Below are 57671 nucleotides of genomic sequence, written 5' to 3' on the forward strand. Positions count from 1 at the left end.
ATTACCAGGTTCGCGGCCTCACGCCGGTACTCCGGCGTGTACTTCTTGCGCTGTTGACTCACAATGAACATCCTCTCTTACGGACACAAGATCCGTACAAATAGGGTGTCCACTAAACGAGGGTAACCTCATCTGCGCCATGGCGGTTCCAATCCTTATTTTTGAAGATCTGTCCTTCAGCTCCGGATGGCAGGGATTGGCCGCGGCATTCTTCGCTGTCTTGTTCGTGGTTACAGCAGCTAGAAATCTTTGGTCAATACGCAGCTCGACATGGGGTGCGCGCCGGATACGTACCGCCGCAGAAAATGGATGGATAGAGTATTATCCCGCATTGCTCAGCGAGATCTGGCAGACCGGCGAATACGTCCCAGAATATGAACCCACCCAGTACTATTACAAAGCGAAAGTGCGCCTTTTCCTTCCCGATGGCACTATTCACGACATCATCAGCGATGAGTTTGCGTCTCTCACTTCTCCACGTGCCTTCCGCGAACAGGGCATCGGCGTGGTGCGTTTTCAAAGCAAGGCCATCTTTGAGCGCACCACGGGGTGGTACATTGCCGCTCACTTATCCACAAAGCCACTACGCTTTGCAAGCCTGCGTCATGGACTCAGCCGCGAGCAAGTAATAGCCGGTCTTAACGCCGCCGCATCCTCTGCTTCCTAGATGTCCTTAACGCTGCCTTCACCATCGATGAATTCCAGAGGCGAGGCCGGGAAGCTATCGCGGCGAGCCACCTCAGCGACAACCTCGGCCACAAGCTCCCGGGAAGTCGTCATATCGCTCGTGCGCTCAGCATCGCTATCGAGCACGGTGATGCCCTGAGAAGGCTCTTCCGTGAGTGCCGCGGGACCCAGAATAAGGTAATTGAGATCGGTCGAATTCAGCTTATTATCTACGGCCTTCTTGGACTCCACGTAGGCATACCACTTCTCGTCCGCGGGATCGGTGGTATTGGTCGTGGCACCCATGTAGGAAATCATGATGTAGGCCGGAGCGTTCTTACCGTCAACAGCTAGCTTCTCCAGACCCGCAATCGATGCGAGCGCGGCATCGCGGTCCACCGCCCAGGTTACGTCAGCGCCAGCGCGGCCACCGTTTCCGGCACCCCACACGACGACGTCATAGTCAGCCAAAAGCTCTACCCAGTCTTCAACAGAAAGCTCGGTGAGATCGCGCACCACTGCAGTGGCGCCGAGGGCTTCAACATCAGCGACCTGGTCGGGGTTACGGATAAGGGAATGGACGGTAAGATTGGCGTCGACAAGCTTGGGCGCCGCTAAAAGCCCAACCTTGCCATGGCCGCCGATGTACAGAACCTTCTTGCGTGCAGTTGTTGTCGTATCAGTCATGAGCGCCACCGTACGCGCTGTCTGATATCTCTGCAGGACCCCAGGACAGCTGGAAAAACCTACAGGCTACAATCTAGTCATGATCGCCATCATGACTGTTACCGGTGTCGATAACACCGGCATTATCTCCGCCGTGTCCACCGCCCTCGCAGAGCTTAACGTCAATATCGTTGATGTCTCCCAGACCCTCATGTCTGAGTACTTCACCATGATCTTGCGCGTCGAATTCGATGAGAACGAGGTCAGCATCCAGCAGCTCCAGGAACGGATGAACACCGTCGGTGAGTCCATCAAACAATCCATCCGCGTGCAGTCGGAAGCGCTGTTCACCGCAATGAACGAAATTTAGGGGCGATAACCAGTCATGCTTAACCGCTTCAATACCGCCAGCATTCTCGACACCATCGAGATGATCGAGAAATACCGTCTCGATATCCGCACCGTCACCATGGGCATTTCGCTGCTCGGCTGCACGCGCTCCACCATGGAAGCCACCGCTGAGGCTGTCTACGACCTCGTGACCACCCGCGCCGCACAGCTGGTTGAGGTGTGCGAGGGAATCGAGGCCGAGCTCGGCATCCCGATCGTCAACAAGCGCATCTCCGTCACCCCAATCGCGCTCATCGTGGCCGGCGTCGAAGGAAACCCCGTAGACGTCGCCCGCGCGCTCGACCGTGCGGCAGCCGCGACCGGCGTCGACTTCGTTGGCGGCTACTCCGCGCTCGTTGAAAAGGGCGCTACCACTGCTGAAAAGGCCCTGATCCGATCCATCCCGGAAGCCCTCGCAGAGACGAACCTCGTCTGCTCCTCGGTGAACATCGCCTCCTCCCGCGCCGGCATCAACATGAATGCCGCGGCCCAGATGGGACGCATCATCAAGGAAGCAGCCGAGCTGACCAAGGACCGCAGCGCTATCGGTTGCGCCAAGCTCGTGATCTTCTCCAACTCCGTGGGCGATAACCCCTTCATGGCCGGCGCTTTCCACGGTATTGAGGAGCCGGACTGCGTGGTTTCTGTTGGCGTATCCGGACCCGGTGTCGTCGATCGCGCGCTCGGCTCCCTTGAGGGAGCCACCCTCAATGAGGTCGCCGAGGAAGTCAAGAAGGCAGCCTTCAAGGTAACTCGCGCCGGCCAGCTCGTGGGTTCCATGGCTTCTCAGCGCCTCGGTGTCCCCTTTGGCATCATTGACCTCTCGCTTGCTCCCACCGCGGAACTGGGTGACTCCGTCGCACACATCCTGGAGCATATGGGGCTGGATCAGGTGGGCACGCACGGCACCACGGCAGCACTCGCGTTGCTTAACGACGCCGTCAAGAAGGGCGGCATGATGGCCTGCTCCCGCGTGGGTGGTCTGTCCGGTTCCTTCATCCCGGTTTCTGAGGACAAGGGGATGATCGATGCGGTGCGCTCTGGCGCTATCTCCATTGACAAGCTGGAGGCCATGACCTCGATCTGCTCTGTGGGCTTGGACATGATCGCCATTCCGGGCGATACCTCTGCGGAGACCATCGCCGGTATGATCGCGGACGAAGCCGCCATTGGCGTGATGAACCATAAGACAACCGCCGTGCGCGTCGTCCCTGCTCCAGGTACCAAGGCTGGCGACGAGGTCAACTTCGGCGGCCTTCTGGGCTACGCCCCGGTCATCCCGGTTAATGAAGTGGGCAACTCCACCTTCATCAAACGCGGTGGCTTCATCCCGGCGCCGGTGCACGGTTTCCGCAACTAAGGAGAACACCACACGGAGCAATGCGCACCGAGCACTTGACCCTCACACAATGTGAGGGTTTAGCTTTATCCTATGAAGATATCGGACGTCGCCGCGGTCGCTGGTTGCTCAGTGCGCTCCGTGCGCCATTTGCACGAAACGGGCGCGGTTCCTGAACCCGCACGCACCAGCGGAAACTATCGCGACTATTCTGTCTCTGACCTGGCTTCGGTGCTGCGAGCGCGTGCACTTATCGACGCCGGCGTTCCCGTCGCTGATGTCTCATCTCCTGATGCGGTCGAGCGCTCGTTTAACATGCTGGATGAGCGCATTGCTCGGCTGCAACAGCAGCGAGAACGTTTGCGTGCCCTTTCTCAAGCCCCCAAAGGGACACCAGAGGATATCCGTGACTCCCTCAGCCAGGTCATCGAGGATCCGGCAATGCTTCAACTCGAACTGGATTCCTGGGATCTCATTGCACTTACCGGAGTCGCTACATCAGCCACCTGGAAACAGCTACGACAGAACCTCGCCGACGACTATTGCCTTGCAGCTCTCCGCGAGGCTGAAATGTTGTGGCGAGAGCTTGGCTCGCTGTCTCCGCATGATTGTGAGGTCGCGCGTATCATCGAGAAGATGCGCTACCTGGGGGAACACGGGTTGATGCGAGGAATCTATCCCACCTTGCGACCTGGTAACGCTCCGCTGACCGTGGCTGATGCTCCGACTACTGGTGCGCAAGGTGTAGCGCTCAAAGCTCTGGTAGGTGGCTCAGGTGGCTAGTATCTGGCGATTTGTGGAGAAACATCCTGGATTTCGCCTAGCCAAATATGAATTGGGCCTCTACCACGATCTGTGGCGCTGGATGCGGGGCCAGACGTTGGTCCCCGCCGGAGCGGTGGCACTTCCCCACCCTCCGGGCAGGCTACAGATGCTCGGCTTCGTCACTGCGGTGCTGGTGGTTGAAATGGTGGCCGTTCACTTTCTACTCCCTGTGGGCGTTCTACGAATTCTGGCGTTGCTGCTGTCGCTGTGGGCCATCATCTTTGTGTGGGGCTTGATCGCTGCTGAACGTATTCGACCTAGCTATGTCACCAACGAACTCACGGTTTTGCGGCGCGGAAAAACTGTCTTCGTTAAGGTACCGATGGTTCTTGTCCGTAGCAGGCGGGCAGACCGTACATTCGAATCAGCGGTTGTTATAAACAAAGGTGAACTCACGGTCGGTGGCCCAGCTGGAACCGATACCATCCTTGACCTCAGTGAACCCGTCCAGGCATCACCGGACCGCTACCCATGGCAGCGCGCTCACCCAAAGGAGGTAACGAAGGTGCGCTTTTATGGTGCTATTTCTTGCTAATTACTGGCGTTGCGAAGTTCTTCTTCAATCTCCGCAATCATCGGCAACACGAGATCCGCACGTTCAGCGTCAATTCCCCACTTCTCCGGTTCACTGCGGACCATGTCAGCTGTGGCCGTAAGAAAGTGGGCGAAATTTTCGACTACGGCACGGTTATTGTTGCGAATACCTTCGGTGAGCACGGTAGTGCTCAGCCGTTCGGTCCAAATTTCGAGGATATGCGGCGAGGTACTCTTGGCAATCGTGGTGCAGGCCGCACGCGCTAAGCGGATGCTCTCATCGTCATGCCACACTCCTCCGGGCGCGCGAAGGCGGCACGAGATGATCGCCGCACCTTCGACAGCCGGGATCATTCCTATGCGAACACAGGTTTCTACGTAGTCAGCGCCGTAGCCGACGGCCATGATAGGACCAATGTCTTTGACGATGCCGCGTGTGTCCTCCTCTGTGACATACCACGCGCGGAAGGTGAGGTAGTCCTCGTAGTGGAAGTGGCCTGCTTCCGCGAGCACATTCAGCAACTGAGCGGACAAAGCCTTGGTCCACACCTTGCCTGTACGCAGGTAACCGGTGAGGCGCTCCCGAATCTGGCCGAGATGGCTGTCCCACTGGCCTGACTCAATGCCTTCTTTCAATTCGGTATAGGCCCAGTCCACTCGTACTTCAGGGCGCTTGCTCACCAATCCGGTGAGCAAAGGTTCGATGACGGAATCTAGGGTCGCGGCGGTGCTCATGGTCTCTTCCTCTCCAGCGGCGGCGCGAAGGGGTCTTACCACTTCTAGACCCTGTGCGTGGGAAGCGGAAGGACCCAAGAGAAGAGTCTTGAGCGGTGTGGTTGTGAGCCCGAGTCTAGCGCAGGAAGCAGAATCAGGACAGAGCTATATTTGGGAAATAGTCTTTAGGCTAGCTCCACGATTTCCATGTACTCGTCGTTCCACAAATCCTCATCGCCGTCCGGCATGATGATGACGCGTTCCGGGTTGAGCGCCTTGACCGCACCCGGGTCGTGGGTAACCAAGACCACGGCGCCGGTGTAGGTGCCTAGGGCATCGAGCACCTGCTCGCGGGACTGTGGGTCGAGGTTGTTTGTAGGCTCGTCGAGAAGCAGCACGTTGGCACGCGAGGACACCAGCGTTGCCAGCGACAGTCGGGTTTTCTCACCACCGGAGAGCGTTCCGGCGGGTTGCTCCAACTTGTCACCGGAGAACATGAAGGCACCCAGCAGTCCACGCAAATCCTGTTGGCCAGCATCAGGACAGGCCTCGATGGTATTTTCCCACACGGTCTTGTCTGGGTCGATGTTGTCATGCTCCTGCGCAAAGTAGCCGATGCGCAGGCCGTGGCCGGAGACGATGCCGCCCTCGCCATCGGTGCGCTCCACGCCCGCCAGAAGCTTAAGCAGAGTCGTCTTGCCGGCACCGTTATAGCCCAGCACAACCACGCGGGAGCCCTTGTCGATGGCCAAATCGACGCCGGCAAAAACCTCCAGCGAACCGTACATCTTGGTCAGGCCCTTGGCGTTCATCGGAGTCTTGCCGCAGGGAGCTGGTTCCGGGAACTTAATGTGGGCTACCTTATCGGCCACGCGAACATCATCCAGCTCGTTCATCATGCGCTCAGCACGGTGCAGCATCTGCTTGGCGGCGGCGGCCTTCGTGGCCTTCGCTCCCAACTTGGCGGCTTGCTTGTGTAGTGCTGCGGCTTTCTTCTCCGCGTTGGCGCGCTCGCGGCGGCGGCGTGCCTCATCGGTGGCGCGGGCATCAAGGTACTTCTTAAAGCCCATGTTGTAGACGTCTGCTTCGGCGCGCACGGCATCAAGGAACCAGACCTTGTTACAGACGGCTTCCAGCAGGTCTACGTCGTGGGAAATCATCACGAGGCCACCTTCGTGCTTGGACAGGAAGCCGCGCAACCACGTAATCGAATCCGCGTCGAGGTGGTTCGTGGGCTCGTCGAGAAGCAGCGTGGTCTGGGACTTGCCTGACCCAGCCGAAGCTGCGAAGAGAATCTGCGCCAGCTCCACGCGGCGGCGCTGACCGCCGGACAGCGTCTTAAGCTGCTGGTCGAGCACGCGCTGCGGCAGGCCCAAGTTGTCGCAGATCTGGGCGCATTCGGAGTCCGCCTCGTAGCCACCTAAGGTGTGGTATTCTTCCTCCAGGCGGGAAAACTTACGAATAGCCTTGTCGCGAAACTTATCATCCGTGGCCGTTTCCATCAGCTCTTGCTGCTTGGCCATGCGGCGCTTGATCTCATCTAAGCCGCGAGCGGAGAGCACGCGCTCACGAGCGGTCTGCTCGATATTGCCCTCACGGGAATCCTGCGGCAGGTAACCAATAGGACCTGAGCGCGTCACCGAGCCGCCATAGGGCTCGGTCTCCCCCGCCAGGATGCGCATCGTCGTCGTCTTGCCCGCACCATTGCGGCCGACCAAGCCGATACGATCCCCCGGTTGCACTCGAAGGTGCTGGCCGGGGGCGTCGAGAAGCGTGCGTGCGCCCACGCGCACCTCGAAATCATTGGTCACAATCACGTCGAAACAGTCTAGCAACCAGGGCAGTTAAACCCGAACTGCACGGCGCCCAGGCACAGCATCGCTTGCGAACCACCACTGACGAATAGATCCCCAGACCTCGATCCCGCAACCTCCTGTTCGCCTCTACTGAGTGAGCCAGTGCTTGGCGACGCCCACCTGCGTCTTTCGGGATCGAGGTCTGGGGCTTTGCTTTTGGTTGAGGAGACCGCGTTGACAGTGGCGAGGGATGCTCACATATACGCAGAACACCGCCGGTTCGTGTGGACACAAGAACAATGCGCACTCTCGAACCGGCGGTGATATTAACTAAGGCGATTCGCGGAACCTAGACCGCGAAGCCGAGGGCCTGGAGCATCTCGCGGCCCTCCTCAGTAATCATGTTCGGGCCCCACGGTGGCATCCAGATCCAGTTGAGCTGGACTGCCTCGGCGAGCTTGTTGCCCACGATGACATCCTCGATCTGCTCGCCGATGACATCAGTGAGCGGACAAGCCGGGGAGGTCAGAGTCATGTTAATGACGCAGGTGTTCTTGCCGTCGATCTCGTCGAGCCAGACGTCATAAACCAAACCCAGATCAACGATGTTGATGCCAAGCTCCGGGTCGATGACATCGCGAAGATACTCGGTGATATCGAAGACCTTGGAAATCTGCTCTTCGGTTTGTTCAGGCTTGACAGCAGCGCCATCAAAGGAAGCATTCTGATCCTGGTAAGGATCAGTGCTGCCACCAGTGGTTTCAGTGTTATCAGCCATCTACTTCTCCAATTCATTCAGCGCTTCGACGGTGGCGGCTTGGAAAGCTTTCCAACCGAGGAGAGCGCACTTTACACGGGCGGGGAACTTGGCTACGCCGGCGAAGGCGATGCCGTCCCCAATAATCTCGTCATCACCCTCAACCTCCCCGCGGGAGGTCACCATCTTCTCGAACTCGGCCAGCTTGGCGTTCGCCTCCTCGAGGGGGATGCCGACGATTTCCTCCGCCATGACAGAGGTCGAGGCCTGCGAGATGGAGCATCCCTCGGCGTCATAGGACACGTCCTCGACGGTGGAACCATCAGGAGACAGCTTCACGCGGAGGGTGAGCTCATCGCCGCAGGAAGGGTTGACATGGTGAACCTCTGCCTGGCCTTCGCGCAGGCCAGAGAATTTCGGGTTCTTGTAGTGGTCCAGGATGACGTCCTGGTACATGGAATCTAGGTTCATGCGCTCACTCCAAAGAAGGCACGGGCCGCCCGTACCGCCTCTATGAGGGCGTCGACCTCGTCCTCAGTGTTGTACAGGTAAAAGCTAGCGCGTGCGGTCGAATTAGCCTGGCACGCGCGGTGCAGCGGCCACGCACAATGGTGGCCGGTGCGGATGGACACACCATGAGCATCAAGAACTTGGCCCAAGTCATGCGGATGGATCCCATCGACAATGAAGGAGACCGCTCCCCCACGATCCTCGGTGTTCTCAGGCCCGATGATGCGCACGCCGGGGATCTCAGCAAGCTTCTCCAAGGCCAATGCAGTGAGTTTTTGCTCATGAGCGTGGATGGCGTCCATGCCCACCTCGCTCAAGAACTTCACTGCTGCACCAAGGCCCACAACCTGGCTGGTCATCTGGGTACCAGCCTCAAAGCGGGTGGGTGGCTCGGCGAACGTCGAACCCTCCATCTTGACTACCTCGATCATGGAGCCGCCAGTGAGGAAAGGCGGCAGCTGCGCCAACAGCTGTTGCTTGCCGTAGAGAACGCCCACGCCGGTCGGCCCACACATCTTGTGCCCAGAGAACGCGGCGAAATCGACGTCGAGTTCGTGGAAATCCACGGGCATGTGGGGCACCGACTGGCAGGCGTCGAGGACGACCATGGCGCCCACGGCACGAGCACGACGCACCAACTCTGCGACGGGCGCCACGGCCCCGGTCACGTTGGATTGGTGGGTAAAAGCCACGACCTTGACAGAGTCATCGAGCTCGAGCGAATCGAGATCAATGCGGCCGTCCTCAGTCATGGAGTACCACTTCAGCGTCGCGCCGGTGCGCTGGCACAGCTCTTGCCACGGCACCAAGTTCGCGTGGTGCTCCAGTTCCGTGACCACGACGGTATCGCCCTCACCAATATAAAGCTCGCCCGCGCGCTCGTCACTGAGCACATAGGCAACTTCATTCAACGCCTCCGTGGCGTTCTTGGTGAAGGAAATCTCATCGCGATCAGCTCCAACGAAGGCGGCAATGGCCTGGCGAGCGGACTCATGGGCGTCATCGGCCTCCTCCGCCAGCTGGTAAGAGCCACGGTGTACCGGCGCGTTGGTGCCGAGCACGAACTCCTCCTCGGCCTTCCATACCGGCAGGGGACGTTGCGAGGTCGCTCCCGAATCCAGGTACACCAGTGGTTTACCGTCGCGCACGGTGCGCGAGAGGATAGGGAATTGTTCCCGAATCGCAGTAACGTCTAGTTCAGGCATAGGTCCTTGTGCTCGGTTCTTCTTCTCTAGCGTGTCATGGTGTGGTCGTGATCGGCGCTACTGCCTACTTGAGGAACTGCTCGTAGCCGTCTGCCTCAAGCTGGTCAGCCAGTTCAGCGCCGCCGGTCTTGATGATCTGTCCGTCGGCGAAGACGTGGACAAAGTCCGGGACAACGTAGTTGAGGATGCGCTTGTAGTGCGTGATGAGGAGGATGCCACCCTTGGTCTCCTCCTGGTAGCTGTTGATGCCATCGGAAACGACGCGCAGGGCGTCGACGTCCAGGCCGGAGTCGGTCTCATCCATGACGGCGAACTTCGGCTTGAGGATATCCAGCTGCATAACCTCGTGGCGCTTCTTCTCACCACCGGAGAAGCCCTCGTTGACGGAGCGGTGTGCAAAGGACTTATCGATGGCCAGCTTCTCACGAGCCTCAGTGAGCTCCTTGTTCCACTCACGCAGCTTCGGAGCCTCACCGCGGATAGCGGTCACGGCGGAACGCATGAACTGCGACATCTTCACGCCCGGCACCTCAGTCGGGTACTGCATAGCCAGGAAGAGACCAGCGCGGGCGCGCTCATCGACTTCCATCTCGAGGATATTCTCGCCGTCGAGGAGCACCTCACCCTCGGTCACCTCGTACTTGGGGTGACCAGCGATAACGTAGGACAGAGTGGACTTGCCGGAGCCGTTCGGACCCATGACAGCGTGGGTCTCACCGGAATTGATGGTGAGGTTTACGCCCTTGAGGATCGGCGTGGGCTCACCGTCCTCCTCGTGTGGGAGCACCTGCGCGTGGAGATTCTTGATTTCCAGGGTAGACATTGAGTTGGTACCTGCTTTCGGAAAGATTTAAGCGTTGATCTTGGCGAGCTCGTCGACGACGCGGGATTCCAGATCCTCGCGCAGGGACTCGACCGGGATGCGGGAAATGACTTCAGAGAAGAAGCCGCGGATGATGAGGCGACGTGCCTCGGCGGCAGGGATACCGCGGGACATGAGGTAGAACAGCTCGAGGTCGTCGAAGCGGCCCACCGTTGCGGCGTGGCCAGCACCGACGATCTCACCGGTCTGGATCTCCAGGTTCGGGATGGCATCAGCGCGCGCACCCTCGGTGAGGATCAGGTTGTTGTTCGTCTCATAGGTGTCCGTGTTGTTCGCATTCTTGCGGATGAGCACGTCACCGACCCAGCAGGTGCGGGCCTCCGGGGTACGGGAAGCAGAGCCGGCTTCGGCCTTCTGCGCAGCCGTAGCTCCCTGTAGAGCGCCCTTGTAGAAGACGCGGGAGCGGCAGTTTGGCACGTCGTGGTCCACCAGCAGGCGGTTCTCAAAGTACTGGCCGGCATCAGCAAAGTAGACACCGAGCAGCTCGGCATCGCCACCGGGGCCATCGAAAATTACGCGTGGAACGAGGCGCACGATCTCGCCGCCAAAGATAGCGGTGTTGTGGCGCAGTACGGCGTCGCGGCCCACCTTCGCAATCTGGTGGGACAGGTGCACTGCGTCGTCCTCCCAGTCAGCGTCGACGACGACGGTGACCTGGGAGCCGTCGCCCAGCACGAACTCCACGTTGTCTGCGTGAGTGCCGGAACCGACGTACTTAAGAACGATGGTGACCTCCGCGTGGTTGCCCACGTGAATGGAGGTCGCGCCAAAGGACGTCACGCCCTCACCTGCGCCGGTGATGGTGATCTCCACCGGCTTATCGGGACGTGCATCAGCGGCAACACTGACAATCTGGGCCTCCGGCATGGAGCACCACGCCTGAGCTGCAACGCGGTCAGCAGGTGCGCCAGCGGTTCCCAGGCGGTCGTCGTCAGGCGCAACCGTCTCAGAGGTCACGCCTTCCGGAGCCACGACGTCGATCCTTTGAGCAGTTGCTGGCGCGAACTCACCATTATGTAGCCCGCGCAGGTTGCGCAAGGAAATAAAGCGCCAAACCTCGTCGCGGCCATGCGGGACCGGGAAATCCTCCACGTTGAAGGAGGTGAACTGGTCGCCCTTGGTGACGTCAGCAGGATTAAATTCATTGGAAGCTACCACTTAGCCCACCGATCCTTCCATCTGCAGCTCGATAAGACGGTTGAGCTCCAGCGCATATTCCATCGGGAGCTCCTTAGCAATCGGCTCGACGAAGCCGCGCACAATCATCGCCATGGCCTCTTCCTCAGCGATACCGCGGGACATGAGGTAGAACAGCTGCTCCTCAGAAACCTGGGAGACCGTTGCCTCGTGGCCAAGGGTGACGTGATCATTGCGGATGTCGTTGTACGGATACGTATCCGACCTCGAGTCATTGTCCACAAGCAAGGCATCACACTCAACGTTGGCAGCGGAGTTCGTAGCGTTAGCGTTGACCTGCACCAAGCCGCGGTAAGCCGCGCGGCCGCCGTTGCGGGCCACGGACTTCGAGACGATGTTGGAGGACGTGTTCGGCGCCATGTGGATCATCTTGGAGCCGGTGTCCTGGACCTGGTTATCGCCAGCAAAGGCCAGGGAGAGGACCTCGCCCTTGGCGTGCTCGCCGGTCAGCCAGCAGGACGGGTACTTCATGGTGACCTTGGAGCCGATGTTGCCATCGACCCATTCCATGGTGCCGCCCTCTTCGACCTTGGCACGCTGGGTCACCAGGTTGTAGACGTTCGTGGACCAGTTCTGAATGGTGGTGTAGCGGCAGCGGCCGCCCTTCTTCACGACGATCTCGATAACACCGGTATGCAGCGAATCCGAGTTGTAGATTGGCGCAGTGCAGCCCTCGATGTAGTGAACGTAGGCGCCCTCCTCCACGATGATGAGGGTGCGCTCGAACTGGCCCATGTTCTCGGTGTTAATGCGGAAGTAGGCCTGCAACGGGATATCCACGTGGACGCCCTTCGGAACGTACACGAAGGAACCACCGGACCAGCACGCGTTATTCAGCGCGGAGAACTTGTTGTCGCCGGCCGGAATCACGGTGCCGAAGTATTCCTGGAGGATCTCCGGGTATTCGCGCACCGCGGTGTCGGTATCAACGAAGATAACGCCCTGGGCCTCAAGGTCCTCACGGATCTTGTGGTAAACCACCTCGGACTCATACTGCGCGGCAACACCAGAGACAAGTCGCTTCTTTTCGGCGTCCGGAATACCCAGCTTGTCGTAGGTTTCCTTAATGTCATCCGGCAGGTCATCCCAGGTCTGGGCCTGCTTCTCGGTGGAGCGGACAAAGTACTTAATGTTGTCGAAGTCGATTCCGGAAAGATCCGGGCCCCACGTCGGAACCGGCTTCTTGTTGAATACACGCAGCGCCTTAAGGCGGGACTCGAGCATCCATTCCGGCTCGTTCTTCTTCTTCGAGATATCGCGGACGACATCCTCGCTCAAACCGCGGTGTGCAGCCTGGCCGGCTTCGTCGGAATCACGCCAGCCGTACTCATAGCCACCGATGGAAGAGATGATCTCGTCATCACTCATCTTGGTCTCAAGCCCTGGTGCTGGTTGTGCCTGTGTCAAAGCCCGCTCCTTTCTAGTTCGATTAGTTTTCTTCCCGCTCCGCCGAAGCTGGTGGAACGGGAGTTAAGGGGATATTCGTGGTGCAGATTCCATGGCCATCCGCGATGGAGGCCAAGGGCTGCACATGTTTGCCTAATAGCGCGGAGAAGACTTCCTGTTCAGCTTCACACAACTCCGGGTGCTCGGTGGCCACGTGGGCAACCGGGCAGTGGTGCTGGCAAATCTGTACTCCGTTGCCCACCGACGTCACCGTGGCCGCGTAGCCATGCGCATCGAGCACCTCAGCTAGCTGACGAGCCACCTCCGGAACAGATTCCTCATCCTGTACCAAAGGTGTCACGTCCTCTACGAGGCGTTCGAATCGCGCCTTGGCAAAGCGGCGGACTGCTTCCGGACCGCCCGCTTCTCGCAGCGCTGTGAGTGCTTCCGCCGCCAACTGGTCATAGGCGTGACCAAATTGGGCGCGCCCTTGATCCGTAAGGCGGAAATGCTTGGCGGGGCGACCGCGGCCTACTGTTTGCCCGGGACGGGCTGGCGGGCGGCGGTGCACCACCTCGGTGAGTCCTTCCTCCACCAGAATGTCTAAGTGCCGACGGATGCCGGCCGCAGAGAGACCGAGACGTTCACCCAAATACGACGCCGTTACCGGACCGTCCTTGAGAAGCAACAGCATGACGTGTCGGCGGGTATCGCCCTCTGTAGAGCGAGTTTCCCTTGGCAACTCCTTCGTCACGGTGTACACCTCCTTGAATGAAACACTCTCCCTTTAGACAACACTAGTGTTCCTTAATTCATTCCCGATTTCCACTCTTTCATTCGTGTCGCGGGCACCTAGTCGCTTCTCCCCACCGAGCGACTAAGGTAAACAGGCATGAATATGGAGCGCGGCTACACCCAATCGGGGCGATTGCACCGAGTCATCTGGGGTGTGCGCGATGAACTCCCCCGCATGGGAGTCCCGGGATCCCGCTCTGCGCTCCTTCACCAGGATTTTCCCGACTCCCCCGAAGATGCAGATCACGCCGCGCTTGGCGACGTTCACCGCCGCACCATAGCCCAGCTGCGCACACTTTTTAGCCTGAGATGGCTCGGAACCATTGGAGCCTTACTCATTGCGCTTGGCGGCCTAGGTGCCGGTGCCCTGCCCGTCGTGGGTAACCCTTATGAGTCATTGCCTTTTGGCTCGCTCATGACGCGAATGCTGCAATCAGCATCCGCCCTTGTCTTCATTGGTGTCGGATTCATGGTGACGGCCTGGGTATGCATGGCCCCGTTGGTGGGTGCACCGCTGCGCTTGGGCAAGAACTCGGCGAGCGCAAGTACAGGCTCAACACCTAGCGCAGATCCGCGGTTTAGCCACTCCCCGCGAGTAGTCACGCAAAGTCAGATGTGGCGAACATGGTTGGGATGGGTTCTCCCCTTGCTCGTCACCGCGCCGCTGTTTACCCAAGACATCTACTCTTATCTCGCCAACGGCTCCATCGTGCTTCAAGGGCTCGATCCCTATTCCGCGGGCCCCGTGGAACTTTTGGGCGCAGATAATGATCTTGCCCGGTCCGTCCCCTTCATTTGGGCAAACTCCCCTTCCCCCTATGGCCCCGTAGCCTTGGGCTTGGCAGCTGTCGTGAGCTGGCTGACCAACGATTCCATCATTTGGGGTGTGGTGCTGCACCGCGTGTTTTCTCTTTTCGGCATCATCGCTGCCGGCTGGGCCAGTGCACGGCTTGCTACCCGATGCCGTGTATCCCCCGAGGCGGCGCTGTGGCTGGGCATCCTTAACCCCTTGACCATCCTTCACCTCGTCGGCGGAATCCACAATGAATCCTTCATGTTGGGGTTGGCTCTCGTCGGTGTAGAGCTGGGCCTGCGGGCGGTCAATGACGAGCACAACGCCCGATGGCGAGTGTCGGGGTTGTTTCTAGCCTCGGGTGTCCTTATTTCTTGCGCGGGCATGGTCAAGGTCACCGGCTTCATTGGCCTAGGCTTTGTTGGCATGGCGGCGGCTCGCGGGCTCGTCGACAAGCTCGGCATCCCCCCAGTGCGGGCGGTGCTTGGCGCTGGTGTGACCCAATTGCTGGTGCTCGCAGCGTCCATCGCCGCTGTCACTGTCATTACGGGGATCGACATAGGTTGGATTTTCGGTCAGGGCGGCGCAGCAACTATCCGTTCCTGGCTGTCTGCGACAACCTCCGTGGGTGTCGGCGCCGGCTCCCTGGGGATGCTGCTAGGTTTAGGCGACCACACCGAAGCCATCCTCAGCGTCACCCGTACCGTGGGCGTCATTATCGCCGCCGGTTTCATGATCCGCATGCTGTTTGCCACCTACCGCGGCGCAATCCACCCAGTGGGTGGTCTGGGAGTGTCCACCTTTGTGCTCGTGGTGTTTTTCCCCGTTGTCCAACCCTGGTACATCCTGTGGGCCGTGTTGCCGCTCGCCGCGTGGGCTAACCGCCGCTTTTTCCGCTTGGCCGTCATGATCTATTCCGGATTGATGAGCTTCATCGTCCTGCCCCGCGGACTCGGGCTTCCTCCCGGGACGGTATTCATCATCTACCTCGCCGCCCTGGTGACCTTCCTCGCGCTCGCCGCTGCGGGGTGGGTTGTATTGCGACGCTCAGGCGTCCGTGTCCTAGACTAAGGCTCCGTGACTACATCAGCTCTTGTATTGGATAACGTCATTAAGACCTATGGCGACGTCAACGCAGTTAACGGGCTGAGTTTCCGCGCCAAACATGGCGAGATCCTGTGTTTGCTGGGCCCTAACGGTGCCGGAAAGACAACCACCATCGAGATGTGTGAAGGCTTCAAAAAGCCCACTTCTGGCCACATTGAAGTCTTAGGCCTTGACCCCGCTCGCAACCCTGATGCAGTGCGCTCCCGCATCGGCATCATGCTCCAAGGCGGGGGCTCCTACTCCGGCATCAAGGTCAAGGAGATGCTGAAACTCAGCGCCTCCTATAACGAAAATCCTTTGGACCCGGAGTGGCTTCTGGATACCCTCGGGCTGCGCGGGGTGGCAAAGAATAGCTACCGCCGTTTGTCCGGTGGGCAACAACAACGTCTCTCTCTCGCTCTGGCCATCATTGGTCGCCCCGAATTGGTCTTCCTCGATGAGCCCACCGCAGGCATGGATGCCCAATCGCGTCTTGCCGTCTGGGACCTTATCCGCTCTTTGCGGGCCGACGGCGTCACCGTCATCTTGACTACTCATCTCATGGACGAGGCGGAAGCGCTCAGCGACCATGTCGTCATCATCGACCACGGCCGGCTCGTAGCCAGCGGCACCGCAGCTTCCCTCACGGAGACAACCGACATCCCGCAGCTGAACTTTGATACCGCAACCCCGGTGGATCTGGAGGCCTTGCGTGAGGTCGGGATCTCCGCCGAGGCCCTTCGCCCCTTGCACTACCGACTCACCTCTACGGTCAGCCCAGCCGTTATCGCGGATCTCGCCACGGGTTTGGCCGCGCAAAACGTTGTCCTCCGCAACCTGCATACCTCGCACCGCAACCTCGAAGAGGTCTTCTTGGACCTCACCGGTCGCGAGATGCGCAGCTAGAACCGCTGCTGATTTCCTCTACTGTTTTTCACCACTTTCTTTGATCAAGGAGACGCTCCATGAGCACCTTCGCACCCGGCACTTTTAGCCCGCACCCGCAGCGCGTCGGCGTAGCGGCCATGGCGCGTGCCCAAGGGGCTATCGAATCCAAACTGATGCTGCGGCACGGCGAGCAACAGTTGCTGAGCATCATTATCCCGCTCGCTATCCTGATCGGCGCCGCGAAGCTGAAGGACACTACCGGGCATGGTGTGGATGAGGTTTTCCCCATGGTGCTGGCCGTTGCAGCGACCTCCTCCGGTTTCACAGGTCAGGCCATCTCCTTGGCCTTCGACCGTCGCTATGGTGCACTGAAGCGCACCGGCGCATCGGGCGTTCCTGCCTGGGCCATCGTGGTGGGAAAGATTCTCGGCGTGCTCTCCATGGTGGTGCTCCAGGTCCTTGTGCTCGGCACCGTCGCAGCTATCCTCGGCTTGCGAGTTTCTGCTGGGGGCGCTGCCATCGGCGTGCTGACCTTGGCGTTAGGAGTGGCCACGTTTACAGCCTTGGGACTGCTGCTGGGCGGAACCTTTAGCTCTGAGGTAGTCCTGGCAGTGGCCAACCTGATTTGGTTTCTCCTTCTCGGGGCCGTCGGGTGGGCGATGTTTTCCCAGGGTCTCGGCGACAACGGGGTGCTCACGCTGGTGCCCACGGTGGCCATGGCTGCTGGTCTGGATACCGCCCTCAACGGTTCTTTCCCGGGCATTGAGCTCCTTGTCCTCGTGGTGTGGGCAGCAGTGGCGTCGTTTGCCGCGGTGCGTTGGTTCCGCTTCGAGGGCTAAAAGTGATTCTTCTCCCTTGCGTGGTGTGACCCACCCGTCGATATTGGTTCCGGGGCAGGGCCGAGCGGTAGGCTGAATAGCCGTGAGTACCGCAAATGTTTCTTCTCAACGTCCCCTCGCGCCTGCCGGCGTGGCCTCTGGCCCGTCGCTGAAGATGCAGCGCACTATCGCCCTCATCCTTCTGTTCTGTCAGGGCGGCATTACGGTATCGGGCTCCATTGTGCGCGTCACCGGCTCCGGCCTTGGTTGCGTTACCTGGCCCAACTGCCACCCCGGTTCCTTGGTGCCCATTGAGGGTGCGGCCCCCATGCTCCACCAAGCCATTGAGTTTGGAAACCGCCTGCTGACCTTCGTTGTCGCGGCGGCTGCCATCGCCAGCATCGTGGTCGTTCACAAGGCGCAGCGCCGCAAGGAGCTCAAGGTCTATGCCTGGGCGGGGCTCGCCGGCATCGTGGTGCAGGCACTCATTGGCGCTCTGTCAGTCGTGCTGAAGCTTTCTTGGTGGAGTGTGGCTGTGCATTTCCTCCCGTCGATGGTCTTGGTGTGGATCGCGGCCATGCTGTTCTCCCGCATTAATGAACCCGATGACGGCACTCCCACTCGCCTCTTCCCCGCCGCGGTGCGCACCCTCGCGGTGGTGGCCACTGTGGCCCTGTCCATCGTTCTGCTGACGGGCACCTTTGTCACTGGCTCGGGTACCCACTCCGGTGATGCCGGTGTGGGCATGGAGGGCCGCCTCGGCGTGGACACCTATGGCATGGCCATCATTCACGCGGTCTGCATGTACGTCTACTTAGCGCTGACGCTCATCGTGGTCTTCCTCTTGCACCGCACCGGCGCTCCCAAGGTGGCGAAGAAGGCCGGCTGGGTGCTCATTGCCTGCATCGTCATACAGTGGGCTATCGGTGTCACCCAGTTCTACCTCCACATCCCCCGCTGGACCGTCCCCTTCCACGTGGGCATGTCCTCAGTGGTCACGGCCTTCACCGCCTTGCTGTGGGCGCATGGCTTGCGCCGCGTCGGCAACGAGGATGGCACAACTGCCAGCACCTCCCAGCGCGGTGGCGAGAACGTCCCCGCCGCCCACAGCTAAGCAGAGCCAACGGAGCCGGTAAAACAGGTACTCGAAGCGCCGCCGTTCTCATCAGGAAGTGAGGATGGCGGCGCTTTTTGCTGCGCGGAGCCCTCGGCTTCGTTTAGCCTAGACACCATGCATGCTATTCAGGTGACCACGACCGGAGGGCCCGAGGTCCTCACCTACGCCGAGGTAGAATCCCCCACGCCGACGAAGGAGCAGCTGCTTGTCGACGTCTCCGTGGCCGGTGTCAACTACATCGACACCTACTACCGCGAAGGCATCTACAACGCCTCCGTGCCGTTCATCATCGGACTCGAGGGAACCGGACGCGTTGTGCACGACCCCCAGGGGGAAATCGCCCCGGGCACGATGGTGGCCTGGGATCACGCTTTCGGCTCCTATGCGGAGCAAGTCTGCGTGCCGCGCGACCGCGTGGTGGCCGTCCCCGACGAGATTCCTTCCGCCGTCGCAGGTTCCATGCTCCTCCAGGGCATGACGGCGCACTACCTCACCCACGGTGTCTATCAGCTGGGGGAAGGTGCGTCCTGCCTCATTACCGCCGGTGCGGGCGGCGTGGGCTTAATCCTCACCCAGATGGCCAAGGCCCTGGGCGCCACCGTCTATTCCGTGGTTTCCACCGATGAGAAGGAAGAGCTGGCCTACGGCGCGGGTGCAGACCACGTGTTCCGCTACAGCAGTGGCTTGGCAGAGCAGGTACGTCGTCACAATGGCGGGCGCGGCGTCGACGTGGTCTACGATGGCGTCGGCAAAGCCACCTTCGGTGAATCCCTTGAGGTTGTGCGGCCGCGCGGCACGGTAGCGCTCTTCGGCGCCGCGTCGGGCCCCGTCCCGCCGATGGACCCGCAGCTGCTGAACAAGCACGGCTCCATCTTCCTCACCCGCCCCTCGCTCGGTGCTTGGACCTCCCAGGAAGGCGAGTTCCAGATGCGCGCCCAGGCAGTGGTGCAGGCGGTCATCGATGGCGACCTCGACTTCCGCATCTCGGCGGAATATCCGCTCGCCGAAGCCGCTCAGGCCCACCGCGACCTCCAAGAGCGCAAAACCACCGGCTCCATCGTTCTGCGCGTAAGAGAAGACTAGTCCAAGGAGTAGCTCCCTGGACTAGTTCGAGATAATTGGAGGTTCGCTGATCTGGTTGGCAGGCCGCCTCGTTAGAAGAGGGCGGCCGACCAGCCCAGCATGCGACCGATGGGTTCCCAGCCCACGACGGCGTCGATAGACAGCCCAATGAAGAGGACTGAGAGATAGTTATTGGAGTAGATGAATAGGCGCATGGGCTTGACCTTTGCGCCCTTCTTCACGCCTTGGTGGAGGCGGATTGCCATCCATAAGAAGACCGCACCGGAGGCCACCGCGGCCACCAAGTAGATCCAGGAGGCTGCCGGGATAATAAGGAAGGTCACGATAACCGTGCCGATGGTGTACCACACAATCTGGCGGGTAACTTCCACCTCCCCGGCAACGACGGGCAGCATCGGCACCCCGGCCTTGCGGTAGTCCTCCTTGTATTTCATCGCCAGCGCCCACGTATGAGGCGGGGTCCAGAAGAAGATGATGAGGAACAAGACTACGGCTTGCCACCAACGGTCAGGCTCCCCCGCCGGTGCGTTATCCCGGATCACCGCCCAGCCCACCATGGCGGGCATACAGCCTGCTAGGCCACCCCAGACAATGTTCTGGGAGTTTCGCATCTTAAGGAACTTCGTGTAGACGATGACATAGAAGAAGTTAGTCAGCAGCACGAAGAACGCCGCCAGCCAGGAATGCGCCAGCACGCCCAGCCAGAAGACGGATAGTGCGAGCATGACCCAAGCAAAAATGGCGGCATTGCGACGCGAAATAGTCTTGCGCACCAGCGGCCGAGCACGAGTGCGCTGCATCTTCTGGTCAATCTCATAGTCCACGACGTTGTTGAACGTGTGGGCCGCAGCGGCACCCATCCATCCGCCAAAGATGGTGGATACGATGAGCCAGAAGTTTGAGGACACCGCCTCGAATCCACGCTGGGCCTGGAGCATAGCCGGGATTGCTGCCACGAGGAGGAGTTCAATGATCCTCGGTTTCGTTAGCGCAAAATAGGCCTTGATGGTCTCCAAGGAATAGTCCTCCGTATATCCGGCACGTGGGTGTATGGCTTATAGGTCTGAAGTAGTGGTCGTCTGCTCGCGCTAAAAAGTTCCCGAGATATCCCGAGAGCTGTGTGGCACGGTCGAGGTTTCCTCTTCGAAGCACTCGCCAGCCAGATCCGAAAGCGGGGAGCAACGGCGTCAACCATGCCAGACTACCGCCCGAAACCTGGTTTATATAATCCCCCGCCGAAGATCGAAAAACCTTTACACTGATTAACGGTATATCTGTTTCCAGAAGCGAAGTGAGGTTTTCGCCGTGTCGCACGAAAAGTTGTCCCCGGAACTGCAGGCTATGGTTCAGCGCCGTTATCCTTCGGACTGGAGTGACCTCGACACCCGCGCCGTGGATACCGTCCGCGTGCTCGCTGCCGATGCCGTTCAGAACTGCGGCTCCGGCCACCCCGGTACCGCCATGTCCTTGGCGCCTCTGGCCTACACGCTCTACCAGCGCGTGCTCAACCATGACCCAGCCGATGTTCACTGGGCGGGGCGCGACCGCTTTGTCCTCTCAGTGGGGCACTCTTCTCTGACGCAGTATATCCAGCTCTTCCTCGGCGGCTTCGGCCTCGAGATGGAGGATCTCAAGTCTTTGCGCACGTGGGGTTCTAAGACTCCCGGCCACCCGGAGGTTCACCACACCGACGGCGTAGAAATCACCACCGGCCCGCTGGGCCAGGGCCTGGCTTCCGCGGTTGGTATGGCCATGGCCGCGCGCAAGGAGCGTGGATTGTTCGACGCTTCCGCCCCGGCTGGCGAATCTCCTTTCGATCACTATGTCTATGTCATCGCCTCTGACGGTGACCTGCAGGAGGGCGTGACTGCTGAGGCCTCCTCCTTGGCAGGTACTCAGAAGCTGGGCAACCTTATCGTCTTCTGGGATGACAACCGCATCTCCATCGAGGATGACACCAACATTGCCTTCAACGAGGACGTCGCCAAGCGCTACGAGGCTTATGGCTGGCACGTGCAGACCGTGGAGTCCGGTGAGGACGTCGAAGCCATCGAAGCGGCCGCTGCTGCTGCCCGCGCCGAAACCTCCCGCCCTTCCTTCATCCGTGTAAAGACGGTCATCGGTTACCCAGCACCGAACAAGATGAACACCGGTGGCGTCCACGGCGCCGCCCTCGGTGAAGACGAGGTGGCCGCGACCAAGGAAGTCCTCGGCTTCGATCCTGCGCAGTCCTTCCACATCGACGAGAAAGTTCTCGCTCATACCCGCGAGCTGGCTGCCCGCGGTGCACAGAAACATGCTGAGTGGCAGGAGAAATTCGACGCGTGGGCCGCAGCCAACCCGGAAGAGAAGAAGCTCTTCGACCGCCTCCAGGCACGCGAACTTCCTGCTGACTTCGCCGCCGAGCTTCCCACGTGGGAAGCGGGCGAGTCTCTGGCTACCAGAAAGGCTTCTGAAGCCGCCATTCAAGCACTTGCGGCCTCCCTGCCGGAGATGTGGGGCGGTTCCGCCGACCTGGCAGGCTCCAATAACACGGTGATCAAGGGCGCGGAGTCCTTTGGCCCCGAGTCCATCACTACGGATACCTGGACTGCCACACCTTATGGCCGCAACCTGCACTTCGGGATTCGTGAACACGCCATGTCCGCCATCATGAACGGCATTGCGTTGCACGGCAATACCCGCGTCTATGGCGGTACCTTCCTTATCTTCTCTGAGTACCAGTACCCCGCCGTGCGCCTCGGTGCGCTCATGTCCACCGATACCTACTACGTGTGGACTCACGATTCCATTGGCTTGGGCGAAGACGGCCCCACCCACCAGCCGGTGGAAACGCTCGCTGCCCTGCGCGCCATCCCCAACCTTTCCGTCATCCGCCCGGCCGATGCTAACGAGACGGCCCAGGCGTGGGCGGCAGCACTCGAGTACAAGGCCGCGCCGAAGGGCCTAGCGCTGTCCCGCCAGAATCTTCCAGTGCTTGAGGGCACCAAGGAAAAGGCGGCCGAAGGCGTCCGCCGCGGCGCCTACATCCTTGTTGAGGCATCGAAGGAAACTCCAGATGTCATCCTCCTTGCCACCGGCTCCGAGGTGCAGCTCGCTGTGGAAGCCGCCAAGCAGCTCGAGGCTGAAGGTACTGCCACCCGGGTCGTTTCCGCACCGTGCCTGGAGTGGTTCGATGAGCAGGATGCTTCCTACCGCGAATCCGTCCTTCCCTCCTCGGTCCGCGCGCGCGTCTCCGTCGAAGCTGGTATCTCTATGCCGTGGCACAAGTACACCGGTTCCTTCGGCCGCACCGTGTCTCTGGAGCACTTTGGTGCCTCTGCACCTGCCGCAGAGCTCTTTGAGAACTTCGGTTTCACCGCCGAGGCCGTTGCTGATGCCGCGCGCGAAGCACTGAGCGCGGCGCAGGCAGACTAGTCTCCCGTTCCGAGTTCCCCTCACGAAAGGACCTACACCACACCATGACGCATATTGATGATCTGGCTCACCTCGGGACGTCAACCTGGCTCGATGATCTTTCCCGCGAACGCCTAGACTCCGGCAACCTCCGTGAGCTCTTGGACACTAAGTCCATCGTGGGTGTCACCACGAACCCCGCGATCTTTGCTGCCGCAATGTCATCCGGCACCTCCTATGATTCCGATATCGCAGCACTGAAGGAAAAGTCCGCTAACGCGGACGAAGCTGTGTACGCACTGGCTATCGACGATGTCCGTAACGCGTGCGACGTCTTTACCGAGATCTACGAGAAGTCGGGTGGCCGGGATGGCCGCGTCTCCATCGAGGTAGATCCCCGCATCTCCGCAGATGCGGAAGCAACCCTGGAGCAGGCACGTGAGCTGTGGGCGAAGGTTGAGCGCCCCAACCTCATGATCAAGATCCCAGCTACCGATGGCTCCCTTCCTGCTATCTCCGACGCCCTCGCCGAGGGCATCTCCGTCAATGTCACCCTTATCTTCTCCGTCGAACGCTACGCCCAAGTCATTGCAGCTTATAAGGAAGGAATCAAGCGCGCGGCTGCGGCGGGCAAGGACGTTTCTAGGATTCACTCCGTAGCATCCTTCTTTGTCTCCCGTCTGGATACCGAAGTAGACAAGCGCTTGGAATTGAACGGCGCTGACGAGGCTCTTGCCTTGCGCGGAAAAGCTGGCGTGGCTAACGCTCAGCGGGCCTACGCCCTGTTCCGCAAAGAGTTCACGGCGGGCGGCGAAGACCTTCCAACTGGCGCTAACCCGCAACGCCCCTTGTGGGCGTCGACGGGAGTTAAGAACCCCGACTACCCTGCCACGCTCTATGTTTCTGAGCTAGCTGGACCGGATACCGTTAACACGATGCCGGAGAAGACCATCGATGCCGTACTCGAGCAGGGCAACCTGCACGGCGATACTCTCAGTGGCTCTGCGGAGCAGGCAGAGCGGGTGTGGTCACAGCTGGAGGCAGTTGGCATTGACTTCGCGGATGTCTTCGCAGTGCTGGAGAAGGAGGGCGTCGACAAGTTCGTCGATGCATGGGAAGCTTTGCTTGCTTCAATGACGGACCGCCTCGCTTAGACAACGGCGAACAGTGATTGCTCAACAGCGACTCACGCACCGTCTATGGCCACGCAACTATGGCCTACGCGGCGCGGGTCGCTATGCTGAGCAGTTGGACTTAACTCACACAGACCGAAAGGACACTTAGTGAGCACTACCAGCGCGTGGGTCAACCCGTTGCGCAACGCGAAGGACAAGCGCCTGCCACGCATCGCCGGCCCCTCTGGCATGGTGATTTTTGGCGTCACGGGTGACTTGGCGCGCAAGAAGCTCCTGCCTGCAATCTATGACCTGGCCAATCGCGGATTGCTTCCGGCAGGCTTCACTTTGGTCGGCTACGGCCGCCGCGACTGGGATAAACAGGCCTTCTGCGACTACGTACGCGAAGCCGCCGAGGCAGGAGCACGAACCACTTTCAGTGAGCATGTGTGGGAGCACCTCGCCAAGGGAATCGAGTTTGTACACGGCAGCTTCGATGACGAAGGCTTTGACAAGCTGTCTGCCCGACTCGCTGAGCTCAACGCTTCCCGCGGCACGGGCGGTAACTGGGCCTACTACCTTTCCGTGCCCCCGGAGTTCTTCTCCGATATTTGCCATCAGTTGGAGCGCGTCGGCATGGCAGATAGCACGGATAATTCCTGGCGCCGCGTCATCATTGAGAAACCTTTCGGCCACGATCAGAATTCCGCACGCCAGCTCAACGAGATTGTCAACGCCGTTTTCCCAGAGTCCTCGGTCTTCCGCATCGACCACTACCTGGGTAAAGAAACGGTGCAGAACATCATGGCTTTGCGCTTTGCCAACCAGATCTTCGAACCCATGTGGAATGCGCACTATATCGACCATGTGCAAATCACCATGGCCGAAGACATCGGGCTCGGAGGCCGTGCTGGCTACTATGACGGCATCGGCGCTGCCCGCGATGTCATCCAAAACCATCTCCTGCAGCTGCTAGCCCTCGTCGCCATGGAGGAGCCTTCCTCCTTTGCCCCTGAGGCGCTCCAAGCCGAAAAGATCAAGGTGCTGCGTGCCACCAACGCGGTGCACCCGCTTAACAAGACCACAGCCCGCGGCCAGTACTCCGCTGGCTGGCAGGGCTCAGAGTATGTTAATGGCCTCCGGGAAGAAGAAGGCTTCGATCCCGAATCCACGACGGAAACCTATGCAGCCTGCACCCTTGAGGTCAATTCCCGTCGCTGGGCGGGCGTTCCTTTCTACCTGCGCACCGGCAAGCGCCTCGGCCGCCGCGTGACGGAGATTGCACTCGTCTTTAAGACCGCCCCACACCAGCCTTTTGACCAAGGTCAAGCTGATTCACTGGGCCAGAATGCCGTGGTGATCCGCGTCCAGCCAGATGAAGGCGTCACCATGCGCTTCGGATCCAAAGTTCCCGGCTCCACCATGGAGGTGCGCGACGTCAACATGGACTTCGCCTACGCCGAGGCCTTCACCGAGGAATCACCGGAAGCCTACGAGCGCCTGATTCTCGACGCCCTCTTAGACGAGTCCTCCCTCTTCCCCACCAACGAGGAAGTGGAGCTGTCCTGGTCCATCCTCGACCCCATCATTGAATACTGGTCCAACATCGGTCAGCCAGAGCAGTACCGCGCTGGCACATGGGGGCCGGAGTCTGCCGATAGAATGCTGCGCCGCCAGGGTCATTCCTGGCGCCGTCCGTAGGGCCCCTAGGAGGAATGGCTTTATGATTATCCCCTTGCCAGATACGACCACGCGCAAAATCTCTAAAAAGCTCGTGGAGATGCAGGAGCATTACACGCTCACGACCGGCCGCGTTCTTACGCTCATCGTTATGACCGAAGAAGGCGATGACCTTGACAACCTGCTCACTTCAGTACGCGATGCCTCCCACGAGCACCCCTCCCGCGTCATCGTGATCGCCTCGGGCTCCCTCGAAGAAGAAACCCGCCTCGATGCTGAGCTGCGCGTCGGCGGCGAGGCGGGTGCCTCGGAAATCGTCGTTATGCACCTCCATGGCGCCCTCGCCGACCAAGCAGAAGCAGTGGTTACTCCCCTTCTTCTTCCGGATACACCGATCGTTGCCTGGTGGCCTACTGCCTGCCCGCCTGCGCCCGCAGCCGTGCCCATCGGTGCTCTAGCCCAACGCCGCATCACTAACGTGGCTTTCGGCAGCGGTGTTGATCAATACGATCTTCACGTGCTGTCCTCCGGCTATAAGCCGGGTGATTCCGACATGTCCTGGGGCGCCATTACCCTGTGGCGTGGCATCATCGCCTCTGCTCTTGACCGCCATCCACACGAGCCTGTCAATTCGGTGGAGATTTCCGGAGCCGAGCACCATGCCGCCGTCGATTTTGCGGCCGGCTGGCTGCTCGACGCCCTTTCCGTCCCCGTCACCCGTAGAATCTCGGAATGCGAGGCAGGCGCCTTCCCGATTACCTCCTTAGTCTTCCGGCGCCCCACCGCGGATATCACTGTCACGGCCGTCGACGCCACGACGGTTAAGGTCAGCGTCCCCGGTTCCCCGGAATCGCTCGTGAGCCTCGCTGTGCGTTCCGAAGCGGAGGTGCTCTCGGAAGAGCTGCGCCACCTTGATTCGGATAGGACATACGCCCATGCTCTCCGCGCCTTAGCGCGCGTGCACTACAGTGTGTAGGCGTAACTATTCCATCGTTTCCCCAGTCCCATCATTCAGAAGGATCTTTCTTCACCATGGTCACGCTTCGCCGCGTTAGCGACATCGACGAGCTCATATCCTCCGCCGCACTCGCCTTTATCGAGACGATTGCAGCGATTCAAGCCCCGGGCGGTGGCCTGCACAAGGACGGAGTAGCACGCGTAGTCCTCACCGGTGGTGGTGCTGGAATCGGTGTCCTCCGCGAATTGGCACGCCTCCACGAAGCTGCCGAGCGGCAAGGCGGCGACTATCCCGCATTGGCCGTGGACTGGACGCGGGTCCATGTCTTCTTCGGGGATGAGCGCAATGTTCCGGTCAGCGATTCGGATTCCAACGAGGGACAAGCTCGCGAGGCTCTTCTCAGCAAGGTCGGTATTCCAGAACCGCACATTCATGGCTATGACTTGGGTGCGGTATCCATGGAGCACGCCGCCCAAGCCTATGAAGGCGAGATTCGTGATTTTGCGCCGGAGGGCTTCGACATTCACCTCTTGGGCATGGGACATGAAGGCCACATCAACTCTCTTTTCCCGCACTCGGAGGCAGTCTATGAGGATACGGACTATGCATTTGCTGTCCATGATTCCCCTAAGCCCCCGTCGGAGCGTGTCACGCTGACCTACCCCGCTATCAATCGCTCTCAACGCATTTGGTTCCTTGTCTCCGGTGAGGAGAAGGCCGAAGCTGCGTCCCATCTCGTAGCCGGGGCCGCGGCTGAGGATTGGCCTGCCGCAGGTGCGCGGGGCACCGAAGAGACTCTACTTTTCGTAAGTGAAGACGCCGCACAGCAGCTTTAGCGCCACGGTTCCTCGGTCGCTTGAAGCCTAGGAAAAAAGAACGCCGCGTTCCCTCCTCCATGAGAGGAAGCACGCGGCGTTCTGCGTTGTTGTGGCCGTAGACCAGCTGGCGGTTTTAGCTGCTATATGCCTGCAGCAGGTTTAGGGCTACGATGCAAGCGAGCCAGATGACCACCATGACCACGGTATAACGGTCGAGGTTCTTTTCAACCACGGTGGAACCAGACAAGTTGGACTGCACACCGCCACCAAAGAGACTGGAAAGACCGCCGCCCTTACCTTTGTGCAGCAGCACGAAGACAGACATCAGGATTGCGGCAATCACGAGGATGATTTCCAGTGCCAAGATCATGAAATAGTTCCTTGTTTTACGCGTTCGTTCATTTTATGTGGTGGTGACAGCCTATGCCGTCAGCCCACGGAGAAGAGGGCGCCAAAAGCGGGCGCAATAATCCCCGATAATACACCACGTGGCGGGCCAGAAACCATTCCGACCCGCCACGGCTCATGAGCGTGATGCTAGCTGGTATGAAGGCTATGCGCCCTGGGCAGCGTTAGCCGCCAGCTTGGCAAACTCCTCGCCCTTGAGAGAAGCACCGCCAACCAGGCCGCCGTCGACGTCCGGCTTGCCTACGATCTCCGCGATGGAATCCACCTTGACGGAGCCACCGTAGAGAATGCGGATCCCCTCGGCCACCTCATCGCCGCCCAGTTCACGGACGAGCTCGCGAATAGCGGCGCACACTTCCTGCGCGTCCTCAGCGGAAGCAACCTTACCAGTACCGATTGCCCAGACCGGTTCATACGCGATGACGGTCTTGGAGAGGTCCTCGGCAGAAAGGCCTTGCAGGGAGTTGCGGGTTTGGGTGACCACGTAATCCACGTGGGTGCCTGCCTCGCGCACGTTGAGCGGCTCGCCCACGCAGACAATAGGGCTGATGCCGTTAGTCAGAGCTGCAGCGGCCTTCTCAGCAACCAGCTGGTCGGTCTCACCGTGGTACTGACGGCGCTCGGAGTGGCCAACGACTGCCCAGGAGCATCCCAGGGCGGAGAGCATTTTGCCGGACACCTCACCGGTGTATGCGCCGGACTCATGCTTGGAGATGTCCTGTGCGCCGTAGGTGAACTGCAAGTCGTCGCCGTCGACCAGCGTTTGCACAGTGCGGATGTCGGTGAACGGGACCATGAACGCCACGTCAACCTTCTCGTAGTATTCCTTCGGCAGAGAGAATGCGAACTTCTGCAAGGAACCAATAGCTTCCTTGTGGTCGAGGTTCATCTTCCAGTTACCTGCGATAAGCGGGGTACGTGCCATGATTAGCCTTTCTAAATCAGACTGAGTTGACGGTTTAAGTGCTTAGGCTTCCAGGACCTTGACGCCCGGCAGCTCCTTGCCTTCAAGGAACTCGAGGGAAGCGCCACCACCGGTAGAGATGTGAGAGAAGCCATCTTCATCGAGGCCGAGCAGGCGGACGGAAGCTGCGGAGTCACCGCCGCCAACGACGGTGAAGGAACCGTTCTTAGCGGTGGCGTCGATGATCGACTGTGCCACACCGGCGGTGCCCTTGGAGAAGGCCTCCATCTCAAAGACACCCATTGGGCCGTTCCAGAAGACGGTCTTGGAAGAAGCGATGACCTCGTCGAACTCCTTCACCGACTCCGGGCCGATGTCGAGAGACTGCCAACCCTCCGGAATACCGTCCAGGGCGACGACCTTGTTCTCTGCCTGAGCATCGAACTCGGTTGCAGCAACGAGGTCGACCGGCAGGACAATCTTTTCACCGAAGCGCTCGAGCAGCTCCTTGCAGTTGTCAATCTGGTCTTCTTGCAGCAAAGAGTTCTGGACGTTGTAGCCCTGCGCAGCCAAAAGGGTGTAGCACATGCCGCCGCCAATGATCACCTTGTCGGCCTTGCCGGCAAGCGCTTCGATCACACCGAGCTTGTCGGAAACCTTGGCGCCGCCCAGAACGACCACGTACGGGTGCTCTGGCTTCTCTGCTACCGCAGCCAGGGTTTCCACTTCCTTCTGCACCAGCTTGCCGGCGTATGCTGGCAGGCGCTTGGCGACGTCGTACACAGAGGCCTGTGCGCGGTGAACAACACCGAAACCATCGGAGACGAAGGCACCGTTGTCCGCAGCCAGGGCGACGAGTTCATCGGCGAAGGCGCCGCGCTCAGCCTCATCCTTGGAGGTCTCGCGCGGATCGAAGCGAACATTCTCCAGGAGGAGAACATCGCCATCGTTGAGGCCGTTGGCGCGCTCGTGAGCGTCTTCACCGCTGACGTCGCCGGCAAGGGCAACGTACTGATCCAGCGCCTCGGAGAGAGCCTCTGCGACTGGCGCGAGGGAGTACTTCGGGTTTACTTCGCCCTTCGGACGCCCCAAGTGTGCCGACAGAATGACCTTCGCTCCCCCCTCAATGAGCGCCTTGATAGTCGGCAGCGAGGCGGTGATGCGGCCAGAGTCGGTGATGTTTCCTTCATCATCAAGCGGGACATTGAAGTCAGAACGAACAAGGACGTGGCGGCCGGAAACGCCTTCTGCGAGCAGATCGTCCAAAGTCTTGAAAGCCATTGTGTTCTCCTTAAAGGTGGGTACTCAAGCTAAAGGTTAATGCTATTCAATTAGAAAGTGTGCCGGAACCTGATTCGCGATGTGCGTGAAAGCGCGTACTCGTTCCTTAAAGACGACTACCGGCCCAGCGCACGCCACATATTCAGAGATAGTAGGCGCGGCGCGTGGGCCGGTATCTAGCCCGCGGTGCTTCCGCAGGCAATCACAGCTTGCTTCACTGTGCTCATTTCAGAGGGCGAAGCTTTAGAGCTTAGAGGCAACCAGGGAGGTGGTGCGCACAAGCTGGCTGGTGTAGCCCCACTCGTTGTCGTACCAGCCGAGGACCTTGACGAAGTTTCCGTTGGAAACCTTGGTCATGCCAGCATCGAAGATGCAGCCGTGGGAATCGGTGATGATGTCGGTGGAGACGATCGGGTCCTCGGTGTAGCCCAGGGTCTCGCCGAACTCGCCGGTGGCGGCTTCCTTGATAGCAGCGTTGATTTCCTCAGCGGTGACGTCGCGGGATGCCTGGAAGGTCAGGTCGGTAGCGGAACCGGTGATGGTAGGAACGCGCATTGCGTAACCGTCCAGCTTGCCCTCCAGCTCCGGCAGAACCAGGGAGACAGCCTTTGCTGCACCAGTGGAAGTCGGAACCATGTTGACGGCTGCGGCGCGGGCGCGGCGCAGGTCGCGGTGCGGAGCATCCTGGATGCGCTGGTCACCGGTGTAGGCGTGGATGGTGGTCATCAGGCCCTTCTCGATGCCGAACTTCTCGTGCAGGACCTTGGCCATCGGTGCCAGGCAGTTGGTGGTGCAGGATGCGGCGGAGATAACATTGTGCTTCTCAGCGTCGTACTCATCGGAGTTAACGCCGTAGACGAAGGTTGCGTCAACGTTCTTGCCCGGTGCAGAGATGATGACCTTCTTGGCGCCGGCCTCGATGTGAGCCTTGGCAGCCTCACCATCGGTGAAGAAACCGGTGGACTCGATGACGATGTCGACGTTGCACTCGCCCCAGTTCAGGTTCTTCGGATCGCGCTCTGCGGAGACTGCAATCTTGTGACCGTTGACGGTGATGGACTCGTCGTCGTGCTCGATCTCACCGTCGAAGCGGCCCAGAACCGAGTCGTACTTGAGCAGGTTGGCCAGGGTTGCGTTGTCCGTCAGGTCGTTAACTGCGACGACCTCGAGGTCATTGTTGCCCTGTGCGACTGCACGGAAGAAGTTGCGGCCGATGCGGCCAAATCCGTTGATACCTACGCGAATGGTCACTGTAATGTCTCCTCAAATAATCGAGTGAAGTTCAATTGTGGGGGCTTCCGAGACTTTGTCTTTATAGGCAGTGCGGTGGACCGTTCTTGCGGCACCGTTGCCCTGCCACTTCCGTGACGTGCTCGGTGGTTTTCCCAACACGGCCGATAGTACCCACGGATTTTGCATCCTGCAGTGCGCGTTCAGGTTCCCAACCAAGATGCTCGCACGAAAGGGAAAAGGGGCGTACACTAGATGGACCGCTAGTTACTTAAGACAATCCCCCAAACGCACACACCTGCAGATATGCCCGTTTATGTGGGATTATGTTGGCCCTAAAGAGGGCAAGGTGGGATATCTCACTAAAGCAAAAAAGAGCGGGTGAATCCAAAAATAAACCGGTTATCGCCGGTCATAAATTCACCATCGATAGTCAAAAAATTGCCCCAGACGGTCGCGATGGTGCCCGAACGGGCACAACATTCGACTGCGTCTGGGGCTAAGACGAGAGACTAGGATTCCTCAAAAAGTTCCTCTGTCACTGCCTTCGTCGTATCCGGCACACCAAGTTCCTTCGCGCGCTTATCTGCCATAGAAAGCAGGCGGCGAATACGCCCAGCCACCGCGTCCTTGGTCATCGGCGGATCAGCCAAGCGTCCGAGCTCTTCCAAGGAAGCTTCGCGGTGCTGCACGCGTAGGCGGCCGGCGTCCGCGAGATGTTCCGGGACGTCATCGCCCAAGATAACCATGGCGCGTTCGACGCGAGCCGCAGCTGTAACTGCCGCACGGGCAGAACGGCGTAAGTTGGCGTCATCGAAGTTGTCTAGGCGGCGGGAGGTGTCATGGGCTTCGCGTTGGATACGTTTCTTCTCCCACGTCAGTCGAGTCTCTTGGGCCCCCATTCTGGTCAGCAACGCACCAATGGCATCGCCATCACGCACCACGACGCGATCGGCCCCGCGGGTCTCCTTAGTTTTCGCCGCTACACCCAAACGACGCGCGCAGCCTACGAGAGCGAGTGCTGCCTCCTGGCAAGGACAGGTCACCTCCAGCGCTGAAGACCGGCCCGGCTCGGTTAGCGAACCTTGCGCCAAAAAGGCGCCGCGCCAAGCTGCTTCATTATCCGCAACAGAGCCGGAGATTACTTGCGGTGGCAGGCCCACGACTGGGTGACCCGAGCGGGTCACCAACCCCAGGCGCCTAGTCAACTCCTTGGCCCCGGTAGTGATTCGCACCTGCACTCTGCTCTTTTTAGAGGATGCGGCGGGGCCGGCTACGTGGGTGCTCGCAGAAATCGAATACAACTCGTCGAGTGCGGTGACCAAGCGAGTGGCTACGCTCTTCGATTCCAATTCGACCTCGTACATCACCCTATCTCCGGTGATGTGGAGCTCGCCGGCGAACCTGAGGATCGCGGCAACCTCCGCCGCACGAGCGGACTGGCGCGGTACGGACACCGCCGTAAGTTCCTCCTTGACCTGATCGGTCAATGACGCAGACACCTCGTGCCTCCCCTTTCAACTCTTGATGTAACTCACCGCAGAAAGCAGCAGTGGTGCAACTGGCCCTAGAAGGGCCTTGAGCTCGTGCATACACAGCAGGCACCACCGCGCCTGTGAAGCGCAGCGACGCTGCGGTGAGCGATGAATGCCACTTAGTCTATCGTGCACTTAGCCGCGGTGAGTGCCCGGGGCACCCGCTGAAGAATCGCGCTGAGCGGCATAGTCGGTATAAAGCTCAGTCAGTACCTGCGCGAGCTTGTTTGGGCAATGCTTGTTGAGAGAATGTCCGTTCTCATCGCTCTGGCACACATCGCGGAAGACCGCCGTAGCACCGAGCACGCTGGCCGCACGCTGCACGAAAACTCGCTCCGACTCATTCGGAAGACCAGAACCATCGACGATTACTTTGTCTACCCGCAGGTTTGGCGCATGCTGCGCTAAGACGTGCAGGTGGCGCTCAGCTGAAAAGCCCTGGGTCTCCCCTGGTTCCGCGGAAAGGTTAAGTACCACAACGCGAAGCGCATCCGAGGACGTAATTGCGTTGACAATCTCCGGTACGAGGACGTGTGGAAGCACCGAGCTAAACCACGATCCCGGGCCCAAGGTGATGAGGTCCGCATCGCGCAGGGCCGCGATGGTTTCCGGATTGGCCTGTGGCTTCTCCGGGATGATCCGGACGCGGCGAACCTGCCCCACGGTGGACGCCACGGCGACTTGGCCGCGGACAGAGCGCATGATGCGGGGATCGTCGTCAAGCCCGGCCACGTCCGCTTCGATATCGAGCGGCAGATTCACAGCCGGCAGCACGCGGCCCGCAGACTGCGTTAGCCGTCCCACCGCGTCAAGCGCCGCTTGGAAGTCCCCCAAGACCTCAGTGAGTCCGGCAATGAGGAGATTACCCACCGCGTGGCCGGCCATGGCGCCGGTGCTTTGGAAGCGGTGCTGCAGCGTTGAGGCCCACATCTGGCCCTCCTCTGAGTCACTCGACAACGCGGCGAGCGCCATGCGCAAATCACCCGGCGGAATAATGTCCATCTCGCGGCGCAGCCGTCCGGAAGAACCGCCGTCATCAGCCACAGTGACGATGGCAGAGATCGCCTCCGCGCCGGTGCGGCGCGCAGCCAAAAGGGTTTGATAAAGACCATGGCCACCGCCCAGGCTAGCCATGTGGGTAGGGAGAGACGTCACGGAAATATTAGCTTTCGGTCATCCAAGGGTAGGGAATGATTTTTTATCTTATCGCACCTAATCCCGGGCGATGTCACGGTGCAGTGTGCTCACATCCAGATCCCCGCGCTCCCTGAGACGGCGAGCAATCTCCTCCGTAACGGCCACAGATCGGTGATGCCCACCGGTGCACCCGATGCCTACGGTAATGAAGTTCTTGCCCTCGTGCCGGTAGCCGGCAAGCATCGAGTCAAGCATGGTGATGAAGTGATCAATGAAGGGTTTAGCGGCGTCCTGGGAGAGGACGTAGTCTGCGACCGGTTCATCAGTACCGCGGTACCCCCGCAATTCGGGCACCCAATAAGGATTGGGAAGGAAGCGGACATCGACGACAAGATCTGCGTCACGCGGGGAGCCATGCTTGAAGCCGAAGGACTCTAACGTGACGTGCTGTAGCTCATGACCCATCTCGCCGAAAGAGGCCTCGATCGCGCGGCGCAGGTCGTGGACAGACAGATTGGTCGTATCAATGATGATATCCGCGCGGTCACGGATGGACTGTACTGCTGCGCGCTCGCGCTGAATGCCCGCCTTGAGGGTTTCCCCGTCCTGCAGCGGGTGCGTACGACGAACTGAATCGAAGCGGCGAATGAGCACATCATCCCGCGCGTCGAGGAAAAGCAGTGTCGGTTTCATGTCTAACTGCTCGAGTTCATCAAGAGTTTCTGCCAAGGAACCCGGGAACAAGCGGGAGCGCACATCGGTCACCGCGGCAATTTTAGAAACCGGGGATTCCGGGCTCGCGCACAACTTGAGTAGGTCAACGATTGCCTTGGGGGGAATGTTGTGGGCTACGTAATAGCCTTTATCCTCCAGCACTTTAGCCGCCGACGTCAGGCCACCGCCTGACATGCCGGTGATCAAAATGGGTGGGGAATCAAACAGCGTCATGGCTTCCATTCTTACCACCTATTCAGAGTCCTCGGTGGGAACTATCTCGAGAGCCAAGCCTTCTTATGAGGCGTGAAGATGATCAAATACTGTTTGCGCTAACTTCGGGCCGAAACCCTTGACTTCAGCAATCTCTTCCACGCTGGCTTCTTTGAGCTTCTTCACCGAACCGAAGTGCTTGACCAGGTCAGTACGACGCTGGGGCCCCAAGCCCGGAACGGCATCAAGAACCGATGAGCGCATACGCTTCGAGCGCTGCTGGCGGTGATAGGAAATGGCGACACGGTGGGCTTCATCACGGAGGTGCTGGAGCAAGAAGAGCGCCTGAGAATTGCGGGGCAAAATCACCGGTTCATCATCACCCGGAACCCACACTTCTTCTAGGCGCTTCGCCAGACCGATGAGGGTTACGTCCACGATGCCGAGTTCGTCGAAAACCGCCTGCGCCGCAGCCACCTGCGGTGCGCCTCCATCCACAATGAAAAGCTGCGGTGGGTAGGAGCTACGTTTGATCTGGCTCGCCGCCTCTTCGTGCACCATCTCTTCGGCGAAGGTAGTGTTCTCCAGCTCCTCGTCCGGAACCGCTCGCTTGTCATCGTGGTGATGCTTGAAGCGGCGGCGAGTCACCTCAGCGATGGAACCGACATCGTTGGAGCGTCCATCACCCGCAGCCTCCTTGATGCGGTAGCGGCGGTAATCAGACTTGCGTGGCAGGCCATCTTCGAAGACCACCAAGGAAGCCACGACATCGGTACCTTGAATGTGCGAGATATCCGTACACTCAATGCGCAGCGGCGCGGAATCCATGCCTAGCGCCTCCTGCAGCTCCTGAAGTGCTGCGGACCGGGCAGTCAGATCGCCCACGCGCTTGAGCTTGTGCTGTTTCAGCTGCTCCTTGGCATTCCTCTCGACGGTCTCCATCAGTGCGCGCTTGTCGCCGCGCTGCGGGACGCGCAAGTCAATCTGGGCGCCTCGCAACTCCTCGAGAACAATCTTGACTTCGTCAGCTTCATCTGGAAGGGCTTGGACCAGAATCTCGCGAGGAATGGCGTTACCCTGCCGTGTGTCAGCATGGGATTCTTGGTCCACTCCCCTGCGCTCCAACTTGGCGTCCTCGGCAGCCTCTTGGCGCTGACGCTCGACGGCATCCGAATAGAACTGGATGAGGAAGTTCTGGATCAGTGCCGGCAGACCCGGATCTGCTTGGCCCTCCTCCACCACGTCTGTCGTTGCCTGATCACCAGAGCGCTCGACCACCCAACCACGCTGACCGCGGATGCGGCCCGAACGTACGTGGAAAATCTGCACCGCCGCTTCAAGTTCATCGGAGCTAAACGCGATGAGGTCTGCATCCGTTCCATCGGACAGAACCACGGCTTGCTGCTCCATCAATTTGTCTATCGCGCTGAGGTCATCGCGCAGGCGTGCTGCCAACTCGAACTCTAGGTTCTCCGCCGCCTCCTCCATGCGCTGAGTTATCCTCTTGCGCACCGGGGCGGTATTGCCATTCATGAAGCTGATGAGCTGGTTGACCGTCTCGCGGTGTTCCTCGGGGCTGACGCGGCCAATGCAGGGAGCATCGCACTTGCCGATGTAGCCCAAAAGACACGGCCGTCCTAAGCGCTCGTGACGGTTATACACACCCTTGGCGCACGTGCGCATGGGAAAGATTCGAGTCAGAAGATCGAGGGATTCGCGCACCGCCCAGGCATGGGAATAAGGGCCGAAATAACGCACTCCTTTGCGGCGTGGGCCGCGATAGAAGAACGCACGCGGGACGGTCTCCCCCACAGATACCGCGAGCATAGGGTAGGTTTTATCGTCGCGGTACATGACGTTGAAACGTGGATCGAAGCGCTTGATCCACGTGTACTCCAACTGCAGTGCTTCCACCTCGCTGGCCACCACAGTCCATTCGACTGAGGCCGCAGTCAGAACCATCTGGCGGGTTCGCGGGTGCAGTTGGGTGATGTCCTGGAAGTAGTTTGATAGCCGCGCGCGCAGGTTCTTCGCCTTGCCCACATAGATGACGCGGCGGTTCTCATCGCGGAACTTATAAACGCCCGGATCCGTGGGGATGCTTCCGGGCGCGGGGCGGTACTCAGAGGGATCAGCCACTAGTCATCCTGCGGCATGTAGCGGGCTTCCAGGTCACGGAAAGAGCGGACCTTGGTGATGACGTTCTGCTTATCACCTGACTGCAGGGCCCAAACCGGCACGTATTCGAAGTCAGGCAGCTCAATACGCGCCATGCGTGATCCCTCAGGGAAAGATAGGCCGTAGATGACCTGCCACGGGTAGAAGCGGGTTCCTAGAATGTTGCGGATCTCTACCCCATCAGAGTTCGCGCGGAGTCGCGGCCGAGTCAATGCCAACCACGACAGGATCGAAATCACCACGCCCACCCCGGGGAAAGCGAACTTATCAATAGTCGTCACCGTTGCGCCGGTAAAAGACAAGCCCACAGTGAAGCCCATAAATAAGTGCGCTGCCATGACGAGGATGATCCAGATGATCGCCACCTTGCGCAGGTAAGGCGACGTCGCTTCATATTCCCAAGGCTTGGATGAGGTCTGGGCAAAAGGATCAGCGCTGGTATAGGCCAACAACTGCTCCTCGCTCATGCGCGGTGCGCCCCCCGCAGAGCTCGATGCGGCTGGCCGCAAGGATTGCGAGGACGAATTGGCGTGAGCTGACTGTTCCCGCTCTTCATGGCCCAAGGGCACCTGTGGGTCCGTCATCGAGTTTTCCATCTCCTCATCACTCCGCTGAGGCAGGCCACGGCTCTGTGCTGATATGCAGGGCGCCGTGGTTGCGCGTGGCAGCCTACTTTAGGTTTGACTCGTCCAGTGTACGCAAGGTGTGCACGGTTTCTAAAGCTGCCTGCATGGCCTCTGCACCTTTATCTTCTGCGGAGTCTGCAAAGCCAGCGCGATCAACTGCTTGATCATAGTCGTTGACGGTGAGCACACCATTAGCCACCGGAGTGGATTCATCGAGCGCGATGCGGGTCAGCCCCTGGGTGACGGAATCACACACATAATCAAAGTGCGGAGTACCGCCACGGACAACACAGCCCAGTGCCACCACGGCGTCATGCGTGCGCGCCGCGGCCTGGACCACTACGGGGAGCTCCAAAGCGCCCACAACGCGCAGCGGGGTCACAACGGCACCGGCTGCTTCAGCGGTCTCCAGTGCGCGACGATGCAGCTGATCACAAATCTCGGCGTTCCACGTGGCGGTGACAACCGCGACGCGGAGTCCTTCACCCGAGACATTCTTCGGGGTTGGCAAGCCTTCCTTGCTCATTGGGTGCTCCTTTGTTTTAGTTTTCAGCTCGATTTTCCGGCTTAATGCCTTACGAGTGCTTCTGGTCCCATTCGGCGACCTGTGGCAGATCATGCCCCATCCGGTCGCGCTTCGTGCGCAGATAGCTGATGTTCTCCGCCGTCGCGGGGGTAGCCAACGCGGTGCGTGCGGTGGCATCAATGCCAAAGCCCTGTAGACCCTCGCCCTTGTGCGGGTTATTGGTCAAGAGGTTCACGGACTTCACGCCTACATCCCGCAGGATTTGGCCGGCCACGGAATACTCGCGGGCATCTTCGGGCAGGCCCTGCTCCACGTTGGCATCAACGGTGTCCATTCCCTTGTCCTGCAGGCGATAGGCTTTGAGTTTATTCACTAAACCGATGCCGCGGCCTTCCTGTCCGCGCAGGTAGATGACGATCCCGCGTCCTGCTTCTTGCACCGCACGAAGGGATTCCTGCAGCTGCGGCCCACAGTCACAGCGCTGAGAGGCAAAGACGTCCCCTGTAAGGCACTCAGAGTGGACACGAACGGGCACATCCTCCGCACCGCTATAACTCTCCACGTCACCGACGAAGAGGGCGATGTGCTCGCGCTTATCGACGTCACTCGAATAGCCCACCGCGCGGAACTCGCCGTACTCGGTGGGCAGGCGGGTTTCTACCTCGCGGCGGACCTGTTGTTCGTTGTGACGACGCCACTCGATGAGCTGCTCGATGGAAATCATCGTCAGCCCGTGAGCGTCGGCAAAGCGACGCAGCTCCGGCGAGCGGGCCATGTCCGTGGGGTCCTCTTCGGAGACGATTTCACACAGCACGCCGGCAGGGCGCAGACCGGCCAGCCGGGCCAGGTCGATGGCAGCTTCCGTATGCCCATCGCGTTCGAGCACACCATTCGGGCGGGCAGCGAGCGGGACCACGTGGCCAGGGCGTGTGAACTCCGACGGTTCAGAGGAAGGATCAGCCAAGCGCCGAATGGTGTCGCAGCGCGAGGTGGCGGAGATACCCGTCGAGCCATTAGCCAAGTCCACGGTCACGGTGTAGGCGGTCTGGCGCACGTCCTGGTTCACCGCCAGCATTGGAGGTAGGTTCAACCGCTCACAGTCTTCCGGGAGCAGCGGCGCGCAAATGTAGCCGGAGCTATAGCGCACCATAAAGGCCACAAGCTCCGGGGTGGCGAGCTCAGCGGCGAAGATGAGGTCGCCTTCGTTCTCGCGGTCCTCATTATCTATGACGACGACTGCCTTGCCGGCCGCGATGTCGGCGATGGCTTGGTCGACGCTATCTAAACTAAAAGCTGAATCTGCAGCGCTCATAAGGACTAACTCTATCCCTCTGTTCCCGCGCCGTGGGCGTTAGGGTGAACCATTTTTTCCACATACTTGGCAACCACGTCTACCTCGAGATTTACTCGGGCGCCTGGCTTCATGGAACCAAAGACGGTATCGCGCAGGGTGGTGGGAATGAGTGAGACTTCAAAGAAGGCTTCCGCACCGGGCTCTTCCTGTCCAACTGACAAAGCCGATACCGTCAGGGAGGTCCCCTGCACCGCGATGGAGCCCTTTTCCACCACGTAGCGCGCCAGCTCAGCCGTCAGACTAAAGCGCAATACCTCCCAGTGCTCTGAAGGCGTGCGGGACAGCAAGGTCCCGGTGCCATCGACGTGGCCCTGCACAATATGGCCGCCCAAACGCGTCGTCGGGAGCACCGCACGCTCGAGGTTAACCGGCGAGCCCTCCGCGAGCTCGCCGAGAGAGCTACGGTTTAAGGATTCCTTCATGACATCGGCGATGAAGGTCCCTTCTCCTAACTCAGCCACGGTCAGGCACACGCCGTTGACCGCGATGGAATCACCTAGCTGCGCGTCACTCAATACTGTAGATGCCGCAATACCCAAGCGCACCGCATCACCCTGCGGTTCGACGCTATCGACGTGACCGATCTCCTCAACGAGTCCGGTAAACATAGACCGCACTTCCCTTTCTTTTTAACACTCTAAATCTTCTAGCCCTTGAATCTTCTACCCATTGAAAGCTTGCCAGCTTTCAATGTTTCCCAGCTTTCAAAGCTTTTCATCCTTGCGATATTCCACAAGCAGGTCCTCGCCGAGCTCGGTAACCGCGCAACGCCGCCATCTTTGGGCGCAGGCCAAGTTCGACGACACAGCACTGGTGAGAACACCCCTGCCTTCACCGAGGATGACATTTCCTATATAAGCCTGGATCCGGTCGACACAACCTAGCTCCATGAAGCTTGTTGCGAGCCCCGCGCCGCCTTCGACGAGAATATCTCGGGCACCCGTGGCATATAGCTCATCTAGGGCCTCCTGTGGAGAGGCATAGTGCTCAAAACCTAGTCTCTCAAGGTTGGTTTGTCCTCCTTGAGACACATCCCGGGAGCCGATGACAACACGCCGCGGTTGCTGCGGGCGCAAGGAACCATCCGCACAGCGCGCCGTCAAAGACGGGTTATCCGCTAAGGCTGTGCCAGTTCCGATAAGGATGGCATCGCGCTGAGCTCGGTCACGGTGCACATGCTCGCGGGCCTGCTCCCCCGTGATCCACTGGCTGCTGCCATCCACTGCGGCGGTGAAACCATCCAGGCTCTGTGCGAACTTCAACGTGACGTGCGGGCGACCGAGTGCAACGGCGCACAGCCACGGCTCCAGCGCATCTGCTCCTTCTGCCGGTTCCGAGAGCTGTCCCACGGTGATGCCGGCGCGACGCAGAGTGGTTGACCCTCCCCCAGCTTGCGGGGTGGGGTCCGGGTGGAAGTAGTAGACAGCGGATACGGACGCATCGATAAGCGCCTGCGCGCAGGGACCAGTACGGCCCGTGTGATTGCAGGGCTCCAAGGTGACCACCGCGGTTCCACCGCGTGCCTTGTCCCCCGCATCGCGCAGCGCCATGACTTCAGCATGCGGTCCGCCCGGGGGCTGGGTTGCGCCGACGCCAACCACCTGCCCAGCGGAATCAAGGATGACTGCTCCCACCGGTGGGTTTGGGCTCGTTGTACCGCGCACCTGCTCGCCGGCCTCCATGGCTAGGCGTAACGCTTGCGCAAGGACAGCAGAATCGTGGCGTGGGTTCACAGCGTAGCCAATCGGCGCAGCTCCTCGATGGCCGCCGCCTTATCCGCCTGCTTGTAAATGGCTGATCCCGCCACGAAGGCATCGCAGCCCGCCTCGGCGGCGGAGCGGATCGTCTCGGCAGAAATGCCGCCATCGATTTCGATGAGGACGTCGAGGCCGCGCTCGTCAATGGCCGCACGCAAGGTGCGAACCTTGTCCAACTGATCCGGCATGAAGCTCTGACCACCAAAGCCAGGCTCAACAGACATGACGAGAACCTCGTCGAAGTGCTCCAAGGCATCCAGCCAGGGCTCAATCGGGGTGCCTGGCTTGATGGAGAAGCCCGCGCGCACCCCTAGGTCACGGATCTTGCGGGCCAAGGCGATGGCCGCTTCCTTATCGGCCACGGCCTCGACGTGGAAGATGATGCAATCAGCCCCGGCCTTGGCGTAGGTTTCCACCCACTTCTCCGGCTCCTCGATCATGAGGTGAACGTCGAGGGTCTGCGAGGTAATCCCGTCCACCGTCGCCGTAATATCCGGGCCGAAGGACAAGTTGGGCACAAAGTGACCATCCATGATGTCAACGTGGATCCAATCCGCGTTGGCCACGGCCTGAACCTCCTCACCCAAGCGGGTGAAATCAGCGGCCAGAATGGATGGGGAAATGATGGGACCAGACGAGTGTGCAGACATGACACTCAGCCTAGTCCCTCACGGGGCGCTAGTCCGCTACTCGGCGGAGGACGGCGAAAAACATTGCATCTGTTCCGTGGCGGTGCGGCCACATTTGGGCGGAGAGCTCGCTGCCGAGGTCTCCCATTTCCGGCAGCACCTCCCGCGCATCCAGCTCCTCGATACGCGCCTCTGTCCCAGCTCCATGGCGCTCCAAGGCCGCATCCACAATGCCTCGGGTCTCTCGCAGATCGGGCGAGCAGGTGGAGTACACCACAACACCACCGGGACGAACGAGCTCTAATGCGGATTCGAGGAGCTCGCTCTGGAGTTTGTTGAGCTCCGCAATATCGGACTCGGCCTTGCGCCAGCGAGCCTCTGGGCGGCGACGGAGCGCACCCAGGCCGGAACAGGGGGCGTCGACAAGCACGCGGTCGAAGCCTGCACCGAGACCCGGCGCACGACCATCCGCCCGATGCACGCGGACAGGTAGGTCTCCCACGGTCTTTTCCACCAAGGTAGCGCGGTGCGGAGAGACTTCTACGGCATCGACTTCCGCCCCCTCAATGCGGGCGATGGCACCCATCAAGGCAGCCTTGCCACCGGGGCCCGCACACAGGTCCAACCAGCGTCCGGTGTCGTCGCCGATGAGTTCAGCTTCCGTCACTGCGCGTGCGATCAGCTGTGATCCTTCGTCCTGGACCGCTGCCAACTTCTGACGGACGGGCTCTAGCGAGCCCGGGTCACCCTGCTCAAGATACACCGCATAAGGCGAATAACGCCCTTCCTCACAACCGGTAATGAGCGCAAGCTCTTCCGCAGAGATTTCGCCGGGCCGCGCTACCAAATGCACCAGAGGCCGCTCAGAATCCGCTTCGAGTGCGCGTTCCAACTCCGCTGTCTGTTCGGCGTTGAGCTTGCTCTCACCAGCGGCGTCCAGCAGGCCCAAGGCGCGTCCGAAAGAGCGGGCAATCCACTCCGGGTGGGCATGGCGGAAGGCCACAGCCGCGACCTCTTCCTTTGGAGCAAGCTTGTCTAGCCACCCTTGCGCAGGTGTGCGGGTGATGGTGCGCATAATGCCGTTGGCAAAGCCCTTGGCCTTTTCGTGGCCAGCTGCCTCCACGAGGCGGACGGTGGTATCGACCGCAGCATGCGCTTCAACGCGGGTGTACAGCACTTGGTAGGTGCCCATTCGCAAGGCGATGAGAACGTCAGGTGCAATGGCCTCTAGGCCGCGCGAAGCGCACTCGGCGATAACCGCATCAAGCACGCCTTCGCTGCGCAGCGTGCCGTAGGTGAGTTCCGTCGAGAAGGCTGCATCACGGCCGCTAAGGTTGTTCGCACTTACTACCTTTGGCAGCGTGAGGTTGGCAAAAGCATCATCGGCCTCTACACGCTGCAACACCTCGAAAGCCACCGCGCGTGGGACATCGACTCCGCAGCGCCGCGCTGCGGACATGAAGGACGCTGGCTGTCGGTCCCGGCGGCTGTGCTGGCGCTGTCCGCCTCGATTCTCTCGCTTTCCTTTAGTCTGGCGGTTAGTACCGCCACGTGCGGTTCTGCGTCCACCGCTGCGTTGCTGTTCGGCGCGCTCGGTGCGAGCTGCCGGATCACCGGACTTGCTGCGGGATCGGAAACCTCCACTCATGAAAACTTCACCTCATCCTGGCCGCCCTCTGCTGCTTGGGAAGCCCGGCTAGAAAGCCCGCGGCCCCAGTCGGCGGCATTCATCATCTTTTTGCCGGGCGGTTGGATCTGGCCTAGGCGCACCGGGGCGCTTCCGGTACTGACCATTACCTCCTTCTTCGCCACGTGTACTTCGCCCGGTTGCAGCGAAGTCAACGCGGTAGTGTCTGGCAGCTCCTCTAGTTCTGCTGGCTCCACGACGCTGACCGGGCCTACCTTTAAGCGCGACTCCCCCAATAGGGTCCACGCGCCCGGCCCTGGAGTATGCGCACGGATATGGCGATCGACAACATCGGCCTGCGCGGTCCAATCGATTCGGGCGTCTTCCGTGGAAATCTTGTGCGCGTAGGTGACCTCACCCGCCTGCGGCTGCGGGGTGATGCTGCCATCTTCCAAACCATTCATCGTCTCGACGAGAAGATCACCGCCGGCATACGCCAAGCGCGTCAGCAGGTCATCCGCGGTATCAGTGGGCCGGATTGTCTCTTCCATGGTGGCCAAGATATCCCCGGTGTCCAGGCCTCGATCAATCCGGAAGGTTGTAGCACCCGTTCGCTCATCTCCCGCAGCAATAGCAGCCTGCACTGGGGCAGCGCCACGCCATGCTGGGAGAAGGGAAAAGTGCAGGTTGACCCAGCCGTGCTTGGGAAGGCTCAAGAGGTCCTCGGTGATCAGGTTTCCGTAGGCGACCACTGGAATGGCCTCGGGGGCGATCTCTGCTAGCCGTGCACGCAATGCATCGCCGTCCACGGTGCCCTGCTTGAGGGTGGTCGGCGTGAGCACCTCGATGCCGTGTTCCTCAGCTAGGACTTTCACGGGGCTCGGATGCACGCTGCGTCCGCGACCACGGCGGGCGTCGGGCCGAGTGATGACTGCAGCTACCTCATGATGGGACTCGATAAGCTTCTGCAAAGCCACAACAGCGGGCTCGGGGGTTCCGGCGAAAATAATGCGCACTGTGAAGGCAGGCCTTTCTTAGTTCACGTTGTTGGGGTTCTAATTTTTAATCGATGTGGGGCCGCGCTGGCGTCAGAGCGTGCGCGCGGCTATGAGTTAAACCACTCCGCTTGGCGGATGGTCTTCATAGATTCCTTGCGCAGTTCGTCGCTCAGGCGCTGGAGGAACAAGACACCATCCAGGTGATCTGTTTCGTGCTGTATGCAACGCGCCATAAGCCCCGAAGCCAACATCGATACAGGTCGGCCCTGCGGGTCGTAGCCGCGCAGACGCACCGTGGAGAATCTTTCGGTGGGCTGCGAAATACCTGGGATGGACAGGCAGCCCTCAGTTCCTAACTGCATGTCCTCCCCTACCGCTTCCCACTCTGGGTTGATTACCGCACCGCGCAGGCCGCTTTGAAAGTGTGAGCAATCGAAGACGAAGATGCGCTTGGTCACACCAATCTGGTTGGCGGCTAATCCGACTCCCCCAGCATCTTCCATGGTTTCCAGCATGTCCTGGGCCAAGCGTTCCAGTGACGGCCCGAACTCGGTGATTTCCTCGGCACGGGTGGTCAGGACCGGATCGCCATAAAGGCGAACCTCGCGCACAGTCATAGTGGTACTCCTCGAGGGCTAAACAGTGTGTAGGCTACCGAGAATAGTTCACCTCCAGCAGCGCGCGCCCGCCAGGGGTGAAAAGAACGCAGCCCTTAACCGATGTTGATTGGGTCCACGGTGATGCGCAGCGGCAACACATCCTTGCGTGCACTGCGCACGGAATTAGCCCTTCTCAAAGCCTGACCGAGCTCTGAACGCGGACCTAGTGGGGTACGAATCAATAGCCGCTGCGGCTCACCGCCGCGTTCATGGTCATAGTCACCTGGCAGGCTCACTCCCGGCGGCAACGGGACGGGCCCGAGAAGCTCCGCATGTTCCGGCAGTTCCGCCAACTCCAAAAACGCATCGAGGGAAGCATCGGCGCCATCGACGGCCGCCATATGCACAGCAGGTGGAAAGCGTACCTCGCGGCGTGCCTGCAATTCCGCTGCTGCAGCTCCCACCATGTCCCAGCGGCTCAAGAAGCCCACGAGTGGCAGTTGCTCATCGGCGGCAACGATCACCGCACCGCCGTCGCGTGCCGGCGCGACGAGAGTCGCAGCAGCCGCCCACTTGGCCAAAGTGTCCTCCGTGGCTCGCAGATCCTGGCGGCCCAGCAGCGCCCCGGTTTCCACCAAGAGGGCGGCGCCGTAGTGCCCACCCTCCGCGATGCGCGGTTCCGCGCCCGGTGTAGCGATAACCAGCGAGGGACCCGTAGGGATCTCATCGAGGACTGTGGAGCCGCCCGACTGAATCACCCTGGTATTGGGAAAAGCGCGGCCCATCTCTTCCGCCGTGCGTTCGGAACCCAGCACGATGGCGCGCAGCCGCGGCGAGCCGCAGTCGGAGCACCGATAATGAGCGTCAACGCGCCCACACCACCGGCACGTCGGCAGCGCAGCCGAATCTGTCGATTCATCCCTCGAAGCACCAGCGGAAGGCAGACCCAAGGGGCCATTGCAATGACGGCAACGCGCCGGGGACGCGCAGTGCCCACAAGCCAAAATCGGCGCATAACCCTTACGCGGGACCTGTACGAGAACGGGCTCACCGCGGTCGAGCGCCGCACGTGTGGCCTGAAATGCCGGGCCGCTGACAGCCGTCGTCCCGCCCTGCATGTGGCGGGCCAGATTAATCCCGTACGCACCCACCGCAAAGATGTTGGGGCGCCTCTTCTCCAGCGCTGTGTCGCTAGGTAAAAGATCGTGGGCCCACCCCGATTCAACAAGCAACTGGGCTTCTGCAGTGCGCGCGTGGCCGGCGAGGATAAGGCTGCAGCCTTCCTGTGCCGAGCGGGTGCTGAGCACCTCCCTCGAATGGGCATAGGGCTTGAGGTTATCCACCAAATTATCGTCGCCGTCATTGAGGACAACGGCCAGCTTGAGGCCCTTGATTGGGGCAAAGGCTGCGGAGCGAGTACCGATGACGATCCGTGCTTGACCAGTTAAGGCGGAAAGATAGCGACGATAACGGGCCTGGGGCCCAGTACTGTGCGCGAGGACAGTGATTTGTTTGGCAGAAACGTGACGGCGAAACGCCGCCTCTAGGCAATCCAAGTCACGCTGATCGGGGACTACCATGAGCACGCCCCCGCCCTGCAGGGCCACGCTGGTTCCAAGGGCTGCCAAAGCACCGGCCCAGTCTTCCCCGGGTGCTATCTGCCAGGCTGCCCGGGCAATGTGCCCGGACAAGATCGAATCTACGAAGGACTCCCCGTGCTGGTAGCCCGACCACGCGGAAAGATCCGGATACTCGGCAGTGCCAAGTTCCTCCCACGGCGTATCCACGTCTGCTTCTTCGGCCTTGGCGTGGCGCGCCGGGATCGCGGTGCGAATGATGTCGGAGCGCACGCCGCCATAACGAGCCGCGAGGGATTCGATGAGCGCTGACATTGTCGGGGTGTACACCGCATAAGGAGAAATGACGCGATCAATATAACGAAGCGAACCCGCATAGTCGGAATCGCTAGCCCGCGACAACAAGATGGCGTCAACCAGACGACCATTGAAGCGGATGCGCACCCGCACTCCGGGCTGAGCAGCCTGTGAATCCGATTCATCAATGAGGTAGTCGAATTCTCGGTCCAAGTGGGCCACCCCTAACAAAGGCAACACCCGCGCGACCGGTTGTTGGGCGGCGGGTGTCTTCTTGGGCATAGGGCCCGATTCTACAGGCCGGCGACGCGACGCAGGCTGTCGGCTCGCGAGGTGTCCTCCCACGGCAGATCGACATCGGTACGCCCGAAGTGTCCATAGGCTGCAGTCTGACGATAGATTGGACGCTGCAGGTCGAGCTCGCGAATAATCGCGGCCGGGCGCAGGTCGAAGACCTTATTCACCGCTGCCTGAATGTCAGCGTCGCTCAAGCCCTCGTGGGCAGTGCCGAAGGTCTCCACATACAGACCGACCGGCTTTGCACGTCCAATGGCGTAGGCAACCTGCACCTCGGCACGGTCAGCCAGGCCAGCGGCCACGATATTCTTAGCCACCCAGCGCATAGCATAAGCCGCGGAACGGTCCACCTTGCTTGGGTCTTTACCGGAGAACGCACCGCCACCGTGGCGGGCCATGCCACCGTAGGTATCCACGATGATCTTGCGGCCGGTCAAGCCCGCATCACCCATGGGCCCGCCCAGAATGAAGGAGCCGGATGGGTTGATGAGAAGCTCAGTATCTTCGGTGTAGTACTGGCCCAAGTCAGCATCGTTCACGACCCACTCAACGACATGGGTGCGAAGCTGCTCGGCCAACCACTCCTGGGTCACATCCGGATCATGCTGCGTGGAGATCACGATCGTCTCCAAGCGCGTCGGCACATCATTTTCGTCGTAAGCGAAGGTGACCTGAGTCTTTCCGTCGGGGCGGAGCGAAGGCACGATACCTTCCTTGCGGACGTGGGTAAGACGGCGCGAAAGGTGGTGGGCCGTCGAAATCGGCAGCGGCATAAACTCTGGAGTTTCATTCGTTGCGTAGCCAAACATGAGGCCCTGATCACCAGCGCCATACTGGTCATCATCCTCAAACGTCCCCGAACGCACCTCTGTGGAGGCGTCGACGCCGGCCCCGATCTCCTGGGACTGTTCACCAATGGCCACGTTGACGCCACAAGTGTGGCCATCAAAGCCCACATCGGAAGAGGTAAAACCGATCTCTACAAGGTTCTTACGGACGATCTGTGGGATTTCAACATAACCGGAGGTGCGCACCTCGCCCACGACGTGGACTTGGCCCGTCGTCACGAGAGTCTCCACAGCGACGTGGGCGTCAGGATCTTCCTCCAGGAGGGCGTCAAGAATGGCGTCTGAGATCGCGTCACAAATCTTATCCGGATGACCTTCTGTCACGGATTCGCTAGTAAAAAGGCGCACCGCCTGAGCAGCTTTATCAGTCACAAATCTTCCTTAAACTAATTCCGCGCGCCGTGGGCAGGACTTCGCCTCACCCACGCCTCGGCTGTTAACACCGCCCCATCGTAGACCAAGCGGTCTACAACTGCAAGAACGAGCGCTACTTTTCCAACATTTCATTCACCACATCAAGAATCTGTGCGGCCACAACTTGCTTTGAGCCCGGGGCAACCACCACTGGGTCGGAAGAGCGACGAAGGATCCACCCGGCACTCGTGGCTTGGCCAAAGACCTTGCCCTCTCCGACCTCATTAGCCATGAGCACATCACAGCCCTTCTTCACAAACTTCTGCTGGGCATACTCGAGCACGCTAGTAGTCTCATCACCAGTCTCCGCAGCAAAGCCAACGATGATTGCCTCGCGCTTAACTTCACCATTCTCACGCCGCTGCACCAGACCCTTGAGTATGTCCGGGTTCTCCACGACCTCAAGGCTGGCCAAGTCCTCGTCTGCTGCGCCCTTCTTCATCTTCGAATCCGCCACGGACGCGGGACGGTAGTCGGCAACAGCCGCGGCCATGATAATGATGTCGGCATCGGCAGCTTCGCTATTCATCGCCTCCTGCATATCCCGCGTCGATGTCACGCGCACCACGGAAGCGCCTGCAGGGATGGGAAGCGCTTCAGTGTTTCCAGCAACAATAGTGACATCCGCCCCGCGTTGCGCAGCGATCTCCGCCAAGGCAAAACCCTGGCGTCCAGAAGAACGGTTGCCAAGGTACCGCACTGGATCGAGGTTCTCTTGGGTACCTCCGGCAGAGATCACAACCTTCCGGCCCTGCCAATCATGCTTCACGCGATGCCCCGCGATAATCGTACGAGCAAACTCCGCTATCTGCTCTGGTTCCGGCAGGCGGCCGGCACCCGTATCGGTGCCGGTGAGTCGGCCATGCGCCGGCTCCATCACGGTGACACCGCGCCGGCGGAGCGTTGCCACATTGTCCTGGGTTGCCGGGTTCAGCCACATCTCCGTGTGCATGGCGGGGGCAATGATGACGGGGCACGTAGCAACCAGCACGGAAGCGCTCAAAAGATCATCAGCGCGGCCACAGGCCAACCGGGCGATAAGATCCGCGGTGGCAGGAGCGATGACGACTGCATCAGCCTGCTGCCCCAAGGAAACGTGTTGGACCTCATCCACGGCATCAAAGACGGTTGTGGAGACCGGGTGTCCTGACAAAGCTTCGAAGGTGGCCGCCCCAACGAAGTTCAATGCGGCCTCCGTGGGAACGACGCGGACATCATCGCCCTGTTCTTTAAAATCCCGAATAAGGTGACACGCCTTATAGGCAGCAATGCCGCCTGCCACGCCGATAAGGATTCGGCGGCCCCCTGCGGGCTTGGTCGACGCAGGTCTCAACTCTGAACTATCTGGGGTTTTCTGTACGTCCTTCACTCGGCCGATAGTACCCAAGACACAGCAAACCCACCGAAGCGCCTAGAGAGACACTTGGGTGGGTTTAGATTCAGAATGGCGCTAAGGCACTTTAAGAAGCTGCCTTTTTGCCTTCACGATGAGCAGGCTAGTTGCCTTCCTCGTGGTCCAGCAGGCCAGCGTCAATCTCGCGGAGGGCGATGGACAGCGGCTTCTCACCCGGTTCCGGGGTTACCAGTGGTCCGACGAACTCGAAGACGCCTTCATCCTGTTCCTGGTAGTAGCTGTTGATCTGGCGTGCGCGCTTCGCAGCGAAAATCACCAGAGCGTACTTGGACGAGACCTTGCCCAGCAGTTCATCAATCGGCGGATCGGTAATACCCGTCGGCGGATCGAATACTGGCTCCGGCTTCACGGCCTCAGAATTGGCAGGTGTGGTCACGTTGGTCACATGCACCTTTACTGTTGGTAGATGGTCAAAATCGTGGTCTATCCACGCAGGATAGCACTAATTGCAGCAACGGCCTCATCGAGATCTTCATTCACAACGATGTGGTCGAATTCCTTTTGCGCGGCAAGTTCCGTCTCTGCAGTATGCAGTCTGCGGTCAATGACATCCTGCGGTTCGGTCCCGCGCCCAGTTAGGCGCTCAACCAGAACTTCCCAGGATGGTGGGGCGAGAAACACGGTTTCCGCCTCCGGCATCGCCGCCTTCACGTTGCGGGCGCCTGCAAGATCAACCTCCACCAACACCGGACGGCCGGCCACCATCGCTTCCTGCACCGGCTGAGCCGGCGTCCCGGAGCGCTGCAAACCACCGTGGATCTCAGCCCATTCGAGCATGTCACCGGCGTCAATGTGTTCTTGGAAAGCCTCCGGGGAGACAAAGAAGTAATCCACCCCATCAGTCTCGCCGGGGCGGGGTTGGCGCGTCGTCATTGAGACGCTGAAGTAGAGGTTGTCAACATCATCACGCAGGCGCGAAACCACAGTGGACTTACCCACAGCGGACGGCCCGGCCAGAACGACCAGGCGCCCGCGTGCAGTTTCGTCAGCCATTGTGCTAATTACTCGCCGTAGCCGAAACGCTCGAGCAGGGCGCGGCGCTGACGGTCACCCAGGCCACGCAGGCGACGGGTCTGAGCAATCTCCAGGTCCTCCATGATTTCCTTGGCCTTGACCTTGCCAACCTTCGGCAGAGCCTCGAGGAGAGCGGAGACCTTGGTCTTGCCGATGATCTCGTCGGTCTCGGCCTTCTCCAGAACTTCCTGCAGGTTGGTCTCGCCGCGCTTCAACGCAGCCTTGAGCTCAGCGCGAGCCTTGCGGGCCTCAGCGGCCTTTGCGAGAGCTTCTTTGCGTTGCTCATCTGTCAACTTGGGAAGGGCCACGGGTTTCCTCCGATTTCATTAGTACGAACATTGTCATCTGATGGCTAGCACCAGAATCTCGGCTCACGGTGGGAAGATTTCCCCAGCGCGGGATAGCTTTTGCTACCTCCACGAACCGACTTCTGGCAATCCTAGCACTGGTCTGTACGCGGTGACGCAACGCGGCCCCTTTCATTTAAAGGTTCCTGCACGTCAACGCACATGCCTTAAACAAAATACCAGGTAAACGGCGCTCCTGTTAATCCAGCACGCCGCTACCTGGTCTGAGTATTAGTGCCGGAACTCCGCCGCCGTATCCACTACGGCTTTCCGCAGGTCAGAGACATTAGGCCCCTGCGAAAGAATGGCCCTGGAGACGTTAGCAAAGCCCAGTTTAGGTGCCGCTGCGGTGAGTTGCCTTACATCCGCGGGCGTTGCGCCTTGGGCGCCGACTCCCGGAAGCAGCACTGGACCGTTTAATTGGTCTAATGCAGGCGGAGCCTCCAACGTCGCGCCCACGACCACGCCGAGAGCACCCACGGTGTTGTCTGGCCCAGCCGCAGACGCATTGCGCTGCGCAAGCTCATCGACGACTCGTTGCGCCACGCTGCGGCCGTCGACACTCAACGACTGCAACGCCACGGCCTCCGGGTTGGAGGTCGCCGCAAGGACAAAGACCCCTCGTCCAGTGTCCTCCGCTAGGTCGAAGACTGGGCTCAAAGCGCCCACACCAAGGTAGGGCGAGACCGTCACAGCATCGGACCGCAGCGGCGAGTCCTCCCCCAGCCAGGCCTGTGCGTAGCCCGCCATGGTAGAACCGATGTCACCGCGCTTCGCGTCCGCTAGGCTCAAACAGCCCTGCTCTCGAAGGCCCGCCAGGGCCTCCTCGAGTACAGCGAAACCGCGAGAGCCGAAACGCTCAAAGAAGGCCACCTGCGGCTTCACCACCGCCGCGGTCTCCGCGAAAGCCTCTACACAGCGCAGCGTAAACGTGCGCAGACCATCCACATCAACCGACAGGCCCCAGGCCTCCAGCAAGTGCGGGTGGGGGTCGATGCCCACGCACAGGCGCCCGCGCTCCGCACCGGCTGCCACGAGGCGCTCGCCGAAAGACGGCGTCTTCCTAGTTGGCTGGGTCATGCTTAAGCTCCTGCAGCGCGCGTACCTTGAGGTCTCCGCGGCGCAGGGCTTCGATGCCCTGCACGGCTGCGGTCACGCCTTGGACGGTGGTCACCAGTGGAACACCCACGGATACCGCAGCGGCGCGGATGTCATAGCCATCGTGACGGGCGCCGGCGGAGCCTGCCGGGGTGTTGAGGATGAGGTCGACCTTGCCGCCGAGGATCTGGTCCACGATGGACTCCTCACCCTCCCCAGCTTCCGAGACCTTCCGGGCCACCTCGCACTCGACGCCGTTGCGGCGCAACATCTGCGCGGTACCGGCAGTGGCCACGATGGTGTAGCCCATGTAGGCCAGCCGCTGAATCGGGAAGATAAGGGTGCGCTTATCGCGGTTGGCCACGGAGACGAACACGGTGCCCTCGGTGGGCAGCTCACCGAAGGCGGCCATCTCACCCTTGGCATAGGCGGCACCGAAGTTATCAGCCAAGCCCATCACCTCGCCGGTGGACTTCATCTCTGGAGAAAGCAAGGTATCCAGCAGCTGGCCGTCGGGGCGACGGAAGCGGTTAAACGGCAGCACGGCTTCCTTGACCGCAATCGGGTGCTCCAGCGGCAGGGAACCACCGTCGTAAGTGGACGGAATGATGCCTTCCTCGCGCAGCTCCGCAATGGACGCACCCAGCATGACGCGTGCGGCAGCCTTAGCCAGCGGCACGCCGGTGGCCTTGGAGACGAAGGGCACGGTACGGGAGGCACGCGGGTTGGCCTCGATGACATAGAGAGTGTCATCCTTCAGGGCGTACTGAACGTTCATCAGGCCCTTGACGCCGATGCCGTGCGCTAGGCGACGCGTCGACTCCCGCACCTTCTCAATATCCTCCGGCCCCAGCGTCATCGGTGGCAGCGCACAGGAGGAGTCACCGGAGTGGATACCTGCTTCCTCGATGTGCTCCATGACTCCGCCGAGGTAGACCTCCTCGCCGTCACACAGCGCGTCGACGTCGATCTCAATGGCGTTATCTAGGAAACGGTCGACCAAGACTGGGTGATCCGAGGTGATCTCGGTAGCGCGCTCGATGTAATCGCGCAGCGAATCCTCGTCGTAGACGATCTCCATGCCGCGGCCACCCAGCACGTAGGACGGGCGGACCAGCACCGGATAGCCGATATTCGAAGCGACCTGGCGGGCCTCCTCAAAGGAGGTAGCGGTGCCGAAGGCCGGTGCAGGCAGCTCGGCTTCGGCAAGCACCTTGCCGAATTCACCGCGGTCCTCGGCCAAGTCGATGGCAGCGGCCGAGGTTCCCACGACCGGAACGCCGGCAGCCGTTAGGCGCTCAGCCAGGCCCAGCGGGGTTTGGCCACCCAGCTGAACGATGACGCCGGCAACTTCACCACAAGCGGCCTCCGCGTAGTAAACCTCCATGACATCCTCGAAGGTCAGCGGCTCGAAGTAGAGACGGTCGGCGGTGTCATAGTCAGTCGACACCGTCTCCGGGTTGCAGTTAACCATGACCGTCTCGTAGCCCTCACAGGAAAGCTCGAGGGCGGCGTGCACGCAGGAGTAATCAAACTCGATGCCCTGGCCAATACGGTTCGGGCCGGAGCCTAAGATGATGACCTTGCCCTTGGTCTTCTCGCTGCTCTCGCGCACCTCGGACTCAGCGTTCGGGTCCATTTCATAAGCGCTGTAGTGGTACGGGGTCTGGGCTTCAAACTCGCCCGCACAAGTATCAACGGTCTTGTACACCGGGCGAATGCCCAAAGACCAGCGCAGGGAGCGCACGCCATCCTCACCGGCGAACTCTGGGCGAAGAGCCGCGATCTGGGCGTCGGACAGGCCAAAGACCTTAGCGCGGCGCAGTAATTCAGCGTCCAGGACTGGCGCGCTCACGAGCTCCTCGCGGAACTCAACAAGCGCCTCAAGCTCGGCGAGGAACCACGGGTCGATGTGCGAGTGCTCGTGCAACTGCTCCACCGTGGCACCGAGACGCAGAGCCAGCTCGACATCGTAGATGCGGCCCTCGGTCGGACGCTCCAGGTCCTTGAGAACGGCCTCCACGTCCGTTGCGCGCTCCCCAGCGAAGTACTCATCCGGCTTGGTCCAGAAACCAGAAGGCTTGCCCTCCAGCGAGCGCATGACCTTGTTCAGGCCGGAAATATAGTTGCGGCCGATACCCATGGCCTCGCCCACAGACTTCATCGTGGTGGTCAGAGTGTCATCGGCGCCCGGGAACTTCTCAAAAGCAAAGCGCGGGGCCTTGACGATGACGTAGTCCAGAGTCGGCTCGAAGGCCGCCGGGGTCACGCCAGTGATGTCGTTGCGTACCTCATCCAGGGTGTAGCCAATCGCCAGCTTGGCTGCCAGCTTGGCAATCGGGAAACCGGTGGCCTTAGAGGCCAGCGCGGAGGAGCGGGACACGCGCGGGTTCATCTCAATGGTGATGATGCGGCCGTCATCCGGGTTTACAGCGAACTGGATATTGCAGCCGCCGGTGTCGACGCCGACCTCGCGGATGATGGCGATACCCTGGTCGCGCATCTTCTGGTACTCGCGGTCAGTGAGGGTCAATGCCGGGGCCACGGTCACGGAGTCACCGGTGTGGACGCCGAGGGCGTCGACGTTCTCGATGGAAGCGATGACCACAACGTTATCGTCGCCGTCACGCATGAGCTCGAGCTCGAACTCCTTCCAGCCCAGGATGGACTCCTCGATGAGGACGTTCGCCTCCGGTGAGGCAGCCAAGCCACCGCCGGCAATGCCCTCAAGGTCCTCTTCGTTAAAGGCCAGGCCGGAGCCCAAGCCGCCCATGGTAAACGATGGGCGTACAACGACCGGGAGGCCAAGCTCGGAAACGGTCTCGTGGACCTCCTCCATCGTGTGGCAAACACGGGAGCGCGCGGATTCGCCACCGATGGAGGCCACGATGTCCTTGAATTTCTGACGATCCTCGCCGCGCTCAATGGCGTCGATATCAGCACCGATGAGCTCGATATCGTACTTCTTGAGGATGCCCAGCCGGTCCAACTGTACCGCGGCGTTCAGAGCGGTCTGGCCGCCCAGGGTTGCCAGCACGGCGTCGATGGGGTTGCCCTCTTCCTTTTCCTTCTGGAAGATCTTCTCGATGAACTCGGGCTCGATGGGCTCCACATAGGTGTGGTCGGCGAACTCCGGGTCCGTCATGATCGTTGCCGGGTTGGAGTTAACCAGCGTGACGCGCAGGCCTTCCTCCTTGAGCACGCGGCAGGCTTGGGTGCCGGAGTAGTCGAACTCGCAGGCCTGACCAATAACAATCGGACCGGAGCCGATAACCAGGACGTGATTGATGTCGTTGCGCTTTGGCATGTGTTTCTTCTTCCTTTTCCTGGTTGCGTTCTACTTGTTCGGGGACTTTTCAGTCATGAGCTCGATGAACTGGTCAAAGAGCGGGTTGGCATCGTGTGGGCCGGCGGCGGACTCAGGGTGGTACTGCACGGAGTACGCCATGCCATCCTTGAGCGCAACACCTTCGATGGTGTTGTCGTTGAGGCAAGTGTGGGAGACCACTGCCGGGCCGAAGTCGGTATCGAACTCCTCACCGGCCGGGTCTTCCTTGCCCGAGGGGCTGGCCAAAGCAAAGCCGTGGTTCTGGGAGGTGATATCGATCCTTCCGGTCAGCTGGTTGCGCACCGGAACGTTGATGCCGCGGTGGCCGAACTTCAGCTTGTAGGTGTCCATACCCAGCGCACGGCCGAGGATCTGGTTGCCAAAGCAGATGCCGAAGAAGGGGTACTTAGCAGCAAGGATGTCGCGCACGATGCCGACCATGGTGTCAGCGGTAGCCGGGTCACCCGGACCGTTGGAGACAAACACGCCATCTGGGTTGTACTGCTTGATCGTCTCGAACGGGGTGTTGGCAGGAACCACGATGGTCTCGATGCCGCGCTCGGCAAAGTGCTTCGGGGTGGCGGTCTTGACACCCATGTCATAGGCCACGACGGTAAAGCGCTTCTCCCCTACGGCTGGGAAGGTATAGACCTCATCGGTCGAGACTTCTTCGGACAGGTCAAGGCCGGCCATCGAAGGTTGGTTCTTGACCTCAGAGACGAGCTCCTCGACGTCCCGCTCAGCGGCCTCTCCGGAAAAGATACCTGCCTTGATGGAGCCATGATTGCGCAGGTGGCGCACCAAAGTGCGGGTATCGATTCCCCCAATACCGATGATTCCCTGCTTCTCCATCTCCTCCGGCAGGGAGCGGGCGGCACGCCAGTTGGAAACGCGGCGGGCCAGATCACGGACAACTAGGCCGGCAACCCAGATCTTGTCGTCATGGGACTCGTTGTCCTCATCGTTCCAGCCCGTATTGCCAATCTGCGGCGCAGAGGCGACGACGATCTGGCGGTGGTAAGACGGGTCCGTCATGGTCTCCTGGTAGCCCGTCATGGCGGTGGTGAAGACGGCCTCGCCCAGAGTCGTACCGGTGGCGCCGAAGCCGAAGCCTCGGAAGGTGCGGCCATCAGCGAGGACCAGGATGGCGGGGGTGGTGGTAGTGGAAGTCACTGTGTGTTGAACCTTTCAGTGAATTTTCTCGGTGAAGGGTTGGTTGTTTTGGGGACGTGCGTTGGTTACTTAAGTGTCGAGCAACTCTGATTGTCGATTATCCCGATTACTCGGCCGCCTCGCTGGCGCTTTCAGCCGCTAGGTCGTAGGTCACCGCGCCACGCAGGATGGTGTAGGCCACGCGTGCACCGAATTCCTCCCCCTCATAGGGGTTGTTCTCCGACTTCGAAGCCAGACGCGTGGAATCCGACACCCACTTGTGCTTGGGATCGACGATGGTGAGGTTGGCTGGCTCGCCCACCGCAATCGGGCGGCCATGACCAGGCAGGCGAGTAATCTCTGCCGGACGCTCCGACATGACGCGGGCGACGAAGCGCCAGTCGGCCAGGCCGGTGGCGACGAAGAGCTTGGCGATGACCGCAAGGGAGGATTCCAGTCCCAGCATGCCCGGCTTAGCGTGCTCGAACTCGACACACTTGTCTTCGCTGCCGTGCGGAGCGTGGTCTGTGGCCACGACGTCGATAAGCCCGTCAAGCAAGGCCTGGCGCAGGGCCAGGGCGTCGGATTCCTCGCGCAACGGTGGGTTGACGCGGTAGACGCCGTCGTAGGTCACCAGCTTGTCATCGGTCAGCAGCAGGTGGTGCGGGGTCACCTCGGCGGTCAGCGGAATACCCTGTTCCTTGGCCCACTTGAGCAGCTCCACGGTGCCCTTCGTCGAAGCGTGGCAGATGTG

At 60.4% G+C, this 57671-nt stretch carries 53 protein-coding genes (1 of these 53 running past the window's edge); 15 read left to right on the forward strand and 38 right to left on the reverse strand.

What is annotated here, in order from left to right:
- Positions 1-139 precede the first annotated feature (139 nt).
- The gene (locus QP363_RS07900; protein WP_284763860.1) at positions 140-667 is read left to right on the forward strand and encodes a hypothetical protein; all 528 of its coding nucleotides are present in this window, start codon (positions 140-142) and stop codon (positions 665-667) included.
- Here QP363_RS07900 and QP363_RS07905 read toward each other — a convergent pair.
- Positions 664-1353, reverse strand: a complete 690-nt coding sequence (locus QP363_RS07905) for an NAD(P)-binding oxidoreductase (RefSeq protein WP_070643516.1) — start codon at positions 1351-1353, stop codon at positions 664-666. The two genes, QP363_RS07900 and QP363_RS07905, sit on opposite strands and share 4 nt — an antisense overlap.
- Positions 1354-1432: 79 nt before the next feature.
- Between QP363_RS07905 and QP363_RS07910 the strand changes: the two genes are divergently transcribed.
- The 4 genes from QP363_RS07910 to QP363_RS07925 all read left to right on the forward strand — a co-directional run bounded on the left by QP363_RS07910 (position 1433) and on the right by QP363_RS07925 (position 4421).
- Positions 1433-1702 carry an ACT domain-containing protein gene (locus tag QP363_RS07910; protein ID WP_010186707.1) on the forward strand — a complete coding sequence of 90 codons (270 nt, stop codon included), beginning with the start codon at positions 1433-1435 and terminating at the stop codon, positions 1700-1702.
- Between the two features lie 15 nt (positions 1703-1717).
- Positions 1718-3082 (forward strand): PFL family protein, encoded by a 1365-nt coding sequence (locus QP363_RS07915; RefSeq protein WP_070643514.1) that lies wholly within the window; start codon positions 1718-1720, stop codon positions 3080-3082.
- Between the two features lie 72 nt (positions 3083-3154).
- Positions 3155-3844 carry a MerR family transcriptional regulator gene (locus tag QP363_RS07920; protein WP_070643511.1) on the forward strand — a complete coding sequence of 230 codons (690 nt, stop codon included), beginning with the start codon at positions 3155-3157 and terminating at the stop codon, positions 3842-3844.
- Positions 3845-3857: 13 nt separating this feature from the next.
- Complete coding sequence (locus QP363_RS07925) at positions 3858-4421, forward strand: hypothetical protein (protein WP_284763873.1); 564 nt, start codon at positions 3858-3860, stop codon at positions 4419-4421.
- Here QP363_RS07925 and QP363_RS07930 read toward each other — a convergent pair.
- The 9 genes from QP363_RS07930 to QP363_RS07970 form a co-directional block, all read right to left on the reverse strand.
- A complete protein-coding gene (locus QP363_RS07930) occupies positions 4418-5155 on the reverse strand; it encodes a hypothetical protein (protein WP_070643508.1) in 738 nt (245 codons plus the stop codon). The genes QP363_RS07925 and QP363_RS07930 overlap by 4 nt on opposite strands.
- Positions 5156-5319: 164 nt before the next feature.
- Entirely contained in the window at positions 5320-6951 is a 1632-nt protein-coding gene (locus tag QP363_RS07935; RefSeq protein ID WP_010186726.1) for an ABC-F family ATP-binding cassette domain-containing protein, read from the reverse strand.
- Between the two features lie 328 nt (positions 6952-7279).
- On the reverse strand, positions 7280-7708 hold the full coding sequence (locus QP363_RS07940) for a metal-sulfur cluster assembly factor (protein WP_284763878.1): 429 nt from the start codon (positions 7706-7708) through the stop codon (positions 7280-7282).
- The gene (gene sufU, locus QP363_RS07945) at positions 7709-8158 is read right to left on the reverse strand and encodes a Fe-S cluster assembly sulfur transfer protein SufU (protein WP_284763880.1); all 450 of its coding nucleotides are present in this window, start codon (positions 8156-8158) and stop codon (positions 7709-7711) included.
- On the reverse strand, positions 8155-9402 hold the full coding sequence (locus QP363_RS07950) for a cysteine desulfurase (RefSeq protein WP_284763881.1): 1248 nt from the start codon (positions 9400-9402) through the stop codon (positions 8155-8157). Before QP363_RS07950 ends, sufU begins: the two co-directional genes overlap by 4 nt.
- A gap of 64 nt (positions 9403-9466) precedes the next feature.
- Positions 9467-10225, reverse strand: a complete 759-nt coding sequence (gene sufC, locus QP363_RS07955; RefSeq protein ID WP_070444843.1) for a Fe-S cluster assembly ATPase SufC — start codon at positions 10223-10225, stop codon at positions 9467-9469.
- Positions 10226-10252: 27 nt separating this feature from the next.
- Entirely contained in the window at positions 10253-11443 is a 1191-nt protein-coding gene (sufD, locus tag QP363_RS07960; RefSeq protein ID WP_284763882.1) for a Fe-S cluster assembly protein SufD, read from the reverse strand.
- Positions 11444-12889 (reverse strand): Fe-S cluster assembly protein SufB, encoded by a 1446-nt coding sequence (gene sufB / locus QP363_RS07965; RefSeq protein ID WP_070643497.1) that lies wholly within the window; start codon positions 12887-12889, stop codon positions 11444-11446.
- 22 nt (positions 12890-12911) lie between these two features.
- Entirely contained in the window at positions 12912-13622 is a 711-nt protein-coding gene (locus tag QP363_RS07970; protein ID WP_070444851.1) for a metalloregulator ArsR/SmtB family transcription factor, read from the reverse strand.
- Positions 13623-13760: 138 nt separating this feature from the next.
- On the opposite strand from QP363_RS07970, the gene mptB reads away from it, so the two are divergent.
- The 5 genes from mptB to QP363_RS07995 all read left to right on the forward strand — a co-directional run bounded on the left by mptB (position 13761) and on the right by QP363_RS07995 (position 19448).
- Positions 13761-15527 carry a polyprenol phosphomannose-dependent alpha 1,6 mannosyltransferase MptB gene (gene mptB, locus QP363_RS07975; RefSeq protein WP_070710610.1) on the forward strand — a complete coding sequence of 589 codons (1767 nt, stop codon included), beginning with the start codon at positions 13761-13763 and terminating at the stop codon, positions 15525-15527.
- A 6-nt stretch (positions 15528-15533) separates the two neighbouring features.
- Positions 15534-16448: an ABC transporter ATP-binding protein gene (locus QP363_RS07980; protein WP_070444857.1), complete on the forward strand. Its 915-nt coding sequence runs from the start codon at positions 15534-15536 to the stop codon at positions 16446-16448.
- A gap of 59 nt (positions 16449-16507) precedes the next feature.
- On the forward strand, positions 16508-17269 hold the full coding sequence (locus QP363_RS07985) for an ABC transporter permease (protein WP_201828251.1): 762 nt from the start codon (positions 16508-16510) through the stop codon (positions 17267-17269).
- Positions 17270-17351: 82 nt separating this feature from the next.
- A complete protein-coding gene (locus QP363_RS07990) occupies positions 17352-18362 on the forward strand; it encodes a heme A synthase (protein ID WP_144656380.1) in 1011 nt (336 codons plus the stop codon).
- Positions 18363-18479: 117 nt separating this feature from the next.
- Positions 18480-19448 carry a quinone oxidoreductase gene (locus QP363_RS07995; RefSeq protein ID WP_070444867.1) on the forward strand — a complete coding sequence of 323 codons (969 nt, stop codon included), beginning with the start codon at positions 18480-18482 and terminating at the stop codon, positions 19446-19448.
- A gap of 71 nt (positions 19449-19519) precedes the next feature.
- Here QP363_RS07995 and QP363_RS08000 read toward each other — a convergent pair whose 3' ends face one another.
- Positions 19520-20464, reverse strand: coding sequence for a heme o synthase (locus QP363_RS08000; RefSeq protein ID WP_010186753.1), 945 nt, complete (start codon positions 20462-20464; stop codon positions 19520-19522).
- A gap of 325 nt (positions 20465-20789) precedes the next feature.
- On the opposite strand from QP363_RS08000, the gene tkt reads away from it, so the two are divergent.
- The 5 genes from tkt (at position 20790) to pgl (ending at position 27433) form a co-directional block, all read left to right on the forward strand.
- On the forward strand, positions 20790-22865 hold the full coding sequence (tkt, locus tag QP363_RS08005) for a transketolase (RefSeq protein ID WP_284763953.1): 2076 nt from the start codon (positions 20790-20792) through the stop codon (positions 22863-22865).
- Between the two features lie 44 nt (positions 22866-22909).
- Positions 22910-23998, forward strand: a complete 1089-nt coding sequence (gene tal, locus QP363_RS08010) for a transaldolase (RefSeq protein WP_070730285.1) — start codon at positions 22910-22912, stop codon at positions 23996-23998.
- A 129-nt stretch (positions 23999-24127) separates the two neighbouring features.
- The gene (zwf, locus tag QP363_RS08015; protein ID WP_284763888.1) at positions 24128-25660 is read left to right on the forward strand and encodes a glucose-6-phosphate dehydrogenase; all 1533 of its coding nucleotides are present in this window, start codon (positions 24128-24130) and stop codon (positions 25658-25660) included.
- Between the two features lie 22 nt (positions 25661-25682).
- Positions 25683-26615: a glucose-6-phosphate dehydrogenase assembly protein OpcA gene (locus tag QP363_RS08020; protein ID WP_070444875.1), complete on the forward strand. Its 933-nt coding sequence runs from the start codon at positions 25683-25685 to the stop codon at positions 26613-26615.
- Between the two features lie 56 nt (positions 26616-26671).
- Positions 26672-27433 (forward strand): 6-phosphogluconolactonase, encoded by a 762-nt coding sequence (pgl, locus tag QP363_RS08025; protein WP_284763889.1) that lies wholly within the window; start codon positions 26672-26674, stop codon positions 27431-27433.
- A 115-nt stretch (positions 27434-27548) separates the two neighbouring features.
- On the opposite strand, the gene secG is transcribed toward pgl, so the two are convergent.
- The 27 genes from secG to QP363_RS08160 form a co-directional block, all read right to left on the reverse strand.
- On the reverse strand, positions 27549-27785 hold the full coding sequence (gene secG / locus QP363_RS08030; RefSeq protein WP_070643470.1) for a preprotein translocase subunit SecG: 237 nt from the start codon (positions 27783-27785) through the stop codon (positions 27549-27551).
- A gap of 183 nt (positions 27786-27968) precedes the next feature.
- The gene (tpiA, locus tag QP363_RS08035) at positions 27969-28748 is read right to left on the reverse strand and encodes a triose-phosphate isomerase (RefSeq protein WP_070444881.1); all 780 of its coding nucleotides are present in this window, start codon (positions 28746-28748) and stop codon (positions 27969-27971) included.
- Positions 28749-28790: 42 nt separating this feature from the next.
- Positions 28791-30008 carry a phosphoglycerate kinase gene (gene pgk / locus QP363_RS08040; RefSeq protein WP_070643464.1) on the reverse strand — a complete coding sequence of 406 codons (1218 nt, stop codon included), beginning with the start codon at positions 30006-30008 and terminating at the stop codon, positions 28791-28793.
- A gap of 243 nt (positions 30009-30251) precedes the next feature.
- Positions 30252-31259, reverse strand: coding sequence for a type I glyceraldehyde-3-phosphate dehydrogenase (gene gap / locus QP363_RS08045; RefSeq protein WP_284763894.1), 1008 nt, complete (start codon positions 31257-31259; stop codon positions 30252-30254).
- A gap of 491 nt (positions 31260-31750) precedes the next feature.
- On the reverse strand, positions 31751-32740 hold the full coding sequence (gene whiA, locus QP363_RS08050; protein ID WP_070444889.1) for a DNA-binding protein WhiA: 990 nt from the start codon (positions 32738-32740) through the stop codon (positions 31751-31753).
- Positions 32741-32908: 168 nt separating this feature from the next.
- Positions 32909-33907 (reverse strand): uridine diphosphate-N-acetylglucosamine-binding protein YvcK, encoded by a 999-nt coding sequence (yvcK, locus tag QP363_RS08055; RefSeq protein WP_070444892.1) that lies wholly within the window; start codon positions 33905-33907, stop codon positions 32909-32911.
- A 78-nt stretch (positions 33908-33985) separates the two neighbouring features.
- Positions 33986-34867 (reverse strand): RNase adapter RapZ, encoded by an 882-nt coding sequence (rapZ, locus tag QP363_RS08060; RefSeq protein WP_284763897.1) that lies wholly within the window; start codon positions 34865-34867, stop codon positions 33986-33988.
- Between the two features lie 54 nt (positions 34868-34921).
- Positions 34922-36976, reverse strand: coding sequence for an excinuclease ABC subunit UvrC (uvrC, locus tag QP363_RS08065; protein WP_284763898.1), 2055 nt, complete (start codon positions 36974-36976; stop codon positions 34922-34924).
- Complete coding sequence (locus QP363_RS08070; RefSeq protein WP_236659274.1) at positions 36976-37482, reverse strand: PH domain-containing protein; 507 nt, start codon at positions 37480-37482, stop codon at positions 36976-36978. Before QP363_RS08070 ends, uvrC begins: the two co-directional genes overlap by 1 nt.
- Positions 37483-37684: 202 nt before the next feature.
- Complete coding sequence (gene ribH, locus QP363_RS08075) at positions 37685-38167, reverse strand: 6,7-dimethyl-8-ribityllumazine synthase (protein WP_070444904.1); 483 nt, start codon at positions 38165-38167, stop codon at positions 37685-37687.
- Between the two features lie 49 nt (positions 38168-38216).
- On the reverse strand, positions 38217-39479 hold the full coding sequence (locus QP363_RS08080) for a bifunctional 3,4-dihydroxy-2-butanone-4-phosphate synthase/GTP cyclohydrolase II (RefSeq protein ID WP_070444907.1): 1263 nt from the start codon (positions 39477-39479) through the stop codon (positions 38217-38219).
- An 11-nt stretch (positions 39480-39490) separates the two neighbouring features.
- A complete protein-coding gene (locus QP363_RS08085) occupies positions 39491-40129 on the reverse strand; it encodes a riboflavin synthase (protein WP_284763900.1) in 639 nt (212 codons plus the stop codon).
- A 96-nt stretch (positions 40130-40225) separates the two neighbouring features.
- Positions 40226-41254 carry a bifunctional diaminohydroxyphosphoribosylaminopyrimidine deaminase/5-amino-6-(5-phosphoribosylamino)uracil reductase RibD gene (gene ribD, locus QP363_RS08090; protein ID WP_083313779.1) on the reverse strand — a complete coding sequence of 343 codons (1029 nt, stop codon included), beginning with the start codon at positions 41252-41254 and terminating at the stop codon, positions 40226-40228.
- Positions 41251-41928, reverse strand: coding sequence for a ribulose-phosphate 3-epimerase (gene rpe / locus QP363_RS08095; protein ID WP_070444913.1), 678 nt, complete (start codon positions 41926-41928; stop codon positions 41251-41253). Before rpe ends, ribD begins: the two co-directional genes overlap by 4 nt.
- Before the next feature lie 28 nt (positions 41929-41956).
- Positions 41957-43555: an RsmB/NOP family class I SAM-dependent RNA methyltransferase gene (locus tag QP363_RS08100; protein WP_070444916.1), complete on the reverse strand. Its 1599-nt coding sequence runs from the start codon at positions 43553-43555 to the stop codon at positions 41957-41959.
- Positions 43552-44550 carry a methionyl-tRNA formyltransferase gene (fmt, locus tag QP363_RS08105; protein WP_070730289.1) on the reverse strand — a complete coding sequence of 333 codons (999 nt, stop codon included), beginning with the start codon at positions 44548-44550 and terminating at the stop codon, positions 43552-43554. The genes QP363_RS08100 and fmt overlap by 4 nt, the downstream gene beginning before the upstream one ends.
- An 89-nt stretch (positions 44551-44639) precedes the next feature.
- Complete coding sequence (gene def / locus QP363_RS08110) at positions 44640-45149, reverse strand: peptide deformylase (RefSeq protein ID WP_070643449.1); 510 nt, start codon at positions 45147-45149, stop codon at positions 44640-44642.
- A gap of 95 nt (positions 45150-45244) precedes the next feature.
- Complete coding sequence (locus QP363_RS08115) at positions 45245-47287, reverse strand: primosomal protein N' (RefSeq protein ID WP_284763905.1); 2043 nt, start codon at positions 47285-47287, stop codon at positions 45245-45247.
- 11 nt (positions 47288-47298) lie between these two features.
- Positions 47299-48522, reverse strand: a complete 1224-nt coding sequence (gene metK, locus QP363_RS08120) for a methionine adenosyltransferase (RefSeq protein ID WP_284763907.1) — start codon at positions 48520-48522, stop codon at positions 47299-47301.
- Between the two features lie 115 nt (positions 48523-48637).
- Positions 48638-49897: a bifunctional phosphopantothenoylcysteine decarboxylase/phosphopantothenate--cysteine ligase CoaBC gene (gene coaBC / locus QP363_RS08125; protein WP_284763954.1), complete on the reverse strand. Its 1260-nt coding sequence runs from the start codon at positions 49895-49897 to the stop codon at positions 48638-48640.
- A 163-nt stretch (positions 49898-50060) separates the two neighbouring features.
- A complete protein-coding gene (gene rpoZ / locus QP363_RS08130) occupies positions 50061-50363 on the reverse strand; it encodes a DNA-directed RNA polymerase subunit omega (protein WP_010186799.1) in 303 nt (100 codons plus the stop codon).
- A gap of 38 nt (positions 50364-50401) precedes the next feature.
- Entirely contained in the window at positions 50402-50971 is a 570-nt protein-coding gene (gene gmk, locus QP363_RS08135) for a guanylate kinase (protein WP_070444933.1), read from the reverse strand.
- Between the two features lie 8 nt (positions 50972-50979).
- Complete coding sequence (gene mihF / locus QP363_RS08140; protein ID WP_010186801.1) at positions 50980-51300, reverse strand: integration host factor, actinobacterial type; 321 nt, start codon at positions 51298-51300, stop codon at positions 50980-50982.
- 270 nt (positions 51301-51570) lie between these two features.
- Positions 51571-52419: an orotidine-5'-phosphate decarboxylase gene (pyrF, locus tag QP363_RS08145; protein WP_144657714.1), complete on the reverse strand. Its 849-nt coding sequence runs from the start codon at positions 52417-52419 to the stop codon at positions 51571-51573.
- The gene (gene carB, locus QP363_RS08150; RefSeq protein WP_284763915.1) at positions 52403-55744 is read right to left on the reverse strand and encodes a carbamoyl-phosphate synthase large subunit; all 3342 of its coding nucleotides are present in this window, start codon (positions 55742-55744) and stop codon (positions 52403-52405) included. Before carB ends, pyrF begins: the two co-directional genes overlap by 17 nt.
- A gap of 30 nt (positions 55745-55774) precedes the next feature.
- Positions 55775-56938: a glutamine-hydrolyzing carbamoyl-phosphate synthase small subunit gene (carA, locus tag QP363_RS08155; protein ID WP_284763917.1), complete on the reverse strand. Its 1164-nt coding sequence runs from the start codon at positions 56936-56938 to the stop codon at positions 55775-55777.
- A 106-nt stretch (positions 56939-57044) separates the two neighbouring features.
- Positions 57045-57671, reverse strand: the end of a protein-coding gene (locus tag QP363_RS08160) for a dihydroorotase (protein ID WP_284763919.1). Its footprint extends 762 nt past the window's final position; only the last 627 of its 1389 coding nucleotides appear in the window; its start codon lies beyond the right edge, outside the window — the gene reads right to left on this strand; it ends in the stop codon at positions 57045-57047.

The organism is Corynebacterium sp. UMB6689 (assembly GCF_030215295.1).
Classification (GTDB): domain Bacteria; phylum Actinomycetota; class Actinomycetes; order Mycobacteriales; family Mycobacteriaceae; genus Corynebacterium; species Corynebacterium aurimucosum.

Excerpts from the sequence above, each read along its gene's own strand:
- QP363_RS07920 (WP_070643511.1), top strand. The coding sequence starts at position 3,155 with ATGAAGATATCGGACGTCGCCGCGGTCGCTGGTTGCTCAGTGCGCTCC.
- pyrF (WP_144657714.1), bottom strand. The coding sequence starts at position 52,419 with ATGACCCAGCCAACTAGGAAGACGCCGTCTTTCGGCGAGCGCCTCGTG.
- def (WP_070643449.1), bottom strand. The coding sequence starts at position 45,149 with ATGACTGTGCGCGAGGTTCGCCTTTATGGCGATCCGGTCCTGACCACC.
- gmk (WP_070444933.1), bottom strand. The coding sequence starts at position 50,971 with ATGGCTGACGAAACTGCACGCGGGCGCCTGGTCGTTCTGGCCGGGCCG.
- pgk (WP_070643464.1), bottom strand. The coding sequence starts at position 30,008 with ATGGCTTTCAAGACTTTGGACGATCTGCTCGCAGAAGGCGTTTCCGGC.
- carB (WP_284763915.1), bottom strand. The coding sequence starts at position 55,744 with ATGCCAAAGCGCAACGACATCAATCACGTCCTGGTTATCGGCTCCGGT.
- QP363_RS08085 (WP_284763900.1), bottom strand. The coding sequence starts at position 40,129 with ATGTTTACCGGACTCGTTGAGGAGATCGGTCACGTCGATAGCGTCGAA.
- QP363_RS08115 (WP_284763905.1), bottom strand. The coding sequence starts at position 47,287 with ATGCCCAAGAAGACACCCGCCGCCCAACAACCGGTCGCGCGGGTGTTG.
- QP363_RS07940 (WP_284763878.1), bottom strand. The coding sequence starts at position 7,708 with ATGGCTGATAACACTGAAACCACTGGTGGCAGCACTGATCCTTACCAG.
- tal (WP_070730285.1), top strand. The coding sequence starts at position 22,910 with ATGACGCATATTGATGATCTGGCTCACCTCGGGACGTCAACCTGGCTC.
- QP363_RS07905 (WP_070643516.1), bottom strand. The coding sequence starts at position 1,353 with ATGACTGATACGACAACAACTGCACGCAAGAAGGTTCTGTACATCGGC.
- QP363_RS07910 (WP_010186707.1), top strand. The coding sequence starts at position 1,433 with ATGATCGCCATCATGACTGTTACCGGTGTCGATAACACCGGCATTATC.
- rpe (WP_070444913.1), bottom strand. The coding sequence starts at position 41,928 with ATGTCTGCACACTCGTCTGGTCCCATCATTTCCCCATCCATTCTGGCC.
- sufU (WP_284763880.1), bottom strand. The coding sequence starts at position 8,158 with ATGAACCTAGATTCCATGTACCAGGACGTCATCCTGGACCACTACAAG.
- QP363_RS07930 (WP_070643508.1), bottom strand. The coding sequence starts at position 5,155 with ATGAGCACCGCCGCGACCCTAGATTCCGTCATCGAACCTTTGCTCACC.
- ribH (WP_070444904.1), bottom strand. The coding sequence starts at position 38,167 with ATGAGCAAGGAAGGCTTGCCAACCCCGAAGAATGTCTCGGGTGAAGGA.
- tkt (WP_284763953.1), top strand. The coding sequence starts at position 20,790 with ATGGTTCAGCGCCGTTATCCTTCGGACTGGAGTGACCTCGACACCCGC.
- secG (WP_070643470.1), bottom strand. The coding sequence starts at position 27,785 with ATGATCTTGGCACTGGAAATCATCCTCGTGATTGCCGCAATCCTGATG.
- QP363_RS07900 (WP_284763860.1), top strand. The coding sequence starts at position 140 with ATGGCGGTTCCAATCCTTATTTTTGAAGATCTGTCCTTCAGCTCCGGA.
- sufC (WP_070444843.1), bottom strand. The coding sequence starts at position 10,225 with ATGTCTACCCTGGAAATCAAGAATCTCCACGCGCAGGTGCTCCCACAC.
- yvcK (WP_070444892.1), bottom strand. The coding sequence starts at position 33,907 with ATGGCTAGCCTGGGCGGTGGCCATGGTCTTTATCAAACCCTTTTGGCT.
- QP363_RS08100 (WP_070444916.1), bottom strand. The coding sequence starts at position 43,555 with ATGAGTGGAGGTTTCCGATCCCGCAGCAAGTCCGGTGATCCGGCAGCT.
- mptB (WP_070710610.1), top strand. The coding sequence starts at position 13,761 with ATGAATATGGAGCGCGGCTACACCCAATCGGGGCGATTGCACCGAGTC.
- QP363_RS08020 (WP_070444875.1), top strand. The coding sequence starts at position 25,683 with ATGATTATCCCCTTGCCAGATACGACCACGCGCAAAATCTCTAAAAAG.
- QP363_RS07915 (WP_070643514.1), top strand. The coding sequence starts at position 1,718 with ATGCTTAACCGCTTCAATACCGCCAGCATTCTCGACACCATCGAGATG.
- pgl (WP_284763889.1), top strand. The coding sequence starts at position 26,672 with ATGGTCACGCTTCGCCGCGTTAGCGACATCGACGAGCTCATATCCTCC.
- tpiA (WP_070444881.1), bottom strand. The coding sequence starts at position 28,748 with ATGGCACGTACCCCGCTTATCGCAGGTAACTGGAAGATGAACCTCGAC.
- rapZ (WP_284763897.1), bottom strand. The coding sequence starts at position 34,867 with ATGGAAGCCATGACGCTGTTTGATTCCCCACCCATTTTGATCACCGGC.
- QP363_RS08080 (WP_070444907.1), bottom strand. The coding sequence starts at position 39,479 with ATGAGCGCTGCAGATTCAGCTTTTAGTTTAGATAGCGTCGACCAAGCC.
- QP363_RS08070 (WP_236659274.1), bottom strand. The coding sequence starts at position 37,482 with ATGAGCGAGGAGCAGTTGTTGGCCTATACCAGCGCTGATCCTTTTGCC.
- QP363_RS07950 (WP_284763881.1), bottom strand. The coding sequence starts at position 9,402 with ATGCCTGAACTAGACGTTACTGCGATTCGGGAACAATTCCCTATCCTC.
- QP363_RS07995 (WP_070444867.1), top strand. The coding sequence starts at position 18,480 with ATGCATGCTATTCAGGTGACCACGACCGGAGGGCCCGAGGTCCTCACC.
- QP363_RS07985 (WP_201828251.1), top strand. The coding sequence starts at position 16,508 with ATGAGCACCTTCGCACCCGGCACTTTTAGCCCGCACCCGCAGCGCGTC.